The sequence below is a fragment of the Nonomuraea sp. B208 genome (assembly GCF_057536035.1).
This window is the reverse complement of the sequence record NZ_BAAJOU010000004.1, coordinates 1-53,263: the sequence shown is the minus strand read 5'-3', so window position 1 is coordinate 53,263 and position 53,263 is coordinate 1. Positions and strand designations below refer to the sequence as shown.

59 protein-coding genes and 1 pseudogene (1 of these 60 cut by a window edge) are annotated in these 53,263 nt (G+C 72.1%); 27 read left to right on the top strand and 33 right to left on the bottom strand.

Features of this window, described 5'->3' with window-relative positions; genetic code table 11:
* A protein-coding gene (locus tag AC27IY_RS02760) for a CoA-transferase subunit beta (protein WP_487177022.1) crosses the window boundary here: on the top strand, positions 1 to 422 show its 3' portion. It extends 301 nt beyond the left edge of the window; the window shows 422 of its 723 coding nt (coding positions 302-723); the start codon falls outside the window, past its left edge; it ends in the stop codon at positions 420 to 422.
* Complete coding sequence (locus AC27IY_RS02755; RefSeq protein WP_487177021.1) at positions 419 to 1,447, top strand: NAD(P)H-dependent flavin oxidoreductase; 1,029 nt, start codon at positions 419 to 421, stop codon at positions 1,445 to 1,447. The genes AC27IY_RS02760 and AC27IY_RS02755 overlap by 4 nt, the downstream gene beginning before the upstream one ends.
* Here the strand turns inward: AC27IY_RS02755 and AC27IY_RS02750 are convergent.
* Together AC27IY_RS02750 and AC27IY_RS02745 are read right to left on the bottom strand one after the other, a co-directional pair.
* Positions 1,401 to 2,105, bottom strand: coding sequence for a DNA alkylation repair protein (locus AC27IY_RS02750; RefSeq protein WP_344205117.1), 705 nt, complete (start codon positions 2,103 to 2,105; stop codon positions 1,401 to 1,403). The two genes, AC27IY_RS02755 and AC27IY_RS02750, sit on opposite strands and share 47 nt — an antisense overlap.
* Positions 2,102 to 2,770 carry a TetR/AcrR family transcriptional regulator gene (locus AC27IY_RS02745; RefSeq protein WP_344205119.1) on the bottom strand — a complete coding sequence of 223 codons (669 nt, stop codon included), beginning with the start codon at positions 2,768 to 2,770 and terminating at the stop codon, positions 2,102 to 2,104. The genes AC27IY_RS02750 and AC27IY_RS02745 overlap by 4 nt, the downstream gene beginning before the upstream one ends.
* A 97-nt stretch (positions 2,771 to 2,867) precedes the next feature.
* Between AC27IY_RS02745 and AC27IY_RS02740 the strand changes: the two genes are divergently transcribed.
* Genes AC27IY_RS02740 through AC27IY_RS02720 form a run of 5 tightly spaced genes read left to right on the top strand, consistent with a single transcriptional unit; the run spans position 2,868 to position 7,570 of the window.
* Entirely contained in the window at positions 2,868 to 4,043 is a 1,176-nt protein-coding gene (locus AC27IY_RS02740) for an acetyl-CoA C-acetyltransferase (protein WP_487177020.1), read from the top strand.
* A 26-nt stretch (positions 4,044 to 4,069) separates the two neighbouring features.
* Positions 4,070 to 5,617 carry a glycoside hydrolase family 3 protein gene (locus tag AC27IY_RS02735; RefSeq protein ID WP_487177019.1) on the top strand — a complete coding sequence of 516 codons (1,548 nt, stop codon included), beginning with the start codon at positions 4,070 to 4,072 and terminating at the stop codon, positions 5,615 to 5,617.
* A gap of 3 nt (positions 5,618 to 5,620) precedes the next feature.
* Complete coding sequence (locus AC27IY_RS02730) at positions 5,621 to 6,292, top strand: pentapeptide repeat-containing protein (protein WP_487177018.1); 672 nt, start codon at positions 5,621 to 5,623, stop codon at positions 6,290 to 6,292.
* A gap of 58 nt (positions 6,293 to 6,350) precedes the next feature.
* A complete protein-coding gene (locus AC27IY_RS02725) occupies positions 6,351 to 6,965 on the top strand; it encodes an RNA polymerase sigma factor (RefSeq protein WP_487177017.1) in 615 nt (204 codons plus the stop codon).
* A complete protein-coding gene (locus AC27IY_RS02720) occupies positions 6,962 to 7,570 on the top strand; it encodes a hypothetical protein (protein WP_487177016.1) in 609 nt (202 codons plus the stop codon). The genes AC27IY_RS02725 and AC27IY_RS02720 overlap by 4 nt, the downstream gene beginning before the upstream one ends.
* 13 nt (positions 7,571 to 7,583) lie before the next feature.
* Here AC27IY_RS02720 and AC27IY_RS02715 read toward each other — a convergent pair whose 3' ends face one another.
* From AC27IY_RS02715 to AC27IY_RS02705, 3 genes are read right to left on the bottom strand one after another with little or no spacing between them, the layout of a single operon-like run.
* Positions 7,584 to 7,775 (bottom strand): ferredoxin, encoded by a 192-nt coding sequence (locus AC27IY_RS02715; RefSeq protein ID WP_344205128.1) that lies wholly within the window; start codon positions 7,773 to 7,775, stop codon positions 7,584 to 7,586.
* Positions 7,776 to 7,784: 9 nt separating this feature from the next.
* Positions 7,785 to 8,663: a pyridoxamine 5'-phosphate oxidase family protein gene (locus AC27IY_RS02710; RefSeq protein ID WP_487177015.1), complete on the bottom strand. Its 879-nt coding sequence runs from the start codon at positions 8,661 to 8,663 to the stop codon at positions 7,785 to 7,787.
* 8 nt (positions 8,664 to 8,671) lie between these two features.
* A complete protein-coding gene (locus AC27IY_RS02705; RefSeq protein WP_487177014.1) occupies positions 8,672 to 9,124 on the bottom strand; it encodes a VOC family protein in 453 nt (150 codons plus the stop codon).
* A 115-nt stretch (positions 9,125 to 9,239) separates the two neighbouring features.
* Between AC27IY_RS02705 and AC27IY_RS02700 the strand changes: the two genes are divergently transcribed.
* Positions 9,240 to 9,827 (top strand): CGNR zinc finger domain-containing protein, encoded by a 588-nt coding sequence (locus tag AC27IY_RS02700; protein ID WP_487177013.1) that lies wholly within the window; start codon positions 9,240 to 9,242, stop codon positions 9,825 to 9,827.
* Between the two features lie 13 nt (positions 9,828 to 9,840).
* Here the strand turns inward: AC27IY_RS02700 and AC27IY_RS02695 are convergent, their stop codons facing one another.
* Positions 9,841 to 10,689: a LysR family transcriptional regulator gene (locus tag AC27IY_RS02695; protein WP_344205134.1), complete on the bottom strand. Its 849-nt coding sequence runs from the start codon at positions 10,687 to 10,689 to the stop codon at positions 9,841 to 9,843.
* A gap of 81 nt (positions 10,690 to 10,770) precedes the next feature.
* On the opposite strand from AC27IY_RS02695, the gene metE reads away from it, so the two are divergent.
* Positions 10,771 to 12,933 (top strand): 5-methyltetrahydropteroyltriglutamate--homocysteine S-methyltransferase, encoded by a 2,163-nt coding sequence (gene metE, locus AC27IY_RS02690; protein WP_487177012.1) that lies wholly within the window; start codon positions 10,771 to 10,773, stop codon positions 12,931 to 12,933.
* A 7-nt stretch (positions 12,934 to 12,940) separates the two neighbouring features.
* Here the strand turns inward: metE and AC27IY_RS02685 are convergent, their stop codons facing one another.
* From AC27IY_RS02685 to AC27IY_RS02660, 6 genes are read right to left on the bottom strand one after another with little or no spacing between them, the layout of a single operon-like run.
* Positions 12,941 to 13,786 (bottom strand): phosphotransferase family protein, encoded by an 846-nt coding sequence (locus tag AC27IY_RS02685; RefSeq protein ID WP_487177011.1) that lies wholly within the window; start codon positions 13,784 to 13,786, stop codon positions 12,941 to 12,943.
* Positions 13,787 to 13,844: 58 nt separating this feature from the next.
* Complete coding sequence (locus AC27IY_RS02680) at positions 13,845 to 14,759, bottom strand: carbohydrate ABC transporter permease (RefSeq protein WP_344205138.1); 915 nt, start codon at positions 14,757 to 14,759, stop codon at positions 13,845 to 13,847.
* Positions 14,760 to 14,761: 2 nt separating this feature from the next.
* Positions 14,762 to 15,673, bottom strand: coding sequence for a carbohydrate ABC transporter permease (locus AC27IY_RS02675; protein ID WP_487177010.1), 912 nt, complete (start codon positions 15,671 to 15,673; stop codon positions 14,762 to 14,764).
* Positions 15,673 to 17,082 (bottom strand): N-acetylglucosamine/diacetylchitobiose ABC transporter substrate-binding protein, encoded by a 1,410-nt coding sequence (gene ngcE, locus AC27IY_RS02670; RefSeq protein ID WP_423473742.1) that lies wholly within the window; start codon positions 17,080 to 17,082, stop codon positions 15,673 to 15,675. The genes AC27IY_RS02675 and ngcE overlap by 1 nt, the downstream gene beginning before the upstream one ends.
* A gap of 36 nt (positions 17,083 to 17,118) precedes the next feature.
* Positions 17,119 to 17,853 carry a sugar isomerase domain-containing protein gene (locus AC27IY_RS02665; RefSeq protein ID WP_371252498.1) on the bottom strand — a complete coding sequence of 245 codons (735 nt, stop codon included), beginning with the start codon at positions 17,851 to 17,853 and terminating at the stop codon, positions 17,119 to 17,121.
* Complete coding sequence (locus AC27IY_RS02660; protein ID WP_091092422.1) at positions 17,854 to 18,723, bottom strand: MurR/RpiR family transcriptional regulator; 870 nt, start codon at positions 18,721 to 18,723, stop codon at positions 17,854 to 17,856.
* Positions 18,724 to 18,802: 79 nt separating this feature from the next.
* Between AC27IY_RS02660 and AC27IY_RS02655 the strand changes: the two genes are divergently transcribed.
* On the top strand, positions 18,803 to 19,783 hold the full coding sequence (locus AC27IY_RS02655) for an N-acetylglucosamine kinase (RefSeq protein ID WP_487177009.1): 981 nt from the start codon (positions 18,803 to 18,805) through the stop codon (positions 19,781 to 19,783).
* Between the two features lie 94 nt (positions 19,784 to 19,877).
* On the opposite strand, the gene AC27IY_RS02650 is transcribed toward AC27IY_RS02655, so the two are convergent.
* The 9 genes from AC27IY_RS02650 to AC27IY_RS02610 form a co-directional block, all read right to left on the bottom strand.
* Positions 19,878 to 20,780, bottom strand: coding sequence for a hypothetical protein (locus tag AC27IY_RS02650; RefSeq protein ID WP_487177008.1), 903 nt, complete (start codon positions 20,778 to 20,780; stop codon positions 19,878 to 19,880).
* Positions 20,777 to 21,322, bottom strand: coding sequence for an RNA polymerase sigma factor (locus AC27IY_RS02645; protein WP_449942845.1), 546 nt, complete (start codon positions 21,320 to 21,322; stop codon positions 20,777 to 20,779). The genes AC27IY_RS02650 and AC27IY_RS02645 overlap by 4 nt, the downstream gene beginning before the upstream one ends.
* Positions 21,323 to 21,407: 85 nt before the next feature.
* On the bottom strand, positions 21,408 to 22,226 hold the full coding sequence (locus AC27IY_RS02640) for a carbohydrate ABC transporter permease (protein ID WP_344205147.1): 819 nt from the start codon (positions 22,224 to 22,226) through the stop codon (positions 21,408 to 21,410).
* A complete protein-coding gene (locus AC27IY_RS02635) occupies positions 22,223 to 23,107 on the bottom strand; it encodes a carbohydrate ABC transporter permease (protein ID WP_364450427.1) in 885 nt (294 codons plus the stop codon). The genes AC27IY_RS02640 and AC27IY_RS02635 overlap by 4 nt, the downstream gene beginning before the upstream one ends.
* Positions 23,107 to 24,354, bottom strand: a complete 1,248-nt coding sequence (locus AC27IY_RS02630; RefSeq protein ID WP_344205150.1) for an extracellular solute-binding protein — start codon at positions 24,352 to 24,354, stop codon at positions 23,107 to 23,109. Before AC27IY_RS02630 ends, AC27IY_RS02635 begins: the two co-directional genes overlap by 1 nt.
* An 11-nt stretch (positions 24,355 to 24,365) precedes the next feature.
* Entirely contained in the window at positions 24,366 to 25,715 is a 1,350-nt protein-coding gene (locus tag AC27IY_RS02625; RefSeq protein ID WP_487177007.1) for a cellulose binding domain-containing protein, read from the bottom strand.
* Positions 25,716 to 25,803: 88 nt separating this feature from the next.
* Positions 25,804 to 26,550, bottom strand: coding sequence for a sugar isomerase domain-containing protein (locus AC27IY_RS02620; RefSeq protein WP_344205153.1), 747 nt, complete (start codon positions 26,548 to 26,550; stop codon positions 25,804 to 25,806).
* Positions 26,547 to 27,416, bottom strand: a complete 870-nt coding sequence (locus AC27IY_RS02615) for a MurR/RpiR family transcriptional regulator (protein WP_344205154.1) — start codon at positions 27,414 to 27,416, stop codon at positions 26,547 to 26,549. The genes AC27IY_RS02620 and AC27IY_RS02615 overlap by 4 nt, the downstream gene beginning before the upstream one ends.
* A gap of 81 nt (positions 27,417 to 27,497) precedes the next feature.
* A complete protein-coding gene (locus AC27IY_RS02610; protein WP_487177006.1) occupies positions 27,498 to 28,577 on the bottom strand; it encodes a thiolase C-terminal domain-containing protein in 1,080 nt (359 codons plus the stop codon).
* Positions 28,578 to 28,833: 256 nt separating this feature from the next.
* Between AC27IY_RS02610 and AC27IY_RS02605 the strand changes: the two genes are divergently transcribed.
* Together AC27IY_RS02605 and AC27IY_RS02600 are read left to right on the top strand one after the other, a co-directional pair.
* Entirely contained in the window at positions 28,834 to 29,682 is an 849-nt protein-coding gene (locus AC27IY_RS02605; protein WP_423445439.1) for a LysR family transcriptional regulator, read from the top strand.
* Between the two features lie 31 nt (positions 29,683 to 29,713).
* Positions 29,714 to 30,331: a MerR family transcriptional regulator gene (locus AC27IY_RS02600; RefSeq protein WP_344205156.1), complete on the top strand. Its 618-nt coding sequence runs from the start codon at positions 29,714 to 29,716 to the stop codon at positions 30,329 to 30,331.
* Between the two features lie 4 nt (positions 30,332 to 30,335).
* Here AC27IY_RS02600 and AC27IY_RS02595 read toward each other — a convergent pair whose 3' ends face one another.
* Positions 30,336 to 31,223, bottom strand: a complete 888-nt coding sequence (locus tag AC27IY_RS02595; RefSeq protein ID WP_487177005.1) for a hypothetical protein — start codon at positions 31,221 to 31,223, stop codon at positions 30,336 to 30,338.
* 63 nt (positions 31,224 to 31,286) lie between these two features.
* On the opposite strand from AC27IY_RS02595, the gene AC27IY_RS02590 reads away from it, so the two are divergent.
* Complete coding sequence (locus tag AC27IY_RS02590; RefSeq protein ID WP_487177004.1) at positions 31,287 to 31,706, top strand: TIGR03668 family PPOX class F420-dependent oxidoreductase; 420 nt, start codon at positions 31,287 to 31,289, stop codon at positions 31,704 to 31,706.
* Here AC27IY_RS02590 and AC27IY_RS02585 read toward each other — a convergent pair.
* On the bottom strand, positions 31,690 to 32,364 hold the full coding sequence (locus tag AC27IY_RS02585) for a ThuA domain-containing protein (protein WP_344205161.1): 675 nt from the start codon (positions 32,362 to 32,364) through the stop codon (positions 31,690 to 31,692). The two genes, AC27IY_RS02590 and AC27IY_RS02585, sit on opposite strands and share 17 nt — an antisense overlap.
* 86 nt (positions 32,365 to 32,450) lie before the next feature.
* On the opposite strand from AC27IY_RS02585, the gene AC27IY_RS02580 reads away from it, so the two are divergent.
* Both AC27IY_RS02580 and AC27IY_RS02575 read left to right on the top strand, forming a co-directional pair.
* Positions 32,451 to 33,344 (top strand): RNA polymerase sigma-70 factor, encoded by an 894-nt coding sequence (locus tag AC27IY_RS02580; protein ID WP_344205304.1) that lies wholly within the window; start codon positions 32,451 to 32,453, stop codon positions 33,342 to 33,344.
* A gap of 7 nt (positions 33,345 to 33,351) precedes the next feature.
* A complete protein-coding gene (locus AC27IY_RS02575) occupies positions 33,352 to 34,113 on the top strand; it encodes an SDR family NAD(P)-dependent oxidoreductase (RefSeq protein ID WP_344205163.1) in 762 nt (253 codons plus the stop codon).
* A gap of 25 nt (positions 34,114 to 34,138) precedes the next feature.
* Here the strand turns inward: AC27IY_RS02575 and AC27IY_RS02570 are convergent, their stop codons facing one another.
* Entirely contained in the window at positions 34,139 to 34,711 is a 573-nt protein-coding gene (locus AC27IY_RS02570) for a TetR/AcrR family transcriptional regulator (RefSeq protein WP_423445449.1), read from the bottom strand.
* Between the two features lie 107 nt (positions 34,712 to 34,818).
* On the opposite strand from AC27IY_RS02570, the gene AC27IY_RS02565 reads away from it, so the two are divergent.
* A complete protein-coding gene (locus AC27IY_RS02565) occupies positions 34,819 to 36,468 on the top strand; it encodes an NAD(P)/FAD-dependent oxidoreductase (protein WP_423445451.1) in 1,650 nt (549 codons plus the stop codon).
* On the opposite strand, the pseudogene AC27IY_RS02560 reads toward AC27IY_RS02565, so the two are convergent.
* Positions 36,450 to 37,699 (bottom strand): annotated as a pseudogene (locus AC27IY_RS02560) (RNA-guided endonuclease InsQ/TnpB family protein). The gene AC27IY_RS02565 and the pseudogene AC27IY_RS02560 overlap by 19 nt on opposite strands.
* A gap of 150 nt (positions 37,700 to 37,849) precedes the next feature.
* Between AC27IY_RS02560 and AC27IY_RS02555 the strand changes: the two are divergent.
* Together AC27IY_RS02555 and AC27IY_RS02550 are read left to right on the top strand one after the other, a co-directional pair.
* On the top strand, positions 37,850 to 39,289 hold the full coding sequence (locus AC27IY_RS02555; RefSeq protein ID WP_487177003.1) for an ATP-binding protein: 1,440 nt from the start codon (positions 37,850 to 37,852) through the stop codon (positions 39,287 to 39,289).
* An 82-nt stretch (positions 39,290 to 39,371) separates the two neighbouring features.
* Positions 39,372 to 39,971, top strand: a complete 600-nt coding sequence (locus AC27IY_RS02550) for a dihydrofolate reductase family protein (RefSeq protein ID WP_487177002.1) — start codon at positions 39,372 to 39,374, stop codon at positions 39,969 to 39,971.
* Between the two features lie 64 nt (positions 39,972 to 40,035).
* Here the strand turns inward: AC27IY_RS02550 and AC27IY_RS02545 are convergent, their stop codons facing one another.
* From AC27IY_RS02545 to AC27IY_RS02535, 3 genes are all read right to left on the bottom strand, one after another.
* Positions 40,036 to 40,323, bottom strand: coding sequence for a hypothetical protein (locus AC27IY_RS02545; RefSeq protein ID WP_423445455.1), 288 nt, complete (start codon positions 40,321 to 40,323; stop codon positions 40,036 to 40,038).
* An 80-nt stretch (positions 40,324 to 40,403) separates the two neighbouring features.
* Positions 40,404 to 41,195 (bottom strand): class I SAM-dependent methyltransferase, encoded by a 792-nt coding sequence (locus tag AC27IY_RS02540; RefSeq protein ID WP_487177001.1) that lies wholly within the window; start codon positions 41,193 to 41,195, stop codon positions 40,404 to 40,406.
* Complete coding sequence (locus tag AC27IY_RS02535) at positions 41,185 to 41,334, bottom strand: hypothetical protein (protein ID WP_487177000.1); 150 nt, start codon at positions 41,332 to 41,334, stop codon at positions 41,185 to 41,187. The genes AC27IY_RS02540 and AC27IY_RS02535 overlap by 11 nt, the downstream gene beginning before the upstream one ends.
* Positions 41,335 to 41,483: 149 nt before the next feature.
* Here AC27IY_RS02535 and AC27IY_RS02530 point away from each other — a divergent pair, with 149 nt between their 5' ends.
* From AC27IY_RS02530 to AC27IY_RS02520, 3 genes are all read left to right on the top strand, one after another.
* Positions 41,484 to 41,750, top strand: coding sequence for a bromodomain-containing protein (locus tag AC27IY_RS02530; protein WP_487176999.1), 267 nt, complete (start codon positions 41,484 to 41,486; stop codon positions 41,748 to 41,750).
* A gap of 81 nt (positions 41,751 to 41,831) precedes the next feature.
* Entirely contained in the window at positions 41,832 to 42,005 is a 174-nt protein-coding gene (locus AC27IY_RS02525) for a hypothetical protein (RefSeq protein WP_487176998.1), read from the top strand.
* Between the two features lie 12 nt (positions 42,006 to 42,017).
* A complete protein-coding gene (locus tag AC27IY_RS02520) occupies positions 42,018 to 42,509 on the top strand; it encodes a helix-turn-helix domain-containing protein (protein ID WP_487176997.1) in 492 nt (163 codons plus the stop codon).
* Positions 42,510 to 43,573: 1,064 nt separating this feature from the next.
* On the opposite strand, the gene AC27IY_RS02515 is transcribed toward AC27IY_RS02520, so the two are convergent.
* Entirely contained in the window at positions 43,574 to 43,789 is a 216-nt protein-coding gene (locus AC27IY_RS02515) for a hypothetical protein (protein ID WP_487176996.1), read from the bottom strand.
* A gap of 546 nt (positions 43,790 to 44,335) precedes the next feature.
* On the opposite strand from AC27IY_RS02515, the gene AC27IY_RS02510 reads away from it, so the two are divergent.
* Positions 44,336 to 45,391 carry an LLM class flavin-dependent oxidoreductase gene (locus AC27IY_RS02510; RefSeq protein WP_487176995.1) on the top strand — a complete coding sequence of 352 codons (1,056 nt, stop codon included), beginning with the start codon at positions 44,336 to 44,338 and terminating at the stop codon, positions 45,389 to 45,391.
* 21 nt (positions 45,392 to 45,412) lie between these two features.
* Positions 45,413 to 46,909: an AMP-binding protein gene (locus AC27IY_RS02505; RefSeq protein ID WP_487176994.1), complete on the top strand. Its 1,497-nt coding sequence runs from the start codon at positions 45,413 to 45,415 to the stop codon at positions 46,907 to 46,909.
* Here AC27IY_RS02505 and AC27IY_RS02500 read toward each other — a convergent pair.
* Entirely contained in the window at positions 46,885 to 47,544 is a 660-nt protein-coding gene (locus AC27IY_RS02500) for a TetR/AcrR family transcriptional regulator (RefSeq protein WP_487176993.1), read from the bottom strand. The genes AC27IY_RS02505 and AC27IY_RS02500 overlap by 25 nt on opposite strands.
* Before the next feature lie 98 nt (positions 47,545 to 47,642).
* Between AC27IY_RS02500 and AC27IY_RS02495 the strand changes: the two genes are divergently transcribed.
* The 3 genes from AC27IY_RS02495 (at position 47,643) to AC27IY_RS02485 (ending at position 49,628) form a co-directional block, all read left to right on the top strand.
* The gene (locus AC27IY_RS02495; RefSeq protein WP_487176992.1) at positions 47,643 to 48,788 is read left to right on the top strand and encodes a cytochrome P450; all 1,146 of its coding nucleotides are present in this window, start codon (positions 47,643 to 47,645) and stop codon (positions 48,786 to 48,788) included.
* Between the two features lie 115 nt (positions 48,789 to 48,903).
* Positions 48,904 to 49,275 carry a type II toxin-antitoxin system RelE/ParE family toxin gene (locus AC27IY_RS02490; protein ID WP_449942817.1) on the top strand — a complete coding sequence of 124 codons (372 nt, stop codon included), beginning with the start codon at positions 48,904 to 48,906 and terminating at the stop codon, positions 49,273 to 49,275.
* A complete protein-coding gene (locus AC27IY_RS02485) occupies positions 49,272 to 49,628 on the top strand; it encodes a helix-turn-helix domain-containing protein (protein WP_329583486.1) in 357 nt (118 codons plus the stop codon). The genes AC27IY_RS02490 and AC27IY_RS02485 overlap by 4 nt, the downstream gene beginning before the upstream one ends.
* Before the next feature lie 22 nt (positions 49,629 to 49,650).
* Here AC27IY_RS02485 and AC27IY_RS02480 read toward each other — a convergent pair whose 3' ends face one another.
* A complete protein-coding gene (locus tag AC27IY_RS02480) occupies positions 49,651 to 50,559 on the bottom strand; it encodes a cyclase family protein (RefSeq protein WP_487176991.1) in 909 nt (302 codons plus the stop codon).
* Between the two features lie 28 nt (positions 50,560 to 50,587).
* On the opposite strand from AC27IY_RS02480, the gene AC27IY_RS02475 reads away from it, so the two are divergent.
* Positions 50,588 to 51,877: a serine hydrolase domain-containing protein gene (locus tag AC27IY_RS02475; protein WP_487176990.1), complete on the top strand. Its 1,290-nt coding sequence runs from the start codon at positions 50,588 to 50,590 to the stop codon at positions 51,875 to 51,877.
* 5 nt (positions 51,878 to 51,882) lie between these two features.
* On the opposite strand, the gene AC27IY_RS02470 is transcribed toward AC27IY_RS02475, so the two are convergent.
* Together AC27IY_RS02470 and AC27IY_RS02465 are read right to left on the bottom strand one after the other, a co-directional pair.
* Positions 51,883 to 52,620 carry an SDR family NAD(P)-dependent oxidoreductase gene (locus AC27IY_RS02470; protein WP_487177036.1) on the bottom strand — a complete coding sequence of 246 codons (738 nt, stop codon included), beginning with the start codon at positions 52,618 to 52,620 and terminating at the stop codon, positions 51,883 to 51,885.
* A gap of 8 nt (positions 52,621 to 52,628) precedes the next feature.
* Complete coding sequence (locus AC27IY_RS02465; protein ID WP_449942811.1) at positions 52,629 to 53,210, bottom strand: cysteine hydrolase family protein; 582 nt, start codon at positions 53,208 to 53,210, stop codon at positions 52,629 to 52,631.
* Positions 53,211 to 53,263: the final 53 nt, after the last annotated feature.

Sequence of the window (53,263 nt, the reverse complement as noted above, 5' to 3'; positions counted from 1 at the left end):
GCAACACCAACATCTCCTGCATCGGCGACTGGGCCCGGCCGAAGGCGCAGCTCCTGGGCGTGCGCGGCGCGCCCGGCAACACCCGGTGCGACCCGACGAGCTACTGGATCCCCCGGCACACGCCGCGCGTGTTCGTGCCGCGGGTGGACGTGGTGAGCGGGCTCGGCACCGACCGGGGCGCGTACGACCTGCGCCGCGTGGTGACGAACCTCGCCGTGCTCGACTTCGCCACCCCGGACGGGTCGATGCGGCTGGCGTCGTTGCACCCGGGGGTGAGCGTGGCCGACGTGGTGGCCGCGACCGGCTTCGAGCTGACCGTGCCCGCCGAGGTGCCGGTGACGCGGGAGCCGACCGCCGCGGAGCTGGACGTGCTCGACCGGCTCGACCCCGGCCGGGCCCGCGAGGGCGAGGTCGCGGCGTGAGGACCGCGCTGACCGCCCTGGTGGGCTGCCGGCATCCGATCGTGCAGACCGGCATGGGGTACGTCGCGGGCGCCCGGCTCGCGGCGGCCGCCTCGCGGGCCGGCGCGCTGGGCGTCATCGGCGCGGCCACCCTGTCGGTCGAGGAGATGACCGCGGCCATCCGCCGCGTCAAGGAGCGTACGGACCAGCCGTTCGGCGTCAACCTGCGCTCCGACGCCGACGACGCGGCCGAGCGGGTCGAGGTGCTGGTGCGCGAGGGCGTGCGGGTGGCCTCCTTTGCGCAGGCGCCCCGGCGGGACCTGATCGCCCGGCTCAAGGACGCGGGCGTGGTCACGATCCCGTCGGTGGGCGCGCGCCGGCACGCCGAGAAGGTGGCCGCGTGGGGCGTGGACGCCGTCATCGTGCAGGGCGGCGAGGGCGGCGGCCACACCGGACCGCTCGCCACCACCCTGCTGCTGCCCCAGGTGGTGGACGCGGTGGGCATCCCGGTGATCGCGGCGGGCGGCTTCTTCGACGGGCGCGGCCTGGTGGCGGCGCTGGCGTACGGGGCCTGCGGCGTCGCCATGGGCACCCGTTTCCTGCTGACCGCCGACTCGCCGGTGCCCGACGAGGTGAAGAAGGTCTATCTGGCCGCCCGCGAGACCGTGGTGACCACCAAGGTGGACGGGGTGCCGCACCGGGTGCTCGCCACGCCGTTCGTGGCCGGGCTGGAACGCCTGCGCCTGGCCCGCGCGGTCCTGAACGGGGCCCGGTTCAAGCGGCTGTCGGGCCTGTCCTGGGCGGCGATGCTGCGCGAGGGCCGCCGGATGCGCCGCGGCAGGGAGCTGACCTGGGCGCAGGTGCTGCAGGCGGCCAACACGCCGATGTTGCTGCGCGCGGCCATGGTGGAGGGCAGGGCGGACCTCGGGGTGATGGCGTCGGGGCAGGTCGTGGGCGTCATCGACGACCTGCCGACGTGTCAGGAGCTGGTGGAGCGGATCATGGCCGAGGCGGCGGAGGCGCTAGGCCGTCTGGGACGTTCTTGAGCGCCTCGCGGCGGCTCAGGCCCGACAGGCCCTTGGCGCGGACGTAGCGGACGACCTCGGCCGGGTTGGTCTTGGCGTATTCGCGTAACGCCCAGCCGATCGCCTTGCGGGCGAAGAAGTCGTTGTCCGACAGGCTGGGCTCGATGCAGGCGTACAGCAGGGCGGTGTCGGTGCGGGCCCTGAAGCGGTTCTGGCAGAGGATCGCGGTGCGGCGCTTCCACAGGTCGGCGTCGTGCGCCCACTCCAGCATGAGGGGGCGCATCGAGTCGGGGTAGGCGGCGAGCAGGGCGCCGACGCGGTGGGTGGCCAGCTCGTCCACGAGGTCCCACCAGGCGCCGGTGACGATCATCTCCTCGTACATCGGGACGGTGTAGAGGGTCTGGAAGCGCCGGTAGTAGTGGTGGCCGGACAGGTCGACGGCGGCGTAGCGCTCCTCGCGGTATTCCGCCTCGCGCCACAGCGCGAGCACCGCGCGCCGCCACTCGGGGGCGCTGTCGATGCGGTGCTCGGCGAAGACGCGCCGGAGCGTGGCCCGCCGCGGCACCGCCTGCACGCCGAGGAACGGCATGGGCGACTTCATGTAGGCCCGCATCGTCTCCGCCTTGTCCGGCTCGGCCGCCTCCTGGAGGGCCAGCCGGACCGCTTTGCCGAGGCTCATCCCTGGGGCTGGGTCGTCCGCTCGCCGGTGGCGAGGCCGTCGAACAACACCGTGATGTAGTGCTCGGCCAGGCCGTTGGTGTTGAGCCTGCCTCCCGGGCGGAACCAGCGGACGGCCACCCAGATGGTGTCGCGGATCATCCGGTAGGTGAGCTTGGGGTCGACGTCGGCGCGGAACTGCCCGGCGGCCTGGCCGGCCTTGATCTGGGTGACCCAGATCTGCTCGACCTCGTCCTCGGCCTTGACGAGGTAGTTGAAGCGCTCGAACTGGCGCAGGTAGTTCCAGTCGTTCTGCATGACGGTGATGGCGGCCCGGTGGGGCTCCAGGGTGCCGAAGCCGATGCGGACCATCTCCGACAGCACCGTGCGCGGGTCGGCGGTGGTGTCGACGGCGGCGCGGTAGCGGGCGATGAGGTCGTCGAGGAAGGTGGAGAGCACCTCGTCGACGATCGTCTCCTTGGAGTCGAAGTGGTGGTAGAGACTTCCGGAGAGGATGCCGGCCTCGTCGGCGATCTCGCGTACGGTCGTGGCCTGGAAGCCCTTGCGCGCGAAGAGCTCCGCGGCGAGTTTGACGAGGTGGTCGCGGCGCTCGGAGGCCGAGCCTGATGCGGCCCGCTGGCGCTTCGCCGATGTGGTGGTGGTGCCGGAGTTCTTTCGCGTGGTCACGTCACCATTATGAGCCCTCGCACAATCGCTTGTTCACACTACGAGCCCAGCTCATCCGGCATTCCGCGCTTCACCAAGCGCTTGTTAGGATGCCGGGATGAGAGAGGCGTACATCGTCGGCGCCGTCCGCAGCCCCGTCGGGCGCAGGAACGGCGGCCTGGCCCGCACCCATCCCGCCGACCTCGGCGCCCACGTGCTCAAGGAGCTGATGAGCGGCGTGGACGCCGACCCCTCGGCCGTCGAGGACGTCATCTTCGGCTGCGTGGACACCGTCGGACCGCAGGCGGGGGACGTGGCCCGTACCTGCTGGCTGGCCGCCGGGCTGCCCGAGGAGGTGCCCGGCGTCACGGTGGACCGCCAGTGCGGCTCGGCCCAGCAGGCGCTGCACTTCGCCGCCCAGGCCGTGCTGTCGGGCACGAGCGACCTGGTCGTGGCGGGCGGCGTGCAGAACATGAGCATGATCCCGATCTCCTCGGCCATGCTCGCCGGGCAGCCGCTCGGGCACGCGGACCCGTTCACCGGCTCCAAGGGCTGGGCCGCCAGGTACGGCGCCCAGGAGGTCTCCCAGTTCACCGGCGCGGAGCGGATCGCCGAGCGGTGGGACCTGTCGCGCGAGGAGATGGAGCGGTACGCGTACGAGTCGCACCGCCGGGCCCTGCGCGCCATCGACGCCGGATTTTTCCGGCGGGAGATCGCCCCCTGCGACGGCGTGACCGACGACGAGGGCCCGCGACGGGACACCACGCCGGAGCGGATGGCCGCGCTGAAGCCCCTCGTCCCCGGCGGCCGGCTGACCGCCGCGCTCGCCTCGCAGATCTCCGACGGGGCCGCCGCCCTGCTCATCGCCTCCCCCCGCGCGGTACGCGACCACGGCCTCACCCCGCGCGCCCGCGTCCACCACCTCTCGGCCCGCGGGGACGACCCGATCACGATGCTGACCGCGCCGATCCCGGCCACCGCGCACGCGCTCGGCAGGACCGGCATGTCCATCGACGACTTCGACGCCATCGAGGTCAACGAGGCGTTCGCCCCGGTCGTGCTGGCCTGGATCAAGGAGACCGGCGCCGATCCCGCCCGGGTCAACCCGAACGGCGGCGCGATCGCCCTCGGCCATCCGCTCGGGGCGACCGGCGCGGTGCTCGCCGTCAAGCTGCTGCACGAGCTGGAGCGGACCGGCGGCAGGTACGGCCTGCAGACCATGTGCGAGGGCGGCGGCCAGGCGAACGTCACCGTCATCGAACGCCTGACGTCACAAGATGCCTCTAGCAAATAAGAAACTTTCCTATTAGATTCGGAGGCATGCCACAGAGCGGTGACCTGCTGCGCCTCGCCGACGCCGTCCTCTTCCCGGGCTTCACCGGGCGGACGCCACCCGACTGGATCCGCCGCAGGCTCGGCGAGGGGCTGGCGGGGGTGGCGCTGTTCACGCGCAACATCGCGGGCCCCGGCCAGCTCGCCGGGCTCACCGCCGCGCTGCGCGCCGAGAACCCCCTGGTGCTCGTCGGCGTCGACGAGGAGTCGGGCGAGGTCACCCGCCTGGAGGTGGCCGGCGGCAGCAGCCGGCCCGGCGCGTACGCGCTCGGCGTCGTGGACGACGAGGCCCTGACCGAGGCCGTCGCCCGCGATCTCGGCGCGGACCTGGCGCGGGCCGGGATCACCGTCGACTTCGCGCCGTCCGCCGACGTCAACTCCAACCCGGACAACCCGGTCATCGGGCTGCGGGCGTTCGGCGCGGAGCCCGAGCTGGTCGCCCGGCACACCCGGGCGTTCGTCCGGGGCCTCCAGGCGGCGGGCGTGGCGGCCTGCGCCAAGCACTTCCCCGGGCACGGCGACACCTCCGTGGACTCGCACCACGGCGTGCCCGTGGTCGCCGGCGACGGCTTCGAGGACGCGCTGCTGCCCTTCCGCGAGGCGATCAAGGAGGGCGTCAGGACGGTGATGACGGGGCATCTGCTCGTGCCGGCATACGACGCCGAGCTGCCCGCCACGCTCAGCCCCAAGGTGCTCACCGGGCTGCTCCGCGAGGAGCTGGGCTTCGACGGCGTGATCATCACGGACGGCATCGAGATGGCGGCGGTGTCGGAGGCGTACGGGATCGGGGGCGCCGCCGCTCGTGCCATCGCCGCCGGGGCGGACGCGATCTGCGTGGGCGGCGAGCGGGCCGACGAGGGGACGGCCGTGGAGATCCGCGACGCGATCGCCGCCGCCGTGGCCGACGGACTGCTGCCCGAGGAGCGGCTGGCCGACGCCGCACGCCGGGTCCGCGAGCTGGCGACCTGGGCCGCCGCCTCCTCGGGCGGCTCAACGGGCACTCTGGGCGGCTCTACGGGCGGCTCTGCGGGCGGTTCTACGGCGGCCGGGACCGGCTCAGGGGACGGTGGGCTGGAGCTGGGGCTGGTGGCGGCGCGGCGGGCCGTGCGGGTGACCCGCCGCTCCGCCGCCCCGGTGCTGCCGCTGTCCGGCCCGGCGTCCGTCGTGGAGCTGGCGCCCGAGATGAACCTCGCCATCGACAAGAACACCCCGTGGGGCGTCGGCGAGCCGCTGTCGCGCCTGCTGCCCGGCACCACCGTCGCCAGGCTGACCGCCGCCGAGGCGACGGGCCCGGCGCTGGAGCGCCTGCTCGGCGCGGCGACCGGCCGCCCGCTGGTGATCGCGGTACGCGACGCGCACCGCTACGCCTGGCAGGGCGAGGCGCTGCGGCACCTGCTGAGCGCCCGCCCGGACGCGGTCGTGGTCGAGATGGGCCTGCCCGCGCGGGCCGACCTCGGCGCGGCGCACGTGGCCACGTACGGCTCGGCCAGGGTCTGCGGCCAGGCGGCGGCGGAGGTGCTGACCGGTAGGCTCTGAGCCGTGGAGTTCGACGGCGAGGACCTCTCACGCAAGGCGCTGAGCGAGCGGCTGCCGCCCGGCGAGCCGCATGTCTTCCGCGGCTGCGACCTCACCGAGACCGACCTGTGGGGCGCCTCGCTGGGCGGGGCCGTCTTCGAGGCGTGCGTGCTCGACCAGACCGACTTCCGCCGGGCCGACCTCGACGGGGCGGTGTTCACCGGCGGGGGCGGGATGCGGGTCCGCTTCAACGACGCCGACCTCATCGACGCCGCCTTCACCGACGTCGACCTGTCCTCGGCCCAGTTCGCCGGGGCGCTGCTCACCGACGCCTCCTTCACCGGCTGCCGCATGATCGGCGCCTCGCTGACCGCCTCGCGCGGCACCGGCTTCCGGCTGTCCCGCTCCAACCTCACCCTCGCCAACCTCGGCGGCTGCTCGCTGCGGGGCGAGCTGGTCGAGGGCGTCCGCTTCGACGACGCCGACCTGTCGGGCTGCGACTTCACCGGCGCCACCTTCAGCGACTGCCGCTTCATCGGCACCCGGCTGCTCGGCACCACGTTCGCCAAGGCCGACCTGCGGGGCGCCGACCTCGGGCAGCCCGACGACGCCAAGCTGCGCGCCTTCGCGGGCGCGGTGATCAACCAGTCCCAGGCCAACGCCATCCTCGCCGCCCGGGGCATCACCGTCCTCTGACGCCGCCTTGGTCGCACCTCGCGCGGAACCCGCCCCGGCGTGCGGACACGGACGAGTCGTGAGCACTGATCTCGAATTATGGTCCCGCGCGGCCGAAGGGAGCGGCGAGGCCTTCGGCGCCTTGTTCGACAGGTACGCGCGCGACGTCTACAACCACTGCTTCCGCCGCACCGCGAACTGGTCGGCCGCCGAGGACCTCACCTCGGTGGTGTTCCTGGAGGCGTGGCGGCGGCGCGGCGAGGTGCGGATCCATCGCGAGAGCGCGCTCCCCTGGCTGCTCGGCGTGGCCAACAACGTGCTGCGCAACCGGCACCGGTCGCTGCGCCGCCACCGGGCGGCGCTGGAACGGCTTCCCGCGCAGGCGTACGAGCCCGACCCGGCCGAGGACGTCGCCGGGCGGCTCGACGGCGAGCGCCGGATGCGCGCGATCCTGGCGCTGGTGGACCGGCTGCCGCCGGCGGACCGCGAGGTCCTGGCCCTGTGCGTCTGGTCGGAGCTGTCCTACGAGGAAGCGGCCGTGGCCCTGGGGGTCCCGGTGGGCACCGTGCGGTCGCGGCTGTCGCGGGCGCGGAGCCGCCTGAAGGACCTCCTGGAGAAGGAACCCCGGCCACGGCCCGGACACGGATGGAGTGAGCGCCTCTCGGCGCTCCGCAAGAAGGGAGAGGAGCTGTGACCGACCCCCGGCCTCCGGCGGAACGCGACCTTCCCGCCGCCCGGCACGCGCTCAGGAAGGCCCATCTGATGACCGTGATCGAACAGCCGGTGCGCCCCCGCCGTCGCCGGCTGGGCCTGGCCGTCCTGGTGACCGCGGTCGCCGCCGCCCTGGCGGTCGGCGTCCCCGTGACGCTGGGCCAGGGCGCCGTCCCGGCGAACGCGGTGATCCGCGAACCTGACGGGTCCATCAAGCTCTACATCAAGGACTACCGGCATCCCGAGGTGATCGAACGCCGGTTGTACGACCTCGGCGTTCGGGCGGACGTGACCTTCCTGCCCACCGGCCAGGACTGCAGGGAGCCTCGGGGCACGTACCTCCCCGACAACCCCGCCCTGCTCACCAGCGAACCGCCGGCCGAAGGCGAGGACGACTACTGGAGGCTGCATCCGGAGCAGATCGGGCCGGGGCAGACCTTCGTCTACACCATGTGGTACGAGGAACAGGGAGAGAACCGCATGTTCAGCGCCCGCTACCGGGTCGCGACCGGCCCGGTGGCGCCCTGCGAGATCGTCCCCGGCGGGCCCGTGATGGAGGAGGGCCCGGAGGGCGGCATCGGCGGCTGACGCGGCGCACGGGTCAGTCCCCGTCCAGGAGGACGGCCTGTACGGGGCACGCCCGGGCGGCCTGCTCGACGGCGGGCCACGACGCGTCGGCGGGTGCGGCGTCGTACACCAGCTCGTCATCGTCGTCGAGGGCGAACACCTCCGGGGCGGCGAAGACGCATTGGGCGTGGGTCTGGCACAGGGTCCTGTCGACACGGACGTGCATGGTTGCCTCTCAGCTGGGGTTGAAGCGGGAGTACTTGCCGAACGACCACCGTTGGGGGACGTCGCCGGCGATGTGGACGACCTTCTCGACGTCGAAGTCGACCAGGCGCTGCGCGCCCGGCACGGCGGCCGCCCTGTCCGGGTCCCAGTCCACGCGGGCGCGGCCGGTCAGGTGCAGGGTGTGGCCGTTCTCCCAGTCGAGGAAGAGCAGCCCGCAGCGCGGTTCGAGTGCGAGGTTGCCCAGCGTCATGTACATCGCGTTGCCGACGTAGTCGGGCCAGGTCAGCCGCCGGTCGCCGGTCACGATGACGAAACCGGGGTTGCCGCCCCGGTGGGAGGCGTCCACGCCCAGCCCGGCCGCGTACGTGGCCACGAAGAACGTGTCGGCTTCGGCGATCCACCGCCGGTGCTCGGCGGCGAGCGCGTCGCTGACGAGCACCGACCTGCCGGCCGAGGGGGCGTCGGCGACGTAGGCGCGGGTCTGGATGTACTTCGGGCAGTTCGCGTACACCTGCTCGGTGTGGATCACCAGGCGGCCGCCGTCGTCGTGGGCGCGGCCGTTGACCCGCATCCGCCTCCGGGTGGCCGGCTCGATCGCGATCATGCCGACCGGCCGTTCGGCGCCGAAGAGGCCGGCGAGCGGTTCTCCGGGCAGGCGGTCGGCGACGACGGTGCGGTCGTCGGGCACGGTGACGAATCCCGGCGGGCCGGCGAGCGCGCCGGCCCACGCGGCGCCCGTCTCGTCCACGGCCGCGACGACCACCAGGCGCTGCTGCCCGAGGAAATCCGCGGCCACCTGGGGGACGGTCGTGCCCACGCCCGCCGACCCCCAGCCGTCGGCGGTCAGACCGGCGCGGCGCTGCACGGCGTGCTCGCCTCGATGGAACATGCGAACTCCTAGAAGAAGCCGCAGGTGGGGGCGCCCTGGACGGGGGCCGCTGCGGTCTCGGCGCCGGTCGGCGCGTAGATCTCCAGGCGGATGCCGTCCGGGTCGGTGAAGAAGACGCCGCCGGAGGACGCGCCCTCGCCGTGCGGGACGACCCCGTCGTAGGCGAACTCCACGCCGAGGTCCCGCAGGACGGCCTCGTGGCGGCGGACCGCCTCGATGTCGGACACCTGGAACGACAGGTGGTGCAGTCCGGGGCGATCCGCGGGGAAGACGCCGCCGCTCTGCTGCCACAGCGTCAGGACGAGGGCGCCGTCGCGGCCGAGGAAGGCGAACCTGCGCTCGCCGTCGGTCTGCTCGGCCAGGGTGTCGAAACCGAAGACCTGGCGGTAGAAGGCGGTGGAACGTGCCAGGTCGGTCACGTTCAGGGCGACGTGCCCGGTCTGCAGGGCCTGTGTGGTCATGGGGAATCTCCAGAGTGGTGCGATTTTCTAACGTCTGACTGCCGATGCAAGCGTTAGAAATATCGCAGACGGTTTCTCATGGTGTCAACTCGCCGGTAGCGTTAGAAAAGTGGAAGTGGCTCACCTCGCAGGCGGCGGCGCGCCGCTCCTCGGCGAACCGCCGCCGATCGAACTCGCCAACACCTCGTACGCGGTGCGGGGCCGCCCCAAGGACGGCCTGCAGAGCATCGAGCACCTGGCCGCGTGGCTGCGCGACCTGCGCCCGCGCCTCGCGGTCCCGCTCACCGACGCCGACCTGCGCGAGGTGAGCGACAGCGACCTGCACGCCGCCAGGGAGGTCAGGGACGCCGTCCGGGCCCTCGCCGTCGCAGCCGTCGACGGCCGTGATCCCGACCCCGCCGCCGTCGAGGCACTGAACCGTCATGCGAGCTGCACCCCGCGCTGGCACGAGCTGCGCACCGCCCCCGAACCCCACCTGGCGGTCTGCACCGCGGGCCGCCCTGTCGCGGCCGCGATCGCCGCGCTGGCCGAGGAGGCCGTCGTCCTGTTCGCCGGGCCGCTCCGCCATGAGCTGCGCGCCTGCCACGGCCCCGGCTGCGTGCTGCACTTCGTCCGCGACACCACGCGGCGCGAGTGGTGCTCAGCCGGCTGCGGCAACCGGGCGCGCGCCGCCCGCCACTACGCCAAGGTGCGGCAAGGCTGAGCGGTCAGGCCCCCTACCTGGTCCACAGGGCGTCCTGGACGGCCTGCACCAGGGCCATGAGCTCGGGCGTCACCCGTTCCCTCGACCACGCCAGCGCGTACGTGATCCGCAGCTCCCCCGCCTCCAGCGGCACGAAGCGCACGTCATCCCTGCGCACGGCGCGGACCAGGAGCTGCGGGATCGGCAGCACCCCCGCGCCCGCCGCGACCAGGTCGAGGCCGGCGGCGAAGTCGTCGTCGGGCACCAGCCGCGCGTGGCCGGGCAGCCCGGCCCACGGGCGGGCGGAGGGGGTGAGCAGGGTCTGGCCGGCCAGGTCGTCAGGAGCCAGCCGGGGCCGGGCGGCCAGGCGGTGCCCGGCCGGCACCGCCACGTGGTCGACGGTCACGTGGAAGCGGGCCGCCGTGACGAACGCGGCCGGGGCCGGGGTGGCCAGGATCGCCGCCGAGACCTCGCCCGCCGCCAGCGCCCGCGCGGCCTCGGCGCGCCCGGCCGCCCGCAGCTCCACCCCGATCGACGGGGTGCGCCCGGCCAGGCGGCGGACGACGCGGGCGGCGAGCGTGCCGACGAGCGGTGGATAAGCCAGATGAATGATCGGGCGAGCGAGCCTGGCAGCCTCGGCGGTGAACGCGGCGACCGACTCCAGCGCCTGCTCGGCGTAGGGCAGCAGGGCCTTGCCCGCTGCGGTGAGGCGTACCTCGCGGGCCGAACGCTCGAAGAGGCGGACCCCGGAGGCGCGCTCCAGCCGGGTGATGGCCTGGCTCATCGCCGGCTGCGACATGCCCAGGTCGGCGGCGGCGGCCGAGAAGCTCAGCCTGGCGGCGACCCGCGTGAAGCAGTGGATCTCCCTGAGCATAAGCAGCATCGATCCATGGTGCACCACCCGGCCCCGGCTCGGCACGATCACGGCGATCACTCGTACGCAGAAGAGGAAGCCGAGGGCAAGATGACGCCGTTTCCGACGTCCACCGTGCTGGGATATCCGCGGATCGGGCCGCGCAGGGAGCTGAAGCGGGCGCTGGAGTCGTACTGGGACGGGCGCAGCACGCGGGCCGAGCTGGAGCGGACCGGGGCGGAGCTGCGCGCCCGGACCTGGCACCGGCTGGCCGGGCTGGGGCTGGAGGGGCTGCCGTCCAACACGTTCTCCCTGTACGACCACGTGCTCGACACGGCGGTGCTGCTGAGCGCGGTCCCGGAGCGCTACCGGGAGGCCGCCGACCCCTACTTCGCGATGGCCAGGGGCACCGACGGGCTCGCGCCGCTGCGGATGACGAAGTGGTTCGACACGAACTACCACTCCCTCGTCCCCGAGCTCGGCCCGGAGACCACGCTCAAGCTGGACGCCGCCAAACCGCTCGGCGAGATCCGGGAGGCGCGCGCCCTCGGCTACGAGACCCGGCCCGTGTTCGTGGGGCCGGTGACGTTCGTGCTGCTGGCCGGGGCGCTCGACCGGCTGGACGACGTGCTCCCCCTCTACGAGGAGCTGCTCGGCGAGCTGGCCGCCGAGGGCGTGGCCTGGGCGCAGCTCGACGAGCCCGCGCTGGCGGCCGACCGGACGCCGGAGGAGCTGGCCGCCGTGCGCGCCGCCTACGACCGGCTGGGCGCGGTGCGGGCGCGGCCCCGGCTGTTCGTGGCGTCGTACTTCGGGGAGCTGGGCGCGGCGCTGCCCGCGCTGGCGGCCACGCCGGTGGAGGCGATCGGCCTGGACCTGGTGCGGGGCGGCGTCCCCGCCGCCGACCTCACGGGCAAGACCGTGGTCGCGGGCGTGGTGTCCGGGCGGGACGTGTGGCGGACCCCGACGGAGCGGGCGCTCGCCGCGCTGGCGGCCCTGTCCGCGACCGGGGCGGAGCGGGTCGCGGTGAGCACGTCGTGCTCGCTGCTGCACGTGCCGCACGACGTGGCGGACGAGCCGGAGCTCGATCCGGGGCTGCGGGCCCGCCTCGCCTTCGCCGACCAGAAGGTGGCCGAGGTCGTGGCCCTCGCGGGAGCGCTGGACGACCTGCCCGCGGCCGGCTTCCAGGAGAGCGGCCCGTCCGTGGCGCTCGCGGACCCGCCGCCCGCCGGGGGCCGGGCCCCCTACCCGGTGCGGGCGGCGGCGCAGGCCGCGCGGCTCGGGCTGCCGCCGCTGCCGGTCACCACGATCGGCTCGTTCCCGCAGACCGGGGAGCTGCGCGCGGCCCGCGCCGCCGTCGCGGCGGGCACCCTGGCCGAGGACGCCTACGAGCGGCGCGTCGAGGCCGAGATCGAGCGGGCGATCCGGCTGCAGGAACGGCTCGGCCTGGACGTGCTCGTGCACGGCGAGCCCGAGCGCAACGACATGGTGCAGTATTTCGCCGAGCGCCTCGACGGCTTCGCGGTCACCAGGAACGGCTGGGTCCAGTCCTACGGCTCGCGCTGCACCCGGCCGCCTATCCTGCACGGCGACGTGCGCCGGCCGGCGCCGATCACCGTCCGGTGGGCGGAGTACGCGCGGTCGCTGACGGACCGGCCGGTCAAGGGCATGCTGACCGGGCCGGTGACGATCGTGGCCTGGTCGTTCCGCCGCGACGACCTGCCCTTGCGCGACGTGGTGTTCCAGGTCGCGGAGGCCGTCAGGGAGGAGGTGGCCGACCTGGAGGCGGCCGGGGTGCCGATCATCCAGGTGGACGAGCCGGCGCTGCGCGAGCTGCTGCCGCTGCGGCGGGCGGCGCAGGAGGAATACCTGGAGTGGGCGGTGGCGGCGTACCGGAGGGCCACGTCGGGGGCCGGCGACAGCACCCAGATCCACACGCACCTGTGCTATTCGGACGCCGACCAGATCCTGGCCGCGATCGACGGGCTGGACGCCGACGTGACCACCATCGAGTCGGCCCGGTCGGGGGCGCGCATCCTGGGCGCGGTGGAGGGGTTCGGGCGCGGGCTCGGGCCGGGCGTCTACGACATCCACTCGCCCCGCGTGCCCTCGGCCGAGGAGGTCGAGGACCTGCTGCGCAGGACGTCGCGGGCGCTGCCGGCCGGCCGGGTGTGGGTCAACCCGGACTGCGGGCTGAAGACGCGGACGTACGAGCAGGTGGAGGCGGCGCTCGCCAACGTGGTCGAGGCCGCCCGCCGCCTGCGCGCCGAGGTCTGAGCGAGGGTCAGGCGAACGTCCAGGGCAGATGGGCGAGGGCGGCGTCGGCGTAGTGGCGGGGGCCGGTGCTGAGGCCGTAGGCGAGGTCCTCGATCAGCGCGCAGCGGGCGTAGAAGCGCACGCGGGCGCGGTCGTCCTCGTCCAGGGAGCCGGGGTAGTGGGCGACGACCAGCTCGAAGACCCCGGGGCCGAGGTCGCGGTAGAGGCGGGCGAAGTCGTGCGCGGGATCGGTGACGGCGGCGTCGCTCCAGTCGATGACGCCGGTCACCGCGCCCGTGGCCGGGTCGACCAGGATGTGCTCGGCGCCCAGGTCGTTGTGGCAGAAGCGCAGCGAGCGGGGCTCGCCCGGCGGCTCCTCCGCCAGGAACCGCTCGACCAGGGGACGCTGCCCCTCGGGGACGTGCCGCTCGACGTCGCGGTAGTCGAGCTCGGCCTCCTCCAGCAGGGTCGCGGCCGGGTAGAGGTCGAGCGGGGCGAGCTCGCCCAGGCGGGCGGTGTCGGCGGCGTGCAGGGCCGCGAGGAAGCGCCCCAGCGGCTCGGCGAGCCGCTCGGGCCGCTCCGTCGGGGACGTGTTGAGCGGCTCGCCGGGCAGCTTGCGGTAGGCGAGGGCGCCCACCTCGGCGTCGGCGAAGACGACCTCGGGCACCGGGAGCGGCGACAGCCCGGCGACGGCCGCCAGGAGGTCCACCTCCTGCCGGAGCGCCTCGGGGTCGGCCGCCTTGGGCAGCCTGATCAGCAGCTCGCCGTTGACCTCGTGCACGGTGTGGTCGAGGCCCCGGCCGAGCGGGCGGACGGAGCCGACCTCGTAGCCGGGGAGGTGGCGGGCCAGCAACGCGCGGATGTCGCCTGTCACACCCCGCACCCTAGAGCCGGACGGGCCGGGCGCGCGAGCGATTTGCCCGCAGACCGGCCTATTTCACCGCACCTGCCGTCAAACCAGCCTGGATCTGGCGCTGGAAGACCGTGTAGACGACCAGCATCGGCAGGATGGCCAGGGTCAGCGCGGCGAACAGGGCCGACCAGTCCTGGTCGTAGCCGGCGGCGGTCGAGATGTCGGCGATGCCCTGGGTGAGCACCCACTTGTCCCGCTCCTGGAGCAGCACCAGCGGGAGCTGGTACTGGTTCCACTGGCCCAGCACGTTGAAGATCGTGATGCTGACGATGCCCGGCCGCGCCATCGGCAGCATGATCTGGAAGAACACCCGCGTGTGCGAGGCCCCGTCCACCATGGCCGCCTCCCCCACCGCCGCCGGCAGCGTGCGGAAGAAGGCCGACAGGAAGAAGACGGTGAACGGCATCGAGTACGCGATGTACACCAGCACGAGCCCCGCGTGCGTGTTGAGGCCGATGAACGGCCCGACGACCGGCAGGTTCCCCATGTTCTGGACGACGAAGAACAGCGGCGTCAGCGCCAGGTAGACGGGGAAGGCCAGGCCGGACACGAACAGCAGGTAGATCGCCCGGTTGCCGCGGAAGGGGTAGCGGGCCAGCACGTACGCCGCCATCGACCCGACGAGCATCGTGCCGAACGTGCTGAACGCCACCACGACCACGCTGTTGAGCATGTACTGCCCGATGTGCGCCTGCTCCCAGGCCCGCCCGAAGTTGTCCCAGCGCAGGGCGGCGGGCAGCGACCAGGCATCGCCGAAGATCTCGTCCTCGCTCTTGACCGAGGCCAGGAACGTCCACACCATCGGCACGATCACCAGCAGCGTCCAGACCAGCAGCGCCACATGCGTGAGCACGCTGAGCGGCCCGAGCCGCCGCCTGCGCTCGGCGCGGGCGAGTCTGCGCGAGTTCGCCACCGTCCAAGTCGTCGTGCTCATCTCTAGTACTCGATTCGTTCGCGCCTGGACAGGCGCAGCGACAGGACGGAGAACCCGACGATGAAGACGAACATCATCACGCCGAGCGCGGAGGCGTAGCCGAAGCGGAAGTACTGGAAGGCGTTGCGGTAGATCTCGGCGGCCATGACCGTGGTCGACCAGTCGGGGCCGCCGTGCTGGTCGGTCATCACCCACACGATCGCGAACACGTCCAGGGCGAGGATGCCGAGGTAGACCCAGGCGACCTGGAGGGTGTCCCAGAGCAGCGGGAGCGTGATGCGGAAGAAGAGACTGACCCGGCCCGCGCCGTCGATCTGCGCCGCCTCGAACATGTCACGGGGGATGCTCGCCAGGCCCGCCGAGAACAGCACGACGTAGAAGCCGACGGCCTGCCACACCATGACGCCGAGCACCGACCAGAACGCCACGTCCGGGTCCGACAGGAACCCGATCGGTTTCATGCCGAGCGCCATGAGCGGGCCGTTGAGCATGCCGCTGCCGTCCGGCCGGAACACCTGCTGGAACAGCACCGCCACCACGGCGACGGCCAGCACCTGCGGGAAGAAGAACACCACCCGGTAGAACTTCGACCCGCGGATGCCGGTCACGCCCTGCGCGCCGCCCACGTTGAGCAGGAAGGCGAAGAACAGCGCGATGACGATCGTGCTCAGCGGCAGCAGCACCAGCAGGGCCGCGTTGTGCGTGACGGCCTTCCAGAAGATCTCGTCGCCGAACAGGCGGACGAAGTTGTCGAAGCCGACGAAGGCGGGCGTGGCCGTCACGCCCCGCCAGTCGGTCATCGCGATGTAGAACGCCTGGGCGTACGGCGAGATCACGTAGACCAGGTAGAGAATCACCGGGGCTGCCAGGAACGCGGTGATGAACAGCCCGCGGCGATATCTGTTGAACAGCATCAGCGCTTGTACTTCTTGATCGAGGAGTCCTTCTTGAGCTCGTCGGCCTTCTTCTGCAGGCGCTCCAGGTAGGCCTCCGGCTTGAGCCCGCCGGTCATGAGCTCGCCGGTGGCGGCGACGGCCTCGTCCTTGAGCTGGGCGTACCAGGTCTGCCAGCGGTAGTAGACGACGTTCTGGCCGGCGTCGGCGAACGCCTTGGTGGCGCTGGCCGCGCCCGGGGAGAGCTGGCGGCCCTCGCCCGCGCCCTTGACCACCGAGACGGTCCTGACCAGCTCGCTGAAGTCGCCGGCCGCCTTCTTCGACAGCATGGCCCGCAGGTACTCCATGCCGCCCTGCGGGTTGGGCGACTTGGACGGGACGATGAAGTTCTCGCTCGGCTGGCTGTGCAGGGTGCCGTACGGCATCGCGTCGGAGCCGGTGATGTCGGGGATGGGGAACATGCCGTACTCGAAGTCGGCCGGGGTGGTGGTCTTCTGCTCGTTCTCCAGCCAGGAGCCGGAGGGCAGCATGGCGACCTTGTACTTGTTCTGGGCGGTCTGGGTCTGGACGTGGTCGAGGCCCGGGGTGCCCTCCATGAGGTACTTGGCGCCGATCTCCGCCCAGGCGGTGGCCGCGGTCTTCATGGCCTCGCTGGTCCAGGCGCCGTCCTCCAGGTTGTCGATGTTGACCAGGACCTCGTTGCCGCCGATCTTGGCGGCCGTGGTGAGCAGCGGCTCGTACAGGTATTGGGGGAACTTGCCGGCGTAGGTGAAGGGCGCCATCTTGCCGGACTTCTTGATGGTCTCGCAGAGCTTGAGGAACTCGTCCCAGGTCTTGGGCGCCTCCCAGCCGTTGTCGCGGAACGCCTTCTGGGAGTACCAGATGCCGAAGATGTAGTTGACGTAGCCGAGCACGCTGAAGGTGCCGTCGTAGGTGCCGAGGTCGATGACGGCCTGGTCGATGGTGTCGCGGACCTTCACGTTGGGGTCGTCCCAGCTCGGGGCGTCGAGCAGCGGCGTGAGGTCCTGGAGCTGGGAGTCCTGGGCGAGCGCGCCGAAGTCCATGGCGTTGGCGCCGGAGTTGTCGATCACGTCGGGCGGGTTGCCGCCGGCGAAGCGCGGCTGGAGGACCTTGGTGATCTCCTTGGTCGCGTTGTGCTTGATCTGCGCGCCGGGGTACTTGGCGGCGAACAGCGGCTGGTGGATGTTCTTGGCGTAGTCCTGGCCGAAGCCGCCGTCGAAGATCCACACCTCCAGCGGCTTCTTGCCGTCCACGCCGAACGGGTTGGCGGCGCTGGTCGCGACCGGCGCGGCCGAGCCGGACGCCGCGGGCTTGGCGGCGGGCGTGGCGCACGCGGCGAGCGCGCCGGCCACGGGCACGAGGGCCGCGCCACGGAGGAGTTCACGCCTGCTGATATGGGGGGTGGGCATAACGACTACTCCTGACTTCTTACGATTCGCGGATCGTCACGCTCCGCGTCTGATGCGGCCCTGGTAGCGGCTCTCCAGGGCCTTGTTGTGCTCGTCACCGCCCGTCACGTTCACGGACAGGTAGACCGGGGGCGTCTCCCCCAGCGCGACGAGCTCGTCCACCGCCTCGGTGACCACCAGCTGCGCCAGCAGCGCCGAGGTGATCGTGGACACCGCGCCGTAGCTGCCGCCGCCGGGCAGGTCGAGGATCGCGTCACCGTACGGCGCGCCGTTGTCCAGCACGACGTCGGCCAGGTCCATGAGCTTGGCCCCTGACGGGTGGCGCGAGGTCATCCCGGTGCTGTGCGCGACCGAGGTGAGGGCGATGAGGGGGTGGCCGCGGTCCTTGACGAGCCTGGCGAGCTCGACGACCGCGCCGTTGATGCCGGAGCTGGAGATCAGCACGAACACGTCCTCCGGCGCGACCGGCGCGAGCGCGTAGATCTCGTGCGCGACGGCGGGGTCGCGTTCCAGCTCGGGGGTGAGCACGCCCGGCGGGTGGCCGCCGTACAGGACCAGGTCTCGGGGCGAGAGGCGGTTGCTCGGGACGAGACCGCCGGCCCGTCCGGCGATCTCCATGGCGATGGCCTCGGAGTGGCCGGAGCCGAACGCCTGGACCACCCCGCCGGCCCTGAGCGCGGCCACCAGCAGCGCGGCCGCGCGCCTGACGGGCTCCGCCTGGCTCTCGGCGACCCGCCGGGCCAGCTCCAGGACCTCGTTGACGTACGACATTCAGCCTCTCTCCACCCGGTGACTCTCCACGGCGCTGATCGTGCGCTCGAACGCCTCGTTCGTACGCTCGTAGGTGCGCTGGGCGACGGCCACGTACACGGCGTCCAGCACGAAGACCTGCGAGTGGACGGCGGCCAGCCCGCCCAGCCGGAACGTCGTCTCCCTGCTGGCGGTGGTCAGCACCAGGTCGGCCAGCTCGGCCAGCGGGCTGCGCGGGAAGGAGGTGACCGCGACCGTCAGCGCGCCGTGGCTGCCCGCCTCGGCCAGCGCCTCCATGACCTCGCGGGTGCGGCCCCGGTGGCTGACGCCGACCGCCACGTCGCCCTCCTTGAGCAGCGCCGCCTCGGCCAGGGCCACGTGCGCGTCGCCCGCGCTCCAGCCGGGTACGCCGATCCTGCGCAGCCGCCCCTCCAGCATCCTGGCGACGTCGCCGCTGGTGGAGACGCCGACCAGGAGCACCCGGGGAGCCGCCACGATCGCGTCGGCGACCCGGGCCACGGTGTCCAGGTCGAGCTGGGCGGCGGTGTCCTGGATGAGGCGGGTGTCGGCGGCGGCCATGACCTCGATGGCGCTGTCGAGCGGGTCGTCGGGGCCGATCTCGTGGCCCACGCCCGCGCCCCAGCCCGCCTGGGCGGCCCGGCCGGTCTCGGTGGCGAGCGCCACGCGCAGCTCGGCGTAGCCGGAGAAGCCGAAGGCCCGGCAGAACCTGGTCACGGTCGCGGGCGAGCTGCCGGCCCGCTCGGCCAGCGCGATGATCGTCGATCGCGCGGCCTCGGCGGGGTCGCCGAGTATCACCTCGCCGACCCGGCGTAACGCCTCCGGCAAACCGGGTAGTTCTGTCTCGACGCGTCCGAGCGCACCTGAAGTCACGAATATTCCTTCCGAATACCCGGCCTTGCGGCGAAAATTATTCTTGCTAACCGGCGTAGTCAACCCCCAGACTCGGACCGTGACGAAATCGGGAGTGGGCGGAGCGCTGGTGATCGGCGTGGACGCCGGAGCCACCTCCACCCGGGTCGCCGTGCACACGCTGGACGGCACGCGGGTGGGCTACGCGCGGGCCGGCGCGGGCAACCCCACCGCCCACGGGATGGCCAAGGCGGTGGCCGCCGTCCGTGAGGCGCTGTCGGCCGCGCTCGACGGGCTCGACAGCGGGCGGGTGGCGGCCTCGCTGGCCGGGGTCGCCGGGCACGTGCCCGAGCTGACGCCGGAGCTGGCGAAGGTCTGGGCCGACCACGGCATGGCCGAGGGGCCGCAGTGCGAGGGCGACCTGCTCATCGGGTACGTCGCCGGCTCGGCCGAGCCCGACGGGGCGCTGCTGCTGTCCGGCACCGGCGCGGCGGCGGCCAGGATCACCGGGTTCCGGCTCGACGCCGTCGCCGACGCGATGGGCTGGCTGCTGGCCGACGCGGGCTCCGGGTTCTGGATCGGGCGCGCGGCGGCGATGGCCGTGGTCGACGCCTTCGACCGCGGCCTGCCGGTCACGGCCGTGGACGACCCGGCGGACCGGCTCGTGTCCCTGGTCGCGCGCGACTTCCTCGGCGCCGAGCGGCCGGACACGCCGCGCGCGGTCGCCGCGCGGATCGTCCGGCTGGCGCAGGCCGACCACATGCGGCTGGCCACCCTCGCCGCGCTGGTCAGCCGGGCCGCCGCGGCGGGCGACCCGATGGCCGTCACGATCGTCGAGGACGCCGCCGACCGGCTGGCCGCGACGCTGCGCCGGGTGCACGTCTCCGGCCCGGTGGTGCTCGCCGGCAGCGTGCTGACCAGCGAGGGCCCGGTGCGCGCGGCCGTGACCGCGCGGCTGCCCGGCGTGCCGATCGGCACGGCCCGCGACGCGGCCGGCGCGGCCGCCTGGCTGGCGGCCCGCCCCCTGCTGGGCGACGCGGCGAAGGCGCGCCACGGCGCCTTCACCGGGCTCAGCCCGTAGGACACCCCGGCACCTTCACCAGGCTCAGCCCATAGGACACCCCGGCACCTTCACCGGGCTCAGTCCGTAGGACACCCCGGCGCCTTCACCGGGCTCAGTCCGTAGGGGGCGCGTCGCCGCGGACCGGGTTCCTCGCCAGGTGCTCCTTCGTCACCAGGAGGCGGACCGCGCCGTCGCGGATGGACTCGGCGTCCCAGACGTACCAGCCGGGTCCCACCCCCGACGCCTCCTCTCCCGGCCGTGCCGAGAAACCGCCGTTCGGGCGCGGCGTGATGAGCTGGTAGACGACCTCCAGGCCGCGGGCCCGCGCCGCCGCGCTCACCTCGCCCACGGTCCGCCCGCCGATCTTGACGCCCTCCAGGGGCTCGCCCTTGGCGTCCGCGCGTCCCGGAGCCCCGTACGTCTCCCCCGGCCGCGCGGCGCGGCCGAGCTTGACCCAGGCCCCGCCCTTGAACGTGACCGGCAGCCTGATCACCAGCACACAGCCGGGCCGCCCCACGACGCATCCCGACGGCTCGCTGTCGGTCCTCATCGCCGTGCTCCCTCGCGTGGCGCCGCCCGCGCTCGCCACCCCCATCTGCACCACGCCACCGGCCCGGCTCGGCCCGGCCGGCACGATCTGCAGGTGCACGTCGAGGCCCACGGCGGCGAACCCCCGGTTGTAGGCGTCGTACTGGGCGTAGGCGTCCTTGACGCGGGCCACCCACTCGCCGCCCTCCCTGGTGATGTCCAGCTCGGTGCTGGCGTAGACGGCGGTGCCGCCGGGACCGGCGAGCAGGCCCGGGCCGAGCACCGCCCCGGCGGCGAGCACGGCGGTGGCGGCGGCCCCCGCCAGGAGCCGCCTGGCCGGTGTCCCGAGCCGGCGGGCACGGGGGGCCGGAGCGGGCTCCACGTGCCCGGCGGTGATCGCCGCGAGCAGGGCCCGCGCCCCCTCGGTGGACGACTGCCCGGTCAGCTCCTCGTCGCGCACCCGCGCGAGACGCGTCAACTCGTTCATACGCTCTCCATGACGATGCGGCCTGCGGGAACGCCGGCCGCGGCCAGCGCCTTGGTCAGCCGCCGGCGCGCCCGGTGCAGCCGGATGCGCACGGCGTTGCGCGAGCACCCCAGGACGGCGGCGATCTCGCCGTGGTCCAGCCCCTCCCAGGCGACCAGCGAGATCAGCTCGCGGTCGTCGTCCGACAGCACGGCGAGCGCCTGAGCGACCGCCTCCAGGTCGGCGGGCAGGTCGTGGGCGGGCGAGGGGGTGCGGGCGTACAGCTCGGCGAGACCGGCGTCGAACGCCACCACATGGGCGTGGCGGCGGTGCTCGCCGCGGCGGTGGTTGGCCAGCACGTTCCTGGCGACGCCGTAGAGCCACAACCGGGCCTCCTCGCCCGGCGGCAGCGCGTCCACGCGCCGCCAGGCGATGGCGAAGGTCTCGGCCACCACGTCCGCGGCGTCCTCGGGGGAGTCGCAACGGCGGACGGCGTAGCCCAGGATGCGGTCGTACGTCTGTCTGTACACGGCCTCGAACCGGATCTTCCGGTCATCGTCCACGGGCGGTTCCCATGGTCGGCCTCCTCGGGGTCGGTGGCGGGACACCCTCTACATGTCGCCGACCGCGCCGGCATTTCGCCCTGTTTCAGCCCTTGACCGCCCCCGCCGTCATCCCGGTGCCCACCCGCCGCTGCAGGAACAGGAAGAGCAGCAGCGCCGGCAGCGCGAACAGGCTGGCCGCCGCCATCGTGGCGCCCCAGTCGGTGCCGAAGACGTCACGGAAGGACGACAGCCACACCGGCAGCGTCCGCTTGTCCTGGTCCTTGATGATGAGCACGTTGACGAAGGCGAACTCGTTCCAGGCCGTGATGAAGCCGAACAGCGAGGTCGCCATCAGCCCCGGCGCGAGCAGCGGGAAGATCACCCGGCGGAAGGCCACCAGCCGCGAGCAGCCGTCCACCTGCGCCGCCTCCTCCAGCTCCGCCGGGATCGCGGCGAGGAACCCGCGCAGCGTCACGATCGTGAACGGCAGCGTGATCATGAAGTAGACGCCGGTCAGCATGGCCAGCGAGTCGAGCAGCTCGCTGTCGCGGGCGATGATGAACACCGGCACCAGCAGCGCCTCCCACGGCGCCATCTGCGCGGCGAACACCGCGACCACGAACGCCGAGCGCCCCCGCCACCGCATCCGCGCCACCGCGAACGCCGCCAGCAACGCCACCACCAGCGCGATCAGCACCGCCGCCCCCGTCACCACGAGGCTGTTGCGCCAGTAGACCCAGAAGCCCGGCGCCTCGATCGCGGTGACGAAGTGCTCCAGGGTCGGGTGCGCCGGCCAGAACGTGGGGGTGGCCGACTGGATGTCCCTGGTCGGCTTGAACGCGGTCAGGAACATCCAGTAGACCGGGAAGATCGTCGTGGCGAGCACCGCCAGCGCCGCTATGTTGAGCAGGAGCCGCCTCATTGGCGCACCATCCTTCGCAGGTTGCTGACCAGGGCCACGGCGAGCAGCACCACCGTGAGCATGGCGACCGCCGAGCCGAGGTCGTAGCGGTGCAGGACGCGGGCGACCTTGAACGCGTACACCGGCAGGGTCGTGGTGGCGCCGTCCGGGCCGCCCTGGCTGAGCACCCAGATCTGCGGGAAGCACTTGGCCACCCAGATCACCTCCAGCGAGGCGACCAGCGCGAAGAGCTGCCTGAGCATCGGCAGAGTGACCTTCATGAAGATCTGCGGGCCGCTGCCGCCGTCGATCCGCGCCGACTCGTACAGCTCGGACGGGATCGTGGTGAGCCCGGCGTAGAGGGTGAGCGCGGCGAACGGCACCGACTGCCACACCACGAGGATCACCAGCACCGCGAACGTGGCCGTGCCGTCGGCGAACCAGGTGTAGCCGCGGAAGGAGTCGAACCCGAGCGTGACCAGCAGCCAGTTGACCACGCCCAGCTCCGACTGGAACAGCCACTGGAACACGGTGGTGGCCGCGATGATCGGCGTGGCCCAGGCGAGGGCCAGCGCGCTCATCAGGGCGAGGCGCAGGCCGCGGCCCAGCCGTACCAGCATGAGGGCCACGCCCGTGGACAGCGTCACGATGAGCACGACGTTGATCGCCGTCCAGGCCACGGTGCGCCACAGCACCCGCCAGAACTCCTCGCCGGCCAGCAGCTCGGCGTAGTTGTCCAGGCCCGCGAGGGTCGCGCCGCCCCGGATCAGCTCGCCCATCCGGAAGTGCTGGAACGAGATCACCGCCGCCTTGAGCAGCGGATACAGCAGCAGGAAGGCCCCGCCTGCCACCGCGGGCGCGATGAGCAGGTAGGGCCAGAGCGAGGAAGTGCGCTCCCGCATCAGGATCCGCTGTTCAGGGTCGTGGTGATGGCCGCCGAGACCTTCTTCGCCTCCGTCGCGGGGTCGGCGCCGGTGAGCACGGCGGTCATGTACTGCTTGATCACCGAGGTGGCCTCGACGGCGGCCCAGTTGGGGGTGTTGGGGGTGGCACGGCCGCCCGCGGCCGCCGCGGCCATGGCCGCCGTGCCCTCGTCGCCGGCGAGGACGCCGGCCAGCGAGGTGCGGTTCGGGACGAAGCTCATCGCCTTGGCCAGCTCGGTCTGGAACTTCTCCCCGGCCAGGGCCTTGACCAGCTCGTACGCCTCCTCCTGCCGCTTGGACGCGGCCGGCACGATGAGGTCGGAGCCGCCCGTGAAGACCGTGCCCGGCTTGTCGGCCGTCTTGCCGGGGATGGGGAAGAAGCCCATCTTGCCGGCCAGTTTCGGCTCGACCTCCAGCACGCGGGCCGCGATGCCGGGCACGGCGATGATCTGGGCGACCTTGCCCTGCGCGAACACCTCGTGCTGCGGCGGGTTGGCCTCGTCGGCGTCCTTCGGGCCCTTGCCGAGCGCCTGGAGCCGCCGGTAGAAGTCCATGCCGGCGAGGGCCTGCGGGGTGTCGAGGGCGCCCTTCCACTTGCCGCCCTCCTGGACGGCCAGGTCGCCGCCCTCGTCCCAGACGAAGCCGGCCAGGGCGTACCAGGTCTGACCGGTGAGGTAGATGCCCTGGTCGCCGCCCCGGTCGAGCTTGGCGGTGACCTCCAGCCACTCGTCGCGGGTCTTCGGCGGCTCCTTGACGCCCGCCTTGGCCCAGAGGTCCTTGTTGTAGACGACGACGCGGTTGGCGGCGTACCACGGGATGCCGTACTGGTGGCCGTCGACGTTGCCCGGCTGGGCGAGGCCGGGCAGCCAGTCCTCGCCCTTCAGCTCGGCGATCTTGGCGGTCAGGTCGGTGACGCCGCCGCTGGCGGAGTACTGGGCGACCTGGGTGTTGCCGACCTCGATCACGTCGGGGGCGTCGGTGCTGGCCAGGGCGGCGGTGACGCGCTCGCCGATGCCGTCCCACGCCTGGATCTGCAGGTCGAGGTCGATGCCCTGGTGCGCGGCCTCGTACTCGGTCTCGAACGACTTCAGCAGGTCCTGCGTGACGCTGCCGTCCATGATCCAGACGGTCAGCTTGACCGGGCCCGCGTCGTTCCGGGGCTGCTCCGTGGCTCCGCAGGCGGTCAGCGCGAACACGGCCGCCAGCGCCAGGATGCGGTTGTTCATGGCGCTTCCTCTTAGGAGTTGGGAACGGTGTCGCGGAAGGCGGTGCCGGCGGCGCGCAGGGCGCCGACCCGGCTCACCACGTCGGCGGGCGGGACGACCTCGTTCTTGCTGTAGTAGAGCCAGTCGACCTGCTGGCGGTACGTACGCGTGCCGGTGGCCGCCTGGAGATCGATGAACCACTGGTTGAACATGATCCACATCGGGGTCTCGGGGTAGTAGATGTCCCCGTGGTCGGCGAACAGCCGGCCGTCCACGTAGTAGCGGATCCGGCCGCCGGAGACCTGGATGACCAGGTCGTGCCAGCCCGCGAAGCTCGCCCGCTCCTCGGTGTGGGTGTTCACGGCCTGCCAGGGCTCGCCCTGGTAGGTCTCCCAGCTCGTGGTGTAGAGGATGTTCGACGGCTCGCCCCAGCCGCCGTTGGGGAGGTACTCGAAGTCCAGCTCGCCGTAGTCGGGGTCCAGGTTGAAGCGGAGCGGGGTGATGGTGAAGAACGTCTGCACGACGTGCTCGCCGTCGGGGCCGCTGGTGGGCGCGTCGGTGAAGCGGACGCGGGCGCCGTAGGTGCCCTCGAAGAACTTGCGGTTCGCGGTGGACAGCTCGGCCTGCACGGTGCCGGAGGCGGTGCCGTTCGTGGTGGAGTCGAGGGTCAGCAGGCCGCCGGGGAACGAGACGGCCGACGGCGACCAGGTCGCGCCGGGCACGCCGGGGCCGCCGGAGTTCGAGCGTACGGTCCAGCCGCGCTGGGCGAGCAGCGGGTCGGACGGGCCCGAGTAGGTGAAGTCGTCGAACAGCACCCCTGTCGAGCCGGGGCCGGTCGGTGTGATGGTGGGCGTCGGCTCGGTGCCGTGGGGCTTGCCCCAGGCGAGTGCGCCGTTGACGTGGACGGTCACCTTGTCCCAGTTCGCATACGCGGTGCCGGGGCCGTAGGAGTAGTCGTCGCTCTGCGTGAACGACTGCCAGTCGGCGCGGTAGAAGCGCAGTTGCAGGTCGCCGGTGTTCGCGCCGGGGGCGAGGGCGCCCGAGGTGAAGCCGACCTCCAGGTACTGGTCCGCGCCCGACTGGCGGACGAACCGGCCGGTCACCGTCGAACAGCTCACCACGGCCCAGGAGCAGGCGAAGCGGTAGGTCTCGGTGCCCGTCAGGTAGTAGCGGATGGTGACCTGGTTGAGCTGGATGGTGGTGGTGCCGTCGTTGAAGAGCTTGAACCAGGGCTCGGCCTGGGCCGTGGTCGCGCCGGGGGCGCTGGTGCGGTACTGGAGGCGTACGGCTTGGGCGGCGCCGGCCGGGGTGACGAGGGCGCCGACGAGGAGGACGAGCGGGAGGGCTAAGGAGAGAGCGATTTGGGCGACTTTTCTGGACATTGGGGGGTGTCTCCTTGCATGCCGGACTGGCCCCGTGGCGAGGCCAGGAGGAGCAGGATGATCAGGCTGGGTTGACCAGGCTGGGTGATCAGGCGCCGCGTCGGATGCGGCCGGCGTAGCGCGCTTCGAGCGTGAGGTTGTGGGCGTCGCCCTCCGGGACGTTCGCGGAGAGGTACACCGGCGGGGTCTCGCCCGCGTCGAGCAGGTTGCGCACGGTGCGGGTCACGACGAGCTGGGCCAGCAGCGCCGAGGTGATGGTGGAGACGGCCCCGACGGCGCCGCCGCCGGGAAGGGGGAGCACGGCGTCGCCGTAGGGGGCACGGTTGTCGAGGACGACGTCGGCGAGGTCGGCGAGCCGCCGGCCCGAGGGGTGCCGGGACGGGACGGCTTCGGTGTGGGCGCGCGAGGTGATCGCGACCAGGTCGTGACCGCGCTCCTTGACCAGCGTGGCGAGCTCGACCACCACGCCGTTGACGCCCGAGTTGGAGATGAGGACGAACAGGTCGTGCGGCTGCACGGGGGCGAGGTCGAGGATCGTGCGGGCGACGGCGGGGTCGCGTTCGAGGTCGTAGCGGTCCAGTTCGGCGCGGGGGGCGTCGCCGTGGAGGACGATGTCCCTGAGCGCGAGCCGGTTGGTGGGGACGAGGCCGCCGGCCCGGCCGGCGATCTCCATGGCGACGGCCTCGGAGTGTCCCGAGCCGAACGCCTGGATGACGCCGCCCGCTGTCAGCGCCTTGGTGAAGAGGTCGGCGGCGCGGTCGAGCTCGGGGTCGGCGGGAAGCTCGTGGACGAGGGCGGCGACCTGCGCGGCGTATTGTTCCGGATCTATCGTCATGAATCACCTTCCGGTAGGCGGTGTCCGGCGACAGCGCGGACGGTGACGTCGAAGGCCTGCTTGGTGCGCTCGTACGTGCGCTGCGCGACCGACACGTACACGACGTCGAGCACGAGGAGCTGCGAGTGGATCGCGGCGAACCCCTCCGACCTGAAGCTCGTCGCCCGGCTGGCCGTGGTCAGCACCAGCTCGGCCACCTCCGCGAGCGGCGAGCGCGGCTGCGAGGTGACCGCCACGGTGATCGCGCCGTGGCTGCCCGCCTCGGCCAGCACCTCGATGACCTCGCGGGTGCGCCCGCTGTGCGAGATGCCGATGGCCACGTCGCCCTGGCCGAGCAGCGCGGCGTCGGTCAGCGCGCTGTGGGCGTCGGACCTGCTCCAGGTCGGCACCCGCATGCGCTGCAGGCGGTACTCCATCTCGCTGGCCACGGCCGCGCTGCTCGACACCCCGAACAGCAGCACCCGCCCCGCCCGCGCCACGGCCTGCGCCACCTTCTCCACCACGGCGAGGTCGAGCTGGCCGGCGGTCTCCTGGATCAGGCGGATGTCGTTGCCGGACACCACGCCGAGCACCTTGTCGAGGCTGTCGTCGGGGAGGATCTCCTGGCCGATGTCGGTCTGCCAGGTCTGCCGCGCCTGCCGGCCGGTCTCGGTGGCGACGGCGACGCGCAGCTCGGCGTACCCGGCGAAGCCGAGCGCCCGGCAGAAGCGGGTGATGGTCGCCGTGGAGGTCCCGCTCCGCTCGGCGAGGTCGACGATCGTCAGCCGGGCGGCCTCGGCGGGGGCGGCGAGGATGGTCTCGGCCACCTTGCGGAGGGCGTCGGGCAGATCGGGACGCTCGGCCTGGATGCGGGTGAGAAGTTCCACGCCGTGAAAATTATGCACAGCATCTGGTGCCGTCAAGGTGTTCGGGCGATAATTTTTGACATGTCACTCCGGGCGGCGCTCTCACGCGGTGAGGAGGGCGGCGCTGCCGTAGCTGCCGCCGAAGCCGGTCACCAGGGCCACCTCGTGCCGGCCCGTCCGCAGCTCCCTGACGGCCTGGGCCACGTTGTTGAGCCCGTGCACGTACCCCTCGGACAGCAGGCCGCCGTGCGGGTTGACCCAGGCGTGCCGGCGCTCCAGCAGGTAGTCCCCCAGCTCCTCGCGGGCGGCCAGCCCGAAGTCCTCCAACTGCCTGGGCACCAGCCACGAGTAGGCGTCGTACGGCAGCATCACGTCCACGTCCGCGGGCCGCAGGCCGGAGGCGTCCCAGAGCATGGGGGCCACGTACGCCGAGAAGATCGCGCCGACGTCGGCCGCCCGGTCCATGGACGAGCAGCCCGGCCCGCCCCCGCGCACGACCGCCCGCACCCGCGGCCCGTCCAGCTCGCCGCTCACCAGCAGCGCGCAGGCCCCGTCGGTCTCCTGGCAGCAGTCCACGGTGCGCAGCGGCGTGGCGACGTACGGGCGGGCGAGGTACCCGGCGAGATCCAGCGGCTCCCGGCGCAGCGCCCGGGGGTTGTCCCTGGCGTTCTCCCTGGACTGGGCGACGACGGCGTGCAGGTGCTCCTCGGTCAGGCCGCTGTCGTGCAGGTAGCGGGTGGCGGCCAGGGCGAACAGCGGGATCGGCCCGGCGAGCCCGTACGTGAGCCGCTCCTGGGGGCCGGTGGAGACGGTGTTCATGCGCCGGCCGGAGCGGCCGTTGAGCGCGCGGTAGATGAGCACGTGCCTGGCCAGCCCGGCGTGGATCAGCATGGCCGCGTCGCCCAGGATCGAGGCCGCCTGCGTGCCGCCGCCGGCGATGTCGTTGTGCCAGCCGAGCCGTTCGACGCCGAGGGCGCGGGCGACCTGGACGACGGGCGCGGAGTCGCCGAGGTGGTAGCTGAGCATCGCGTCCACGTCGCCGGGCCGCAGGCCGGCGTCGGCGCAGGCGGCGCGGCACGCCTCGACGGCGAGCTCCAGCTCGGCGCGCCCGGAGCGCCGGGTCAGCGCCGTCATCCCGATCCCGGCCACGGCGGCCCGCCCGGCGAACGCCTGCGTTCCCACCCGCCCACGCTATCCGGCCAAGCGCTTGCTAGGCAAGCGCCTATCGGCCGGCCGCAACCCCGCCCCCGGCCCGCCCGAAGCCCGCTCCCCCTGACCGCCCGGCCGCGCCGGCACCGCCCGCCACCAGCCCGTACCGCCCGCCTCCCGGCCAGGCCACGCTCTCCTGGTGACTGAGCGTCTTCACGGGAGCTGTCCCGTCTTGTAATACGGAGGTGCGATCTTCCGACAGCCCATCACCATCACCCCGAGGTGAGCGATGGATCTACGCTACGTCCGGTACGCCATGGCCATCGCACGCGCGGGCAGCCTGCGCCGCGCCGCCGCCGCGCTGCACATCGCCCAGCCCACGCTGTCGGAGCAGCTCCGGGCGCTGGAGAAGGAGATCGGCGTCGAGCTGTTCAGCCGCTCCTCCAGCGGCGTGCAGCTCACCGAGGCGGGCGAGGCGTTCCTCGCCCAGGCCACGGTCGCGGTGGACGCCTTCGAGCGGGCCGTGGCGGCGGCCAGGAGCGGCGGCAGGGACGCCCGCCTCGGCGTCGCCGACGGCCTGGCCGACGTGGTCGCCCGCGTGCTGTCGCAGCTCCACGGCGTGCGGCTGCGCGTGGCCCCCATGAGCACCGCCGAGCAGATCGTCTCCATCGTGGACGGCACCCTGCAGGCCGGCCTCGGGTACGCCCCCGGCTCGCTGCCGCGCGGCGTGGCCAGGATGCTGGTCCACCGGTTCCCCGTACGCGCGCTGATGCACCGCGACCACCCGCTCGCCGGGGCGGACGCGGTGTCGCTGGCGGACCTCGCCGCCGAGCCGCTGGTGATGCCCGAGTCGGACGCGGTGGCGGGCGCGCGCAGGTTCCTCGAGGGCTTCGTCCGCCAACGGCTGCATCCGCGGCTCGGCCCGGCCGCCGCGACCCACGACCTGGCGATCACGATGATCGAGCGCGGCGCCGGCTATACGCTCTGCGTGCACGAGGGGACGCCGGTGCCGGACGCCCTGACGTTCCTGCCGGTGAAGGAGGACGTGCCGCCGCTGGAGGTGGTCTTCCTGTGGAACCGGCAGGCGGACGTCCCCGAGCTGGTCAGCGCGGCCCGGCACGTCGCCCGCACTGGATAGCACTAATATCCAATAGCGCTATCATCCTGTGATGCGCATCTCCGAACTCAGCTCCCGCTCCGGCGTCGCCATCCCCACGATCAAGTACTACCTGCGCGAGGGGCTGCTGCACCAGGGCGAGCAGACGGCGGCGACCCGCGCCGAGTACGACGACTCCCACCTGCGCAGACTCCGCCTCGTCAGGGCGCTGCTGGAGGTGGGCAAGCTGCCGGTGTCCTCGATCAAGAAGATCATCGACGCCGTGGACGACGAGTCGCTGCCCATCCACCAGATGCTCGGCACCGCCCACTACGCCCTCGGCCCCACGGTCGAGCCGGAGCCCGGCGAGGAGTGGCGCGCCGCCCGCGCCGACGTGGACGCCCTCATCGACGACCTCGGCTGGCGCATCCACCCGGAGGCCCCGACCCGCGACGAGCTGGCCCAGACGCTGGTCCGGATGCGCCAGCTCGGCCTGCGCGTCGACCTGCGGCCCTACGTCGAGGCCGCGCGCAAGCTGGTCGCCGAGGTCGAGATGGACACCATCGCCTTCGACGGGCCGCGCGACGCCGCCGTGGAGGCGCTGGTGCTGGGCTCGGTGCTGTACGGCAAGGCGTTCGACGCGCTGCGCCGCATGGCCCAGGAGTCTGAGTCGGCCCGCCGGCTGACGTAACCCTCTAGAGCAGGCCGTTGGCCCGCAGGATCCGCACCGCCCGCACGGTGGCCGCGCCCCGCCACTCCAGGAACCCGGCGGGCGAGATCCGGGCGTAGTCCACCGTCCAGCCGCCGTCGTCCTGCTGGCCCTCCGCCAGGCGTACGAGGTCGGCGGCGATCACCTCGGGCGCGAACAGCTCGCGGACCGGCCGCCCGGGGAACGGCGCGAAGTCGAGCGGCCGCAGCGCCTCGTCCGCCGTGCCGCCCTCCACGGGCACCCGGCCGTCCGCCGGAATGTGCCCGGCCAGCCGCTTCAGCAGGTCGGCCGCGCGGGGCTCGGTGTCGTGCACGGCGTCGAGGAAGCCGACGGCGAACGACAGCACGTACGCGTGCGGCCGCTCCTCCAGCGCCTGGATCGCGTCCAGGCAGTAGCGGGTGGCCCGCAGCAGCCAAGGGTGGGCGGCCACGGCCGGGTCGTGGGCGGCCACCCGGTGCGCGGCCGCCGCCGTCACGGCGGTGGTCTGCAGGGCCGACACGGCCGGATCGGCGCCCGCCCACCAGGGCGCGGTGCCGTCGGCCACGGTCAGCGGCAGCGCGAACGGCAGCCCGCCGTCCGGCAGCGTCACCGACTCCAGGTAGTCGCAGAGCGCCACGGCCGCCGGGGAGGTGCGCGGCGCGACCTCCTCGAACACCTCGAAGGCGTGCAGCGCGGCGCCCGGCTGGCTCTCCGGCGAGCGCAGGTCGGGCTCCAGCCCCCACCCGTAGCCGCCGTCCGGGTTGCGGTAGCCCTCCAGCGCGGCCAGCACGCCCGCCTCGCCGCCGCCGCCCATGAGCGACGCGTACCGTCTGCGGTCGAGCAGCCGTGCGTGGGTCGCGAGAAAGCCGGGGATCAGGTCGAGGTTCACGTTCATGGGCCCATCGTGCCCGGGGCCGCGACGTGCAGTCTTGTAGGTTCCGGACGGGAGAATGGGGGCGTGGACGAGGAGGAGGCGCGGCGCCGGTTCGCCGCGGCGCGGGTGGCGCGGCTGGCCACGGTGCGCGGCGACGGCGGGCCGCGCCTGGTGCCCGTCGTGTTCGCCGTGGCCGGGCAGCGCGTGGTGAGCGCCGTCGACCACAAGCCGAAGACGACCACCGACCTGCGCCGGCTGGCCGACATCCGCGCCGAGCCGCGCGTCACCCTGCTGGCCGACCACTACGACGAGGACTGGTCGCTGCTGTGGTGGGTCCGCGCCGACGGCCTGGCCAGGGTCGTCGCGGCCGGCCCGGAACGCGAGGCGGCGCTGGACGCGCTGACGGCGAAATATCCGCAGTACCGCGACCGCCGCCCCGCCGGGCCCGCCGTCGTGGTCGAGGTGACCCGATGGCGCGGCTGGGCAGCTACTCCGACACCGTGACCGGCCGCTTGAGCAGCCAGAGCGCGGCCCGCTTGAGCATCGTCCTGTGCACCTCGTTGTCGTAGGAGCGGGTGTCGTGGCCGAGCGCGTCGTAGAACACCCGGCCGCGCCGCACCGGCCGCGCCCACACCAGCGGCTGGCCGTTCGCCGAGGCCAGCGGCTCGACGTCGGGCAGGATGTCGAGGTCGCTGTAGACCTCGTCCACCACGTCGAAGTCGCGCAGGCCCGCCACCACCGGGTGCGCGCCGTGGACGCGCACGCTCGTCCAGCCGAGCGGCGGATGGTGCGACTTGGGCCAGGTCCAGTGGCCGCCGAGCACGCGCGGCCAGCCCTGCCAGTCGTCGAAGCAGATGGACGCCGCGTGCATGCACAGCAGCCCGCCGCCCCGGTCGAGATGGTCGAGGATCGCGGTGCGGGCCTCGGCCGGCAGCTCGAAGCGCCACTGGGGGCGCAGGTCGGCGAAGCGGTCCTGGCCCATCCGCCAGCGCAGTGCGTTGACCGTGATGAGCTGGACCTCCGGCGGCTCGCTGAGCGCGCCCGCGATGTCCTCGGTGATCTCGGAGTCGATCCCCACCTCGGTCAGCAGCTCCGCCAACGCGGCCGATGTGGCGGCGAAGTCGTGGAACACGCCTCCCGACAGGATCAGGTTTCTTGCCACTCTCCCAGCTCATCACGGTTGTGGCGGCATGGCCACCCCGGGAACCGGCAGCCCCGGCATTCGGCCCTCCAGGGGGAGACGGCATGATGCCAGCCGTGGAGACACGTACGGACGCCGACTTGGATTTCGAGCAGCACCGGCCGACGCTGCTCGGGCTCGCCTACCGCCTGCTCGGCAGCATGTGGGACGCCGAGGACGTGGTGCAGGAGGCCTGGCTGCGCTGGCAGGGCGCCGACCGGGACCAGGTCAGGGAGCCGCGGGCGTTCCTGATGACCGTGGTGTCGCGGCTGGCGCTGGACCAGCTCCGCTCGGCGCGGGTGAAACGGGAGGCGTACACCGGGCCGTGGCTGCCCGAGCCGGTCGCCACGGGCGAGGCGGGGCCCCTGGACACCGCCGAGCTGCGCGACACCGTCTCCTTCGCGACGCTGCACCTGATGGAGCGGCTGTCGCCGCCGGAGCGGGCGGTGTTCGTGCTGCGGGAGGCGTTCGAGCTGCCCTACGACCAGATCGCCGAGATCGTCGAGGTCTCGGTGGCCAACGCCCGCCAGCTCCACCGCCGGGCCTCGGTGCGGCTGGCCGAGGGCCGCGACCGGTTCACGCCCTCGGCGGAGGACCACACGCGGCTGCTGCGCAGGTTCGTGGCGGCGGCGACCGGCGGCGACCTCGACGCGCTGAAGGACCTGTTCCACGAGGACGTCGTGGCCTGGAACGACGGCGGCGGCAAGGTACGCGCCGCGCTGCGCCCGATCCTCGGCCGGCGCAAGGTGGTGGCCTTCCTGGGCGGCCTGATCAGCCGCTACGAGTACAGCGACGCCCGCCTGCTGGACGTCAACGGCGGGCCGGCCCTCTGGACGCGGTTCGCCGGGACCGAGCAGCTCACCATGATCGAGATCAGGGACGGCCGGATCCACGGCATGTACAGCGTCCTCAACCCGGACAAACTCGCCCGCGTCCGCCCGGCCGATCAGGACGATCTATAGTCAGCCCATGGATCTCGGCATCTCGGGCAAGGTCGCCCTGGTCACCGGAGGCAGCGCGGGCATCGGACTCGCCACGGCCAAGAGCCTCGCGCGCGAGGGCTGCGACGTCTGCGTCGTCGGCCGCACCCCCGAACGGCTCGCGGACGCGGTGGTGGAACTCCAGGAGTTCGGCAAGGTCGTGCACGCCGTGCTGGCCGACGTGGAGGACCCGTCGGCCGCCCGGCGCGTCGTCGAGGAAACTCGCGACGTGCTCGGCCCGGTGGACATCCTGGTCGCCAACGCGGGCGGCCCGCCGCCCGGCCGCTTCACCGACGCGAGCCTCGCCGACTGGGACGTCGCCGTCCAGCGCAACCTGCTCGGCACCGTACGCCTGATCCACGCCGTGCTGCCGGAGATGCGCTCGCGCGGCTGGGGCCGGATCGTGACGATCACCAGCCGGTCGGTGCGCGAGGCGCTGGACGGCCTCGCCCTGTCCAACGCCACCCGCTCGGCCGTGGCCGGGGTGGTGCGCACCCTCGCCCGCGAGGTCGCCGGTGACGGCGTGCTGGTCAACAACGTGCTGCCGGGCCCGATCGACACCGACCGGCTGCGCGAGACGTCGGGCGGCGAGGAGAACCTCGCCGAACGCGGCAGGGCGGTGCCGGTCGGCCGGATCGGGCGGCCCGAGGAGGTGGGGGACGTCGTGGCGTTCCTGGCCAGCGAGCGGGCCTCGTTCGTGAACGGCGTGTCGCTGCTGGTCGACGGCGGCGAGAGCCGGGTCATCGCCTGAGCCCGGGTCAGCGTCTGAGCCCGGGTCAGCGTCTGAGCAGCGTGCGGACGATCGCGGCGGCCCAGGCGGCGTCGTCCTCCGGCGGGTCGACGTAGTAGGACAGGTTGGCCCGGTGGAAGCAGGCGCCCATGAGCATGGACGCCGCCGCGCCCGCGTCGATCTTCCTGTCGATCCGGTCGCGGTCCTGCTCGCCGGCGATCACGTCGGCGAGCGCCAGGATCGGCACGTGCGGGCCCGACCCGCTCCTGGCGAGCATGGCGCGGAAGCCCTCCGTGAGCGAGGGGTCGGCCAGCACGCCCGCGGCGATGCCCGCCGCCCGCGTGTAGAACTCCAGCGCGGCCAGCGTGAACGCGGTGAGATGGTCGGCCACGTCGCCGGTGCCGGCCGCGAGCCGCAGCCGGGTGAGCGCGGGGCCGAGCGCGGGCAGCCGCTCCAGCAGCACCGCGAGCAGCAGCGACTCCTTGCCGGGGAAGTGCTTGTAGAGCAGCGCCTCGGAGCAGCCGGCCGCCGCCGCGATGCGCTTGGTGGTCGCGCCCACGATGCCGAACTCACGGACGACCTGCTCGGCGGCGTCGACGATGCGCTCGCGGGTGCCCATCCGCCCATCATAGAAGCGGTGACCTGAGCGAATTCCCGCCTGGCCGCCCGCGCATGACATGCTTCCCATAGGGGCCGTTCCAGGGACCAAAGGGGAGAGGCATAGGCATGGACAAGCCGGTCATCGTGACGGTGGACGACGACCCGGGCGTCTCGCGGGCGGTGGCGCGCGACCTGCGACGCCGTTACGGCCAGGAATACCGCATCGTCCGTGCCGAGACCGCGCGCGACGGCATCGAGGCGGTCAAGGAGATGCGGCTGCGCGGCGACGACGTGGCGGCCATCCTGGCCGACTACCGCATGCCGCAGATGAACGGCGTGCAGTTCCTTGAAGCCGCCATGGACATGTACCCGTACGCCCGGCGGGTGCTGCTGACCGCCTACGCCGACACCGAGGCGGCCATCCAGGCGATCAACGTGGTGGACCTCGACCACTACCTGCTCAAGCCGTGGGACCCGCCGGAGGAGAAGTTCTACCCGGTCATCGACGGGCAGCTCGACGCGTGGCTGCGTACCGACCGGATCGAGCGCTCGGAGCTGCGGGTGGTGGGCGACCGGTGGTCGGCGCAGTCGTACCGGGTGCGTGACTTCCTGGCCCGCAACCACGTGCCCTACCAGTGGATGCTCGCCGAGGACCCGGAGGGCGCGCAGCTCGTGAAGGCGGCCGGCGAGGGCTGCCACCTGCCGCTGGTGGTCACCACCGACGGCACCACGCTGGAGTCGCCCGACCAGGCCACGCTGGCCACGACCGTCGGCCTGTCCACCACCCCGGCCACCGACTTCTACGACCTGATCGTGGTCGGCGGCGGCCCCGCCGGGCTGGGCGCGGCCGTCTACGGCGCCTCCGAAGGGCTCAACACCGTGCTCGTCGAGTCGCACTCCTCGGGCGGCCAGGCGGGCCAGAGCTCTCGGATCGAGAACTACCTGGGCTTTCCCGACGGCGTCTCCGGCCAGCAGCTCGCCGACCGGGCGCGGCGGCAGGCGCTGAAGTTCGGCGCCGAGCTGCTGACCGCGCGCAAGGTGACCCTGCTGGAGCCGCGCGGCCAGGCCCGGGTGGTCGGCTTCAAGGACGGCGGCGAGATCGCCGCGCACGCGGTCATCCTGGCCACCGGCGTCACCTACCGGCGGCTGGACGCGCCGGGCCTGGACGAGTTCGTCGGCCGGGGCGTCTTCTACGGCGCCGCGCTCACCGAGGCGCCCGCCTGTTCCGACGCCGAGGTCCACATCGTCGGCGCGGCCAACTCGGCCGGGCAGGCGGCCGTCTACCTGGCGGGATTCGCGAGCAAAGTTCATTTGTTGGTGAGGGGTGATGGTTTGGAGAAGTCCATGTCCCACTACCTCATCGAGCAGATCGCCGCGATCCCCAACATCGAGGTGCACCTGGAGACGGAGGTCGCCGGCGGCGGCGGCGACGGGCACCTGGAGCGGCTGACGCTGTCGACCAGGGGCGAGCAGCGCACGGTCGACGCCCAGTGGCTGTTCGTGTTCATCGGCGCGGAGCCGTTCACCTCGTGGCTGGGCGACACGGTCGAGCGCGACCCGCGCGGGTTCGTGCTGACCGGGCCCGACCTGGTCCAGGGCGGCCGGCGGCCGCGCAACTGGCCGCTGCGGCGCGAGCCCTACTACCTGGAGACGAACGTCCCCGGGGTGTTCGCGGCGGGCGACGTACGCGCCGAGTCGATCAAGAGGGTGGCCTCCGCCGTCGGGGAGGGCGCGATGGCCGTCGCGCTCGTGCACCGCTACCTGGAGAAGCATTGACATCCTCCCCCCTCGTGAACCGAGAGGGATCCGACCGTCGCCGGTCGGTCTTCCTGCTTCACTACCGGTCGCCCGCGCGAGAGGAGGACTCCCGTTGAGGTCTTACACCAGCTCCACAGGCGTTTCAGCTCTCCGCCAGCCCGGCGGCGAGCACGTTCTGGGCCGCGTTCACCTCCCGGTCATGGACCGCGCCGCACGCACAGACCCACACACGGACGCTCAACGGCATCTCCTCCTGCAGAGCCCCGCAGACCGAGCACAACTTGGAGGAGGGAAAGAAGCGGTCTGCCACCGCCAGCGTGCGGCGGTACCAGTCCGTCTTGTACTCCAGCATGCGCCGCAGTTCCCGCCAGCCGGCATCCGAGATGGCGCGGGCCAGGGCATGGTTCTTGAGCAGGTTGCGGACGGCCAGGTCCTCCACGGCGATCACTTGATTTTCGCGAACCAGCCGTGTGGTGACCTTGTGCAGGTAGTCCCGGCGCCGGTCGGCGACCCGGGCGTAGATCTTCGCCACGCGCAGCCGGGCCTTGGCCCGGTTCTTCGACCCCTTCTGCTTGCGGGCCAGCGCCCGCTGCGCCTTGGCCAGCCTGCGCCGCTCGCGACGCTCGTGACGCGGGTTGGCGATCTTCTCGCCGCACGCCAGCGTGAGCAGCGCGGTGAGGCCCGCGTCCAGGCCCGTCGACCGCTCGACCGGCGGCAAAGGCGCGATCTTCTCCTCGACCAGAATGGACACGAACCACCGCCCGGCCGGGTCCCTGGACACGGTGACCGTGGACGGCTCGGCCCCCTCGGGCAGCGGGCGCGACCACACGATGTCCAGCGGCGCGCCCATCTTGGCCAGAGTGAGCCGGCCGTCACGCCAGCGGAACCCAGAGCGGGTGTACTCCGCCGACGCCCGCGACCGTTTCCTGCTCTTGAACGTCGGATACTTCGCGCGGCGGGCGAAGAAGTTCGCGAACGCCGACTGCAGATGCCGCAGCGCCTGCTGCAACGGCACCGACGACACCTCGTTAAGAAACGCCAGCTCGGGTGTCTTCTTCCACGCCGTCAGCGCGGCCGACGACTCCGCATAGGAGACGCCCCGGCCTTCCAGCTTGTAAGCGCGGGTCCGCTCCTCCAACGCCTTGTTGTAAACCAGACGCACGCAGCCGAACGTCCGGGCAAGCTGTTCGACCTGCTCAGGGGTCGGATAGAAGCGGTACTTGTAGGCCCGCTTCACAAGCTGCGCCACCTCTCGATCCTAGATGCGAGATCACTCGCGCACCGGCCGATTCCGAAAGATGACGGTGCTGCGCCTGGCGGCGGTACACCTGCTCCTGCCCTAAGGCAGGGGTCTGATTCCTTCCCCGCCTGAAGGCGGGGGTCTCCTCGGAGGTTCCCGATGACCGAGACAGACGCTCGCGTCGACATCGACGAGCTGCGCAAACTCTTCCTGTTCGAGCGGCTGACCGACGCCCAGCTCGCCAAGCTCGCCGCCAGCGGCCGGATGGCCACGTTCGCGGCGGACGAGGACATCGTCCGGCAGGGCGAGCCGGCCGACTGCTTCGCCGTGCTGATCGAGGGCGAGATCCAGATGATCAGCGAGACGGTCAGCGCCGGCACCGTCGCCATGCCGCGCGTCTCCCAGCCCGGCGTGTACGGCGGCGCGACCAGCGCCTACCTCGGCGACCGCGCCCCCCAGACCTACCAGCACACGCTGCGCGCCACCGCCCCGTCGCGGATGTTCATCCTGCCGGCCAAGAAGTTCGCCTACATCGTGGCCGAATGGTTCCCGATGGCGATGCACCTGCTCGACGGCATGCTGTCGGGCGGGCGCATGCAGCGCGAGATCATCGACCGGCGGCAGCGGCTGACCGCGCTCGGCACCATCACCGCGGGCCTCACCCACGAGCTGAACAACCCGGCCGCGGCGGCCGTACGCGCCGTCGGCGAGCTGCGCCAGCTCATCAAGAACTCCCGGCTGCAGCTCGCCCAGCTCGCCGAGGACGGCATCCCACCGGAGAAGCTGCGGGCGCTCATCGAGGCGCAGGAGGCGTGCACGAGCAAGCTGGGCAAGCAGCCGCAGCGTTCGCCGCTGGAGATCTCCGACGCCGAGGACGAGCTCGGCGAGGCGCTGGACGAGCTGGGCGTCGAGGACGCCTGGGACCTCGCCCCCGCGCTGGTCCAGGCCGAGTTCTCCCTCAAGGACCTGGAGAAGATCCGCGGCAAGGTGGGCGAGGAGCACGCCCCGGCGGCGGTCCGCTGGCTGGCCGAGGCCGTCGAGATCTCGCAGATGCTGAGCGAGGTGGGCGAGGCGACCGAGCGCATCACCACGCTGATCCGCTCGGCGAAGCAGTACTCCCAGATGGACCGGGCGCCGTTCCAGAACGTGGACGTGCACGAGCTGCTCGACAGCACGCTCGCCATCTTCCGCGGCAAGATCCCGCCCGGCATCACGGTGGTCACCGACTACGACCGCACGCTGCCGCCCATCCCCTGCTACGCGGGTGAGCTCAACCAGGTGTGGACGAACCTCATCCACAACGCCCTCGACGCGATGGGCGAGGTCGGCACGCTGACCGTACGCACGGCGCACGACGAGGACGAGGCGATCGTCGAGATCGGCGACACCGGGCACGGGGTGCCCGAGGCGATCCTGGACCGCATCTTCGAGCCGTTCTTCACGACCAAGAGCGTGGGCGAGGGCACGGGGCTCGGCCTGGACATCTCCTACCGCATCGTGGCCGGCCGGCACGGCGGCGAGATCAAGGTGCGCTCGGTGCCCGGCGAGACGTGGTTCGAGGTGCGCCTGCCGCTGCGGGAGCCGGTGCCGACGGCCTGATCCCGTTGATGGTGCGCGCGGGCCGATGAGTTTCCGTGCCCGCGCCGGTCTCCTCTTCTGAACACCCGGAGAGGAGAACGGCATGAAGATCACCCTGGCGACGTTCCTGACGATGGACGGGGTCATGCAGGGGCCCGGCGGCCCCGAGGAGGACAGGAGCGGCGGCTTCGAGCACGGCGGCTGGCAGTTCACCTACGCCGACGAGGAGATGGGGTCGCACATCACCCGCTGGTTCGGCGAGGCGGACGCGTTCCTGCTGGGCCGGCGGACGTACGACATCTTCGCCGGCTACTGGCCGGCCGTCACCGACCCGGACAACCCGATCGCCGGGCCGCTCAACGCGCTGCCGAAGTACGTCGTCTCGACCACTCTGCGCAGCGCGGACTGGCACAACACGACGATCGTCCGCTCGCTGGACGACATCGCCGCACTGCGCGCCCAGCCCGGCCGCGAGCTGCAGATCCACGGCAGCGGCCTGCTCGCCCAGGCGCTGCTGGACCGGGGGCTGATCGACGAGCTGCGGCTGTACACGTTCCCGGTCGTGCTGGGCAGCGGGAAGCGGCTGTTCGAGCCGGGCCGGGTGCCGACGGCGCTGCGGCTGGTCGATTCGGTGAGGGGCGAGAGCGGCTGCGTGCTCAACGTCTACAGGCCGGCGGGCAAGCCGGGTTACGGCTCGTTCTGAGCGGTCACGGCTCGTTCTGAGCGGTCACGGCTCGTTCTGAGCGGTCACGGCTCGTTCTGAGCGGTCACGGCTCGTTTTGTGAGGTCACGCTCACCGGCATGTTCGACGGCTCGCCACCGAACATGATCACGATGTCGCGGCCGTTGGCGTAGCTCACCACCGGCCGCCGCAGCGCCTCGCCCGCCTGGCGGGCGACCGTCTGCCACAGATCGACCATCTCCGGGCTGTCGGCGGTGATCCTGAACCGGCCGCTCGCCCGCAGATGCTCGGTCACCAGCGGGACGAAGCCCGCCTCGGCACGGACACGCTCGTCCGGGGTCAGCGGGGTGCGCCGTAGGGCTGGGTCAGTCATCGTCGATCTCCTCATTGCGGCCGTCGGGTCCAGCTTGCCACGCCCCGGGGCCCGGCGAGCACCGCCGCGTCCGCAACCGGTCAGGACCGGCGGCCGACCGTCAGGACGGCCGACCAATGGCGGGTGAGCCGCCCGTCCGGACGGGCGGCGAGCAGGCGGCGGACCTCTCCGTAGAGGTGCGCCCGCTTGTCCGGCTCCATGGCGATATGACCGGAGAACGTGTCGAGCAGCGCGAGGTAGGCGTCGGCCGTGTAACGCAGCGCCCACAGGTAGCGCCGCGCCGCCACGACCGTGAACCGCCCGGAGGCGGCGAACTCGGCGGCGGTGGGATCGACTTCGTCCTCCGGCGGTGGCCACGGGCCGGGGTGGCCCTCGCCGATCTCCTCGTACACCTTCTGGATCTCGGCGAAGAACGGGTCGAAGCCGACGGGCAGCGCGTGGTCGGCGTTCCACACGGCCAGGTGGCCGCCGGGGGCGAGCAGCCGGGCGGCTTTGTCGTACTTGACCGCAGGATCCACCCACTTCCACGCCGTGGCCGCGTACACCAGGTCGAACCGGTCCCCCGCCGCCGGCTCCCACTCCTCGAAGGGCGACGTGACCACCGACACCCCGGCGAACCCGGCCAGCCGCCGCCGTGCCTCCCGCGCCAGCGCGGGCCCGAGCTCGACCGCCGTGATAGGGAAGCCCATCCGCGCCAGCGGCACCGTCGCCTTCCCCGGCCCACACCCCACTTCGAGCAGCCGCGCGGGCGGCCTGAGCCCGGTGATCGCGAGCAGGTCGGCGTAGAGCTCGCGGGGGTAGTCGGGGCGGGCGTCCTGGTAGGTCTCGGCCGCCACGTCGAAGGTCGCGCGCAGCCGCGCATCAGGGGACATTCCCCCGATTCTGGCAGCCCTCGCCGCCGATGGTCGCCGTCCAGCCGCCCCGCCTCAAGGTGATCACCCCCTCCAGGTCGATGGCCACCTCCGCGCCCCAGATCGGCAGCTCGCCGTACGTGAGCCAGTGCTCGCGCACGTTCCGGGTGCTCGACTACCAACGGGGCACACTGCGAACCGGACGGGGCGACCGCGGTGGCGAGACGGCGCGCATGCTCTTCTCAGGAGTCCCTGAGCAGATGCTCACTCACCGGGCCCAAGCGGCGACGCCGTTCTAGGCTGGCGGGCGTGCGCGTGTTGTACGTCGTCACCAGCGCGGCCCCCTCGCACGCCGGACCGGTCACCGACCTCGTGGCGGGAGCACAGGCCGCCCGCTGGCGGGTGTTCGTCGTCTCCACTCCCCTGGGCCTGCGCTTCCTCGATCGGGCACGCCTTGAGCAGCAGACGGGAGAGCCGGTACGCAGCGAGTTCCGGACCCCCGGAGAGGGCAAGGAACTGCCCAGAGCCTACGCGGTCATAGCGGCGCCGATGACCTTCAACACGATCAACAAATAGGCTCTGGGAATCACGGACAACTTCGCGACCGGCCTGCTGTGCGAACTGACCGGCTACGGCGTGCCGATCGTGGCCGTCCCCATGCTCAAACCCGCCCTCGCCCGGCACCTCGCCTTCCAGAACAGTCTCCACGTGCTGCGGCAGATGGGCGTGACCTTGATGTTCGATCCGTCGGCTCCCTATGAGAGACGCATGCCCACCTGGGACAATGTGCTCAGCGAGCTGGACCGGGCGACAGGCGGCACGTCCGCCTAGGGCAGGGGCCTCATGGACGATCAACGCGACATCGGCGGGCGCATCGCCAGGCAGCGGCGACGGCGCGGCCTGTCACAGCAGGCGGTGGCCGGGCTGGTCGGCCGGTCGGAGAGCCGGCTCAGCCAGGTCGAGCGCGGAGTACGCCGGATCGACAGCCACAGTGTGCTGGAGCGGCTGGTGCAGGTGCTGGGCGTGAGCGTCAGCGAGTTGGTCGACGCCGGTCCGCCGGGCGCCGAGTCTCGCTACCGGCCAGGCGAAGGGATCCGGGAGGCGATGCTGCGCTACGACGGGCTCTCACCGGCTCCCGGCCGGGCGGAGAGCCTGCGCGTGAAGGTCGAGCAGGTGGCAAGTAAGTCAGTCTCGACGACTGGCGAGGAATATAAAAATACCTATTATTCCAAAAAAGGCGGCGATGGCGAATGCAACGTCTCCCGAAAGGCTAATTTCGTTTTCGTGGAGCCACCAGCCTACCATAGAGGCAGCAGCCGAAATGGTAAGCAGTAACAGCACCAAACGCTTGGCGGTTATATAGAAAGGGCCAAAAATGCGAGCTGCCAGCGCGGAGACCAATAGGGCAGCCGCCACGCCGAACATGATTCTACCCTCTACCTCGAAACCTCCATTCGAGTAAAAACCTAGACCGACAACGGCAGCCATGATGGCAAGAATGAAAATTATTACACCTTGGGCATTTGAAGGAGCGGTGCTATATGGCTTGCCTGGAGAGTGGAGCTTTTTATTTCTTGCCCCTGTTGTCGTGTGCACAGGAGGGCGTGTAGGGCTTGCTTTTCCCGACCTTCTTGAGCGGCGTTGCTCCATGTACGCCAGGAAGGCAACTACCGTCCCAACGACGGTGGCTATAGTGGCGAGGTCCACGTTGGCAATTCTGGCCGAGCCGGCATCATTCCGCTAGTGGCGGCTACAGCGTTGACGGTCACGCTTGTGGCACGACAAATACTCGGTCGATCTCGCAAGAAGTCTAGTTATATGGGACGTTCCCGCAGTTCACACCCCCTGTACTAGCCATATGGTTGTCCTAGATCGGGTGCCGGTTGGCCGAGGCCGTGACGATCGCATACTTCGGTGCGCGCCGTTCGTGATCGGGGCGAGCGATGCCAAGATCCTCCTTGTCGCGACTCGGCACTGAGAGAGACCATGGCTGAGTGAGTGTTTGAGATCGATGATCTTCGTTAGTCGCAGGCGATTTTGGCCCATCGCCGAGCGGGACCCCTGCGGTTAAGACGCTGGGCCATCCGGCGATGGCGGCCGAGCGGATGATGGCCTCGGAGACCTTCGGGGATCGTTAGTAGTCGCGGGCCAGACGACGACAGGCGGTCAGCCAAGCAAGCATCCTTTCCACCCACCCAACGCCGTGCGATGACGCTTAAGTCGTGCTGATCAGCGGGCTCACGGACGATCTCCAATGTGATGCGCAGGGTGTCGCGTGGCCCAGTCCACCAACCGGCCGGCGAGCCCCTGGTCAGCGAAGACGTGCCGGATCGAGGTGGTCAGGTACGCCGACAGCAAGGCGGGCTTGGCACCGTCACGGTCCTACCAGCTCGCCGCCATCACCGCGACGGTGACCAGCAGTCCGATGGTGTCGTGATGATGAACCGCTTACGACCGTTGACCTTCTTACCGGCGTCATAGCCGCGGCTGCCACACCCGACGGTGTCGACGCCCTCGATGCTCTGCGAGTCGATGAAGCCCGCGGACGGCTCATCGACGCGGCCGTCTTGGCGACGGGCTTTGATGCGCAGCTCGCGCAGCAGGTCCTCGGTCACGCCAGTCTGTCCACCATCCGGCGCTACGCGCTGGCCATCGGGATGGACATCTTCTACTCGGTGAGCGTGCCAGGAGGAGCAAGTCAGACAAGCTCCACACCCGCCAAGATCCAGGTGTGCGGCTGGGAGCCGGCAAGGCCGCAAACGTCCGGCACGGCGAGCATCAGCCTCAGGCGAGCAGCCCCGTGATGGAGGATTCCTCGTCCTCTCGGATTCCGGCAACACCGATCAGACGACCGGGACGATCCGCATGCTCAGGGCAGGCTGGTCAATGACCGGTCCAGTCGTACCCTCGTCGGCGGTGGTGGGCTTCCTGCGCGTTCCGTGGGATGACGTCAAGGACGATCTCGCCTTCCGCCTTTAGTCCCCCCGGTAATCGAGTAACGCGCGGGTGTTTGTGGGGGGTCGAAGGGGGGCGGAGCCCCCCTGGGAGGCGCTGTCTGGAGCCTCTTGGCGCGGAGCGCCCCCGGCGGAAGGCCGTGCTTTTGGGTCCGAGCGTGATACGCTCCCAAGCGAGCGCTTGGTTTACCTCCGAGGGGCCGCCGCATGAAGTTCTCGACCTTCCACCTCTTCCACCGTTTCGACGGCCAGAGCTTCAAGGACGTCTACGACTACCACCTGGAGCTCATCGAGCTGGCCGAGGAGCTGGGCTTCGACGGGGTACGGCTGGCCGAGCACCACTTCCGCGACTACGGCGTCGTCCCCAACCTGTTCACCATGCTCGCCCACGCCGCCGCCCGCACCGAGCGGCTGCGGCTTGGCACCGGGATCGTCGTCCTGCCCCTGCACAACCCCGTTCACGTGGCCGAGGAGGCCGCGCAGGTGGACGTGTTGTCCGGCGGGCGGCTGGAGCTCGGCATCGGGCGCGGCTACCAGAGTTACGAGTTCGAGGGGTTCGGGATCGATCTGGCCGAGGCGCGCGACCGGTTCAACGAGGCGCTGGAGGTGATCGTCGGGCTCTGGACGCGGGAGGCGTACCGGCACGAGGGGAAGTTCTACCGGACCGGGACGGAAGTGTCGCTGGTGCCCCGGCCCGTGCAGGCCCCCCATCCGCCGCTGCACGTGGCGGCGGTCTCCCCCGAGACCGTCACCATGTACGCCGAGCGCGGCCTGCCCATCCTGGCCGACCCGGCGGCGACGTTCAGGAAGGTCGTCAAGGCGGCCGAGACGTGGCGGGAGACGGCGGCGCGGGCCGGGCATCCGGAGGGGGCCGAGCTGGTGGTGGCCCGCAGCGTGTACGTCGCCCCCACCCTGGAACGGGCCCGCGAGGACCAGGAGCGGTTCGAGGCGTCGTTCGACCGCTCACGCATCTTCAACGACCGCAGCGCCCCCATCGACCCCAGGACCGGCCGGGCCGCCCAGGGCTTCGAGTACTACCAGGACCGCTATCTCAAGGGCGGCACGGTCTCGTCCGACTTCCGGTGGGAGCAGCTGGAGGTCATCGGGGACCCGGCGCGGGTCGTCGAGCAGATCACGCTGCTCAGGGACGCCGGGTTCTCGAACCTGCTCTGCGACTTCGGCAGCACCCGCCCGATGCCGCTCGCGGACATGAAGCGGGTCATGCGCTTCTTCGCCGCCGAGGTCATGCCCGCCTTCCAGTAACCCCCCTCCCGGAGGCTGACAATGATCCACAGCCTGTCCCTGTCCGACGTACTCGCCGAGCACGCCCGCAGCCGCCCCGGTACGACGGCCGTGGTGGACGGGGAGCTCCGGCTCACCTATCCCGAGCTGGACGCCCGCGTGTCCCGGCTCGCCGGCGCGCTGGCCGGGCGCGGTGTCGGCGCCGGCGACCGGGTGCTTTGGCTCGGCCAGAACAGTCACGCCGTCCTGGAGCTGCTGCTCGCGTGCAGCCGCCTGGGCGCGGTGTTCTGCCCGGCGAACTGGCGGCAGTCGGCGGACGAGCTGCGCTTCGTGCTCCAGGATCTCGCCCCGGCGGCCGTGGTCTGGGAGCACTCGGACGCCGTCGGCACCCTCGACCACGACGACCGGTGGGTGCGGGCGGGGGCGGACTACGAGGAGCTGGTGGCGGGCGGGACGGAGCGGGAGTTCCCGCAGGTCGCCGACACCGAGCCGGTCCTCGCGCTCTACACCGCCGCCTTCGACGGGCGCCCGAACGCGGCCCTGCTCAGCAGCGCCGCCCTGGTGGCGCACGCGACGTCGCTGCTCGTCGTACGCCAGATGGAGCCGGGCTTCACCTTCCTCAACAACGGGCCGCTCTTCCACGTCGGGACGATGATGTTCTGCCTGGCCACGCTACAGATCGGCGGCACGAACGTCTTCACCCCCGCCTTCGACCCCGAGGAGGTGTGCCGGCTGGTGGACGCCGAGCGGGTGACGCAGGCGTTCCTGTTCGGGCCGATGATCGACGCGGTGGTGAAGGCGAACGCGGGCGGCAAGTACGACCTGTCCTCGCTGCGCTTCGTGGCCGCCTCCGACGAGTGGAACGCGATGATCACGGTCGACGACTCGCCGTGGTGCCGGTCGAAGATGGGCGGGTACGGGCAGACCGAGGTGGGCGGCATGCTGACGTTCCTGGGGCTGGCGGAGGGCGGGGCCGGGTACGCGGGGCGGCCGTCGCCGCTGGCGCAGGTGCGGATCATGGGGCCGGACGACGTGGAGGTGGCGGCGGGCGAGGTGGGCGAGATCTGCGCCCGCGGCAAAACCCTTTTCTCCGGATATCTCGCCCGGCCCGACTTAAATGCGGAGAAGCTGCGGAACGGCTGGCACCACACCGGCGACCTCGGCCGCCGCGAACCCGACGGCACCATCACCTTCATCGGCCCCAAACTGCGCATGATCAAGTCCGGCGCCGAGAACATCTACCCGGCGGAGGTCGAACGCGCGCTCAAGTCCCATCCGGCCGTGGCGGACGCCGCCGTGATCGGCGTCCCGGACCCGGCCTGGCACCAGGCGGTCAAGGCCGTCGTGGCGCTGCGCGAGGGGGCCGCGGCGACCGCCGAGGAGCTGATCGAGCACGTCAGAGGCCAGGTCGCGGCGTACAAGAGGCCGCGGGAGGTGGCGTTCGTCGCGGAGATCCCGAAGCGCGGCTTCACCCCCGACTACGACGCCCTCGACGCCGCCCACGGCGGCGGCAACTATCCGGGCTCGCCGCCCGCCTGACGGGCGATCGGCAGGCCCGGCTGACGGGCGACCGGCAGGCCCGGCTGACGGGCGACCGGCAGGCCCGCCTCCAGGTGGGCAAGGGCCTGGTCGAACGCGGCGGGCGCGTCGAGCCCGGGATCGGCGGCCCACTCGAACCACACCGCGAGCATCACGCCCGAGACCGCCCCGGTGACGTTGCGGATCTCGGGGTCGTCGGGGCCGCGGCCCTCGCGCGCGGCCAGCTCGGCGCGCAGGCCGGCGAGGACGCCGCGGATGTTGTCGATGCTCGCCGTCCACAGCTCGGGGACGGTGAACATGAGCCGCTCGCGCTCCAGGCCGTCGTTGCGCTCCTCCGGCGTCTGCGCCGCGAACGCCCGGCCGATCGCGGCGCGTACGGCCTGGACGGGGTTGAGCTCGGGCGGGGCGGCCCGCAGCGCCTCGATGAAGGGCGGGTACTGGTCGACCAGCACCAGATCCTCCTTCGTCGGGAAATAGCGGAAAACGGTGCTGGGGGCGACCTCGGCCGCCTCCGCGATCTGCTCGACCGTCGTCTCCGCGTAGCCCCGCTCGCGGAACAGCCGCAGCGCCGCCTTCTGGATCAGGGCCCTGGTCTTGGCCTTCTTCCGCTCCCGGAGGCCCGGTCCGTCGCTCATGGAATCGCATTCTGGAGGGTTCGCCCCGGCACGTCCACTCACGGCCTCTTTCCAACTTCCGCTAGTCAACTCCGATTTGAGAGTCTACTCTCACAATCATGCGCAGACTTCCCGTCGAACGTGACCCGCGACGCCCCCTCGACCCCCCGCCCGCCCTCCGCGGCCTGCCGCCCATGACCCGCCTGGAGATGGCCGACGGCCACCTCGGCTGGCTCGCCACCACGCTCGACGCCGCCCGCGCGGTCCTCGGCGACCCCCGGTTCAGCGCCCGGCAGGAGCTCAAGCACCCCGCCGTACGGTCGTCGGTCGCCGTCGCCGGGTCCGGCCGCCCCGCGCCGCCGGGCTTCTTCGCCACCACCGACCCGCCCGAGCACACCCGCTACCGGCGGCTGCTCACCGGCCAGTTCACGGTGCGCAGGATGCGCCTGCTGGAGCCGCGCATCGAGCGCATCGCGGCCGACCACCTCGACGCCATGGCCGCGGCGGGGCCGCCCGCCGACCTGGTGACCGCGTACGCGCTGCCGATCCCGTCCATGGTCATCTGCGAGCTGCTCGGCGTCCCGTACGCCGACCACGACTTCTTCCAGGAACGCAGCCGCGAGCTGGTCACGCCCGGCGGGGACGCCGCGGGCGCGAACGCCGACCTGCACGCCTACCTCGCCGAGCTGGTGCGCCGCAAGCGGGCCGCGCCCGGCGACGACCTGATCAGCGGGCTGACCGGCGAGCTCGCCGACGACGAGCTGGCCAACGTCGCGGTGATCCTGCTCGTCGCCGGGCACGAGACCACCGCGAACATGCTCGCCCTCGGCGTCCTCGCCCTGCTCACGTCCGGCCTGACGTACGAGGAGGGCGCGGAGGAGGAGCTGCTGCGCTGGCTGTCGATCCTCCACCTCGGCGCGCCCAGCCGGACCGCGCTGGAGGACGTGGAGGTGGCCGGCGTACGGGTCGCGAAGGGCGAGACGGTGGCGCTGTCGCTGCCCATGATCAACCGCGACCCGGCCTTCTTCACCGCCCCGGACACGCTCGACCCGGCCCGCCCGGACGCCCGCCGCCACCTGGCCTTCGGCCACGGCGTCCACCAGTGCCTCGGCCAGCAACTCGCCAGGAACGAGCTGCGCATCGGCTACCGCGCCCTGTTCGAGCACTTCCCCGACCTGCGACTGGCCGTCCCCGCCACCGAGGTCCCGCTCCGCCAGGACGCGGTGGTGTTCGGCGTCGGCCGCCTCCCGGTCACCTGGGACTGAAGGATTAGTAGCGGCTGATTTGAGACAACAGCCAAGATCGAGGAAGTGGGCGTGGGCCAGACCTGGTACCCGCCATCGCCACGAGTTACCATCAAGTGCATATACTATGGATGGTATGTCTCAGTGGGGGATCGACCTGGAGCCGGAGGTGGAGTCTTGGCTGGACGGGCTTTCCTTTTCGCTGTACCAGCGGGTCATGCGGAACGTGGACGACTACCTCGTCACAGGCGGCATCCCCGATGGGGATCACGTGAAGAAGCTGAAGGACGCCGAAGGTGTGCACGAGCTGCGTGTTGCTCTTGACCGCACGACCTGGCGGTTGACCTTCTGGAAGCCGGCCGACAAGGTCATCGTGATCCTGACTGTTTTCCGCAAGACACAGGATGGGACGCAGACGGCCGACATCGATCGTGCGATCGCTGCCAAGAAGCGATGCGAGGCAGAGCACGACCTAACCACCACGCACGTGTTCGAGAGGAGCGCATGATGGGTCACAGCCGTTGGGAAACCTACAAGGCGAAGCGTCTGCGCGAGATGGAGGCGGATGCGCAGCCCCACGCCGAGTACGAGCAGGCGGGCCGTGACCTGGAGCTCGGCGACCAGCTGCGTGAGATCCGTAAGCGCCGAGGTTTGTCGCAGAAGGTCGTAGCGGAGCGCGCCGGGATGTCCCAGCCCGCCCTGTCTCGCATCGAGGGCGGTGGCGGCATCCCGGATATAGCGACACTGTTGCGCCTCGGCGCGGCAATGGGGGTTCGATTCCGCGTCGAGCTCGTCGTCGACGACGACACCACGGAAATCGAGCCGCTGACAGTGCATCACCGACAGCTCGCGAACGCATAGGAGCCTTACTCCTCCAGTGGCGCTAGAGGATCGCGAGTGGGGTCAGGGGGCTGCCGGTGCCGCCCTCGACGCGCAGGGGGGCCGCCACGAACACGAACTCCGTACGGCCCGTCGCCGCCAGCTCCTCCAGCCACAGCAGCTCGATCAAGTGGATGCCGTGCCGGTGGAGCAGGATGAGGTGCAGGTCGTCGGCCATTCCCTCACCCGCCAGGCCGCGCGCGTCGAGGCCGCCGATGGCGGCGTTGTCCGCGGCCACCACGGCGACGTCGTGGGCGGCGAGCCAGCGTCCGGCCGCCGCCGACAGGCCCGGCTGGCCCGACCAGTACTCCTCGGGCGACCGTTCCCACACCTGCGGCCAGCCGGTACGGATCACCGCCACGTCCCCGGGCCGCGGCACGGCGATCTCCTCCAGTTCGCCGGGCTCGATCCGGTGCCCGGCGGGCAGGTGGTCGAGGCCGAGCCGCCGGGGCACGTCGAACAGCACCCCCCGGGCGACCACGCCGCCGACCCGCTCGATGCCGCACCGGGTGGCGCCGTACGAGCGGACGCGGGCCGCCGGATGGCCGTTGTAGAGCCGGTCGCCGGACCACATGTGGCACAGGGCGTCCATGTGGGTGGTCGTGCCGTGCGGGGTCACGACGAGGGCGTCGTCTGCCACGCACAGGCCCTCGCCGATCGGCCGCGCGCCGGCCGCGTAGTCGCCGCCGTCCACGGACATGAAGTGCTGCGGCAGCGGCCGGCCGCGCAGGTGCGGCACGGTCGTGGGCGCGGGCGAGGAGGTCGCGCCGCGGATCGGCAGGGCCAGGCTCAGCACCTCGCCGGTCGTGGCCGCGCGCAGGGCGTCGAGGACCACGGACGGGGTGAGGAGGTTCAGGGTGCCGCGCTGATCGTCTGGGCCGAATCGTCCCCAGTTGTTAGGCTCGTGAACCACGTAAGCGCTCCCTTTCCGTGGAGGTCCGATGCACTGCGATCCCCGTTTCTCCCGCGTCCGCGAGGTCTTCGAACGGCACTTCGCCGACGGGGAGGAGCTCGGCGCGGCCTTCGCCGTCTACCAGGACGGCGAGCTGGTCGTGGACCTGTGGGACGGCGTCGCCGACCGGAACACGGGACGGCCCTGGGAGCGCGACACGCCCGCCTTCGCCTACTCCTGCACGAAGGCGGTCACCGCCACCGTGCTGCTGCAGCTCGCCGAGCGCGGGCTGGTGGACGTGAGCGCGCCGGTGGCCGACGTGTGGCCGGAGTTCGCGGCGCGGGGCAAGGGGGCGATCACCGTCGAGCACCTGCTCACCCACCAGTCGGGGCTGCCGGTGCTGGAGGAGCCGGTGCCGGTGGAGGAGTTCGAGGACCAGGCCGCCATCGCGGCCCGGCTCGCCGGGCAGGAGCCGCTGTGGGAGCCGGGGACGGCGCACGGCTATCACGCGCTGACGTACGGGTTCCTGGTGGGCGAGGTGGTCCGGCGGGTGACCGGCAAGTCGGTGGGCGAGCTGGTGGCGGCGGAGATCGCCGGGCCGCTCGGACTGGAGATGTGGGTGGGCGCGCCGGATGACGTGATCTCGAGGACGGCGCGGCTGAAGGCGGCCGAACGGCCCCAGGGGCTCAAGGTCACCGAGGCCGGCGCCGCGCCCACGGGCGAGGGCGCCGCCACAGGCGGGGGCGCCAGCGGAGGCGCGGGTCAGGGCGCGGGCGCGGGTCAGGGCGCGGGCGCGGCCGGTGCGGGCCCGGACGCGAGCGGTGCGGCCCCCAACGGGCAGGGGCGGCCTGATGACGTGTTGGCCGCGATGACCAGAGCCGCGCTCGACCCCCAGAGCCTCATGAACCGCGCCCTCGGCAACCCCGCCATGCACCGCGTCCAGGGCGGCGCGAACAACCCGATCATCCTGCGCGCCGGCTGGCCGGCCGCCGGCCTGGTGACCACGGCCAGGGGCCTGGCCGGCTTCTACCGCTCCCTCGCCGCCGGCGACATCCTCAGCCCCGGGACGCTGCGCGAGGCCACCCGTACCCGGGTGAACGGCCCCGACCGCGTCCTGCTCCTGGACACGGCGTTCGGGCTGGGCTACATGCGGCCGTCGCTGACGTTCCTGATGCCGGCGGCGAGCGCGTTCGGGCACAGCGGCATGGGCGGCTCCATCGGCCTCGGCGACCCCGAGCGCGGGCTCGGCATCGCGTACGTCATGAACAAGATGGCCAACGCGCTCTCCGGCAACCTGCGCGGCATCCGCCTGGTGGAGGCGGTGTACCAGTCCATCTGAGCCGGTCAATGCATCGTGACGCCGCCGCTGACGGACAGCGTCTGGCCGGTGATGTACGCCGCCCGGTCGGTGCAGAGGAAGGCGACCAGCCCGGACACGTCCTGCGGCGTGCCGAGGCGGCGCAGCGGGATGCCCCGGGCGATCCGGTCGACCAGCCCCGGCTCGGCCGCCGAGACCCGTCGCAGCATCGGCGTGTCCGTCGGTCCCGGGCAGACCACGTTCGAGGTGACCTGGCCGCGGGCGGCCTCCCTGGCGAGCGTCTTGGCCAGCCCGAACAGGCCCGCCTTGGTGGCCGCGTACGCGCCCTCGCCGCCGGAGCCGGCCCGCGCCCCGTCGCTGGAGACGAACACCAGCCGCCCCCAGCCCCTCGCCGTCATCCCGGGCAGCAGCAGCTTGGTCAGCAGCATGGGCCCGCGCAGGTTGACCTGCCACATGAGGTCCCACGAGGCCGGGTCGCTCTCCGCGAACGGCCCGATCACCGCGACCCCGGCATTGTGCACGAGCACGTCCACGTCCCCGGCCACGCGGACGAACGCCGTGATCGACTCCGGGTCGGTGAGGTCCAGGGCGACGGCCCGCGCGCCCGTCAGGGCGGCGGCGGCCTGCCGCGCGCCGGGCAGGTCCACGTCGGCGAGCACGACGCGGGCGCCGAGCGCGGCCAGGTCGGTGGCGATGGCCGCGCCGATCGCGCCCGCTCCCCCGGTGACGACGGCGGTCCTGCCGTCGAGCCGCATGCCGTCCATCGGGCCGCTCACTTCCACGTCCCGGCGAGGTCGGCGGCGGTGGCGCGGGTGGCGAGGAGACTGATCGTGTTCCACAGGACGGCCCGCGCGTAGTCCTCAGGGATGCCCGCGACCGCGTCCGTGACGACCGTGACCCGGTAGCCGAGGTTGACCGCCTCCAGCGCCAGCCCCGGGATGCCGAGGTTGAGCGAGACCCCGGTGGCGACCACGGTGGAGACGCCGAGCGAGCGCAGCGTCATGTCGAGCGAGGTACCGGTGAACGGCGAGAAGCCGTGGTGTCTGCGGCTCTCCAGGTCGCCGGGGTCGCGCAGCTCGGGCAGCACCTCGACGGCCGGGGTGCCCTCCAGCATGTGGGCGGGGTCCTTGAGGAGGGAGACGATGAAGGGGCAGTTCGCGGTGTGGGAGCCGGCCCGGTCGGCGCGGAAGGCGGCCGTGCAGTGGACGACCGGGATCGCGGCGGCGCGGGCGGCCGTGAGGAGCCGGGCGGTGTTGGGGACGACGTCGTGCCGCTCGCATGCCGCCCGCAGGTCCGGAAATTTCGTGAGATCACCGACGACGCCCCGCTGCATCTCCATCACGAGCACCGCCACGCCCTCCACCCGCCCACCCCTCTCCACTTACCCGAGCGCTTGCTTGGCATATT

Coding starts and splice junctions, on each gene's coding strand:
- AC27IY_RS02750 (WP_344205117.1), bottom strand. CDS start 2,105: ATGAGCCTCGGCAAAGCGGTCCGGCTGGCCCTCCAGGAGGCGGCCGAG.
- AC27IY_RS02740 (WP_487177020.1), top strand. CDS start 2,868: ATGAGAGAGGCGTACATCGTCGGCGCCGTCCGCAGCCCCGTCGGGCGC.
- AC27IY_RS02735 (WP_487177019.1), top strand. CDS start 4,070: ATGCCACAGAGCGGTGACCTGCTGCGCCTCGCCGACGCCGTCCTCTTC.
- AC27IY_RS02715 (WP_344205128.1), bottom strand. CDS start 7,775: ATGCACGTCCGTGTCGACAGGACCCTGTGCCAGACCCACGCCCAATGC.
- AC27IY_RS02710 (WP_487177015.1), bottom strand. CDS start 8,663: ATGTTCCATCGAGGCGAGCACGCCGTGCAGCGCCGCGCCGGTCTGACC.
- AC27IY_RS02705 (WP_487177014.1), bottom strand. CDS start 9,124: ATGACCACACAGGCCCTGCAGACCGGGCACGTCGCCCTGAACGTGACC.
- AC27IY_RS02695 (WP_344205134.1), bottom strand. CDS start 10,689: ATGCTGCTTATGCTCAGGGAGATCCACTGCTTCACGCGGGTCGCCGCC.
- metE (WP_487177012.1), top strand. CDS start 10,771: ATGACGCCGTTTCCGACGTCCACCGTGCTGGGATATCCGCGGATCGGG.
- AC27IY_RS02680 (WP_344205138.1), bottom strand. CDS start 14,759: ATGAGCACGACGACTTGGACGGTGGCGAACTCGCGCAGACTCGCCCGC.
- AC27IY_RS02675 (WP_487177010.1), bottom strand. CDS start 15,673: ATGCTGTTCAACAGATATCGCCGCGGGCTGTTCATCACCGCGTTCCTG.
- ngcE (WP_423473742.1), bottom strand. CDS start 17,082: ATGCCCACCCCCCATATCAGCAGGCGTGAACTCCTCCGTGGCGCGGCC.
- AC27IY_RS02665 (WP_371252498.1), bottom strand. CDS start 17,853: ATGTCGTACGTCAACGAGGTCCTGGAGCTGGCCCGGCGGGTCGCCGAG.
- AC27IY_RS02650 (WP_487177008.1), bottom strand. CDS start 20,780: ATGAACGAGTTGACGCGTCTCGCGCGGGTGCGCGACGAGGAGCTGACC.
- AC27IY_RS02640 (WP_344205147.1), bottom strand. CDS start 22,226: ATGAGGCGGCTCCTGCTCAACATAGCGGCGCTGGCGGTGCTCGCCACG.
- AC27IY_RS02635 (WP_364450427.1), bottom strand. CDS start 23,107: ATGCGGGAGCGCACTTCCTCGCTCTGGCCCTACCTGCTCATCGCGCCC.
- AC27IY_RS02630 (WP_344205150.1), bottom strand. CDS start 24,354: ATGAACAACCGCATCCTGGCGCTGGCGGCCGTGTTCGCGCTGACCGCC.
- AC27IY_RS02625 (WP_487177007.1), bottom strand. CDS start 25,715: ATGTCCAGAAAAGTCGCCCAAATCGCTCTCTCCTTAGCCCTCCCGCTC.
- AC27IY_RS02620 (WP_344205153.1), bottom strand. CDS start 26,550: ATGACGATAGATCCGGAACAATACGCCGCGCAGGTCGCCGCCCTCGTC.
- AC27IY_RS02605 (WP_423445439.1), top strand. CDS start 28,834: ATGGATCTACGCTACGTCCGGTACGCCATGGCCATCGCACGCGCGGGC.
- AC27IY_RS02600 (WP_344205156.1), top strand. CDS start 29,714: ATGCGCATCTCCGAACTCAGCTCCCGCTCCGGCGTCGCCATCCCCACG.
- AC27IY_RS02595 (WP_487177005.1), bottom strand. CDS start 31,223: ATGAACGTGAACCTCGACCTGATCCCCGGCTTTCTCGCGACCCACGCA.
- AC27IY_RS02580 (WP_344205304.1), top strand. CDS start 32,451: ATGCCAGCCGTGGAGACACGTACGGACGCCGACTTGGATTTCGAGCAG.
- AC27IY_RS02575 (WP_344205163.1), top strand. CDS start 33,352: ATGGATCTCGGCATCTCGGGCAAGGTCGCCCTGGTCACCGGAGGCAGC.
- AC27IY_RS02570 (WP_423445449.1), bottom strand. CDS start 34,711: ATGGGCACCCGCGAGCGCATCGTCGACGCCGCCGAGCAGGTCGTCCGT.
- AC27IY_RS02565 (WP_423445451.1), top strand. CDS start 34,819: ATGGACAAGCCGGTCATCGTGACGGTGGACGACGACCCGGGCGTCTCG.
- AC27IY_RS02555 (WP_487177003.1), top strand. CDS start 37,850: ATGACCGAGACAGACGCTCGCGTCGACATCGACGAGCTGCGCAAACTC.
- AC27IY_RS02550 (WP_487177002.1), top strand. CDS start 39,372: ATGAAGATCACCCTGGCGACGTTCCTGACGATGGACGGGGTCATGCAG.
- AC27IY_RS02545 (WP_423445455.1), bottom strand. CDS start 40,323: ATGACTGACCCAGCCCTACGGCGCACCCCGCTGACCCCGGACGAGCGT.
- AC27IY_RS02540 (WP_487177001.1), bottom strand. CDS start 41,195: ATGTCCCCTGATGCGCGGCTGCGCGCGACCTTCGACGTGGCGGCCGAG.
- AC27IY_RS02525 (WP_487176998.1), top strand. CDS start 41,832: ATGCTCAAACCCGCCCTCGCCCGGCACCTCGCCTTCCAGAACAGTCTC.
- AC27IY_RS02520 (WP_487176997.1), top strand. CDS start 42,018: ATGGACGATCAACGCGACATCGGCGGGCGCATCGCCAGGCAGCGGCGA.
- AC27IY_RS02510 (WP_487176995.1), top strand. CDS start 44,336: ATGAAGTTCTCGACCTTCCACCTCTTCCACCGTTTCGACGGCCAGAGC.
- AC27IY_RS02505 (WP_487176994.1), top strand. CDS start 45,413: ATGATCCACAGCCTGTCCCTGTCCGACGTACTCGCCGAGCACGCCCGC.
- AC27IY_RS02500 (WP_487176993.1), bottom strand. CDS start 47,544: ATGAGCGACGGACCGGGCCTCCGGGAGCGGAAGAAGGCCAAGACCAGG.
- AC27IY_RS02495 (WP_487176992.1), top strand. CDS start 47,643: ATGCGCAGACTTCCCGTCGAACGTGACCCGCGACGCCCCCTCGACCCC.
- AC27IY_RS02490 (WP_449942817.1), top strand. CDS start 48,904: ATGTCTCAGTGGGGGATCGACCTGGAGCCGGAGGTGGAGTCTTGGCTG.
- AC27IY_RS02485 (WP_329583486.1), top strand. CDS start 49,272: ATGATGGGTCACAGCCGTTGGGAAACCTACAAGGCGAAGCGTCTGCGC.
- AC27IY_RS02475 (WP_487176990.1), top strand. CDS start 50,588: ATGCACTGCGATCCCCGTTTCTCCCGCGTCCGCGAGGTCTTCGAACGG.
- AC27IY_RS02470 (WP_487177036.1), bottom strand. CDS start 52,620: ATGGACGGCATGCGGCTCGACGGCAGGACCGCCGTCGTCACCGGGGGA.